The sequence below is a fragment of the Insolitispirillum peregrinum genome, assembly GCF_900156605.1.
GTDB classification, from domain to species: Bacteria; Pseudomonadota; Alphaproteobacteria; order Rhodospirillales; family Rhodospirillaceae; genus Insolitispirillum; species Insolitispirillum peregrinum.
In genome coordinates this window covers 55,008-112,017 of the sequence record NZ_FTOA01000008.1, presented here as the reverse complement: position 1 = coordinate 112,017, position 57,010 = coordinate 55,008, and the positions used below count along the sequence as shown (strand labels likewise).

55 protein-coding genes, 1 tRNA gene and 2 pseudogenes (2 of these 58 only partly in view) are annotated in these 57,010 nt (G+C 61.4%); 28 read left to right on the top strand and 30 right to left on the bottom strand.

Annotated elements, in window-relative coordinates:
- Together queG and BW995_RS18170 are read left to right on the top strand one after the other, a co-directional pair.
- Positions 1-325: the end of a tRNA epoxyqueuosine(34) reductase QueG gene (gene queG / locus BW995_RS18175; protein ID WP_076401843.1), read on the top strand. The gene continues 914 nt to the left of window position 1, outside the view; the window shows 325 of its 1,239 coding nt (coding positions 915-1,239); the start codon falls outside the window, past its left edge; the stop codon is at positions 323-325.
- Positions 240-1,001: a formylglycine-generating enzyme family protein gene (locus tag BW995_RS18170; protein ID WP_175617118.1), complete on the top strand. Its 762-nt coding sequence runs from the start codon at positions 240-242 to the stop codon at positions 999-1,001. Before queG ends, BW995_RS18170 begins: the two co-directional genes overlap by 86 nt.
- A gap of 11 nt (positions 1,002-1,012) precedes the next feature.
- Here BW995_RS18170 and BW995_RS18165 read toward each other — a convergent pair whose 3' ends face one another.
- Positions 1,013-3,775: a [protein-PII] uridylyltransferase gene (locus BW995_RS18165; RefSeq protein ID WP_076401841.1), complete on the bottom strand. Its 2,763-nt coding sequence runs from the start codon at positions 3,773-3,775 to the stop codon at positions 1,013-1,015.
- 277 nt (positions 3,776-4,052) lie between these two features.
- On the opposite strand from BW995_RS18165, the gene BW995_RS18160 reads away from it, so the two are divergent.
- A complete protein-coding gene (locus BW995_RS18160) occupies positions 4,053-4,370 on the top strand; it encodes a cupin domain-containing protein (protein ID WP_245821528.1) in 318 nt (105 codons plus the stop codon).
- Positions 4,371-4,449: 79 nt separating this feature from the next.
- Here BW995_RS18160 and BW995_RS18155 read toward each other — a convergent pair.
- A tRNA-Ala gene (locus BW995_RS18155) sits at positions 4,450-4,525 on the bottom strand.
- 248 nt (positions 4,526-4,773) lie between these two features.
- Here BW995_RS18155 and BW995_RS18150 point away from each other — a divergent pair.
- The 4 genes from BW995_RS18150 (at position 4,774) to BW995_RS18135 (ending at position 7,427) form a co-directional block, all read left to right on the top strand.
- Complete coding sequence (locus BW995_RS18150; RefSeq protein ID WP_076401839.1) at positions 4,774-5,085, top strand: YggT family protein; 312 nt, start codon at positions 4,774-4,776, stop codon at positions 5,083-5,085.
- Positions 5,086-5,089: 4 nt separating this feature from the next.
- On the top strand, positions 5,090-5,413 hold the full coding sequence (locus tag BW995_RS18145) for a DUF167 domain-containing protein (protein WP_076401838.1): 324 nt from the start codon (positions 5,090-5,092) through the stop codon (positions 5,411-5,413).
- A gap of 48 nt (positions 5,414-5,461) precedes the next feature.
- On the top strand, positions 5,462-6,343 hold the full coding sequence (gene folD, locus BW995_RS18140) for a bifunctional methylenetetrahydrofolate dehydrogenase/methenyltetrahydrofolate cyclohydrolase FolD (protein WP_175617121.1): 882 nt from the start codon (positions 5,462-5,464) through the stop codon (positions 6,341-6,343).
- A gap of 253 nt (positions 6,344-6,596) precedes the next feature.
- Positions 6,597-7,427 carry a hypothetical protein gene (locus BW995_RS18135; RefSeq protein WP_076401836.1) on the top strand — a complete coding sequence of 277 codons (831 nt, stop codon included), beginning with the start codon at positions 6,597-6,599 and terminating at the stop codon, positions 7,425-7,427.
- A gap of 10 nt (positions 7,428-7,437) precedes the next feature.
- Here BW995_RS18135 and BW995_RS18130 read toward each other — a convergent pair whose 3' ends face one another.
- The 4 genes from BW995_RS18130 to BW995_RS18115 form a co-directional block, all read right to left on the bottom strand.
- Positions 7,438-9,141: a stimulus-sensing domain-containing protein gene (locus BW995_RS18130; protein ID WP_076401835.1), complete on the bottom strand. Its 1,704-nt coding sequence runs from the start codon at positions 9,139-9,141 to the stop codon at positions 7,438-7,440.
- 3 nt (positions 9,142-9,144) lie between these two features.
- Positions 9,145-9,891 (bottom strand): response regulator transcription factor, encoded by a 747-nt coding sequence (locus BW995_RS18125; RefSeq protein WP_076401834.1) that lies wholly within the window; start codon positions 9,889-9,891, stop codon positions 9,145-9,147.
- Between the two features lie 227 nt (positions 9,892-10,118).
- On the bottom strand, positions 10,119-10,667 hold the full coding sequence (locus BW995_RS18120) for a copper chaperone PCu(A)C (protein WP_076401833.1): 549 nt from the start codon (positions 10,665-10,667) through the stop codon (positions 10,119-10,121).
- A gap of 235 nt (positions 10,668-10,902) precedes the next feature.
- A complete protein-coding gene (locus tag BW995_RS18115) occupies positions 10,903-11,433 on the bottom strand; it encodes a DUF2946 family protein (protein ID WP_076401832.1) in 531 nt (176 codons plus the stop codon).
- 158 nt (positions 11,434-11,591) lie between these two features.
- Between BW995_RS18115 and BW995_RS18110 the strand changes: the two genes are divergently transcribed.
- The 11 genes from BW995_RS18110 to BW995_RS18060 all read left to right on the top strand — a co-directional run bounded on the left by BW995_RS18110 (position 11,592) and on the right by BW995_RS18060 (position 24,669).
- Complete coding sequence (locus BW995_RS18110; RefSeq protein WP_084194964.1) at positions 11,592-13,160, top strand: glycoside hydrolase family 17 protein; 1,569 nt, start codon at positions 11,592-11,594, stop codon at positions 13,158-13,160.
- 360 nt (positions 13,161-13,520) lie between these two features.
- Positions 13,521-14,324 (top strand): glycosyltransferase family 2 protein, encoded by an 804-nt coding sequence (locus tag BW995_RS18105; RefSeq protein WP_076401830.1) that lies wholly within the window; start codon positions 13,521-13,523, stop codon positions 14,322-14,324.
- Entirely contained in the window at positions 14,324-15,127 is an 804-nt protein-coding gene (locus tag BW995_RS18100) for a TVP38/TMEM64 family protein (protein WP_084194963.1), read from the top strand. The genes BW995_RS18105 and BW995_RS18100 overlap by 1 nt, the downstream gene beginning before the upstream one ends.
- 232 nt (positions 15,128-15,359) lie before the next feature.
- Entirely contained in the window at positions 15,360-15,650 is a 291-nt protein-coding gene (gene groES, locus BW995_RS18095; protein WP_076401829.1) for a co-chaperone GroES, read from the top strand.
- A 185-nt stretch (positions 15,651-15,835) separates the two neighbouring features.
- Positions 15,836-17,479, top strand: a complete 1,644-nt coding sequence (gene groL, locus BW995_RS18090; RefSeq protein ID WP_076401828.1) for a chaperonin GroEL — start codon at positions 15,836-15,838, stop codon at positions 17,477-17,479.
- Positions 17,480-17,650: 171 nt separating this feature from the next.
- A complete protein-coding gene (locus BW995_RS18085) occupies positions 17,651-18,676 on the top strand; it encodes a COX15/CtaA family protein (RefSeq protein ID WP_076401827.1) in 1,026 nt (341 codons plus the stop codon).
- A gap of 1 nt (position 18,677) precedes the next feature.
- A complete protein-coding gene (locus BW995_RS18080) occupies positions 18,678-21,920 on the top strand; it encodes an ATP-binding protein (RefSeq protein WP_076401826.1) in 3,243 nt (1,080 codons plus the stop codon).
- Between the two features lie 66 nt (positions 21,921-21,986).
- Positions 21,987-22,451, top strand: coding sequence for a MarR family winged helix-turn-helix transcriptional regulator (locus tag BW995_RS18075; RefSeq protein WP_076401825.1), 465 nt, complete (start codon positions 21,987-21,989; stop codon positions 22,449-22,451).
- Between the two features lie 64 nt (positions 22,452-22,515).
- Positions 22,516-22,941 (top strand): organic hydroperoxide resistance protein, encoded by a 426-nt coding sequence (locus tag BW995_RS18070; protein WP_076401824.1) that lies wholly within the window; start codon positions 22,516-22,518, stop codon positions 22,939-22,941.
- A 216-nt stretch (positions 22,942-23,157) separates the two neighbouring features.
- The gene (locus BW995_RS18065; protein ID WP_076401877.1) at positions 23,158-23,820 is read left to right on the top strand and encodes a GNAT family N-acetyltransferase; all 663 of its coding nucleotides are present in this window, start codon (positions 23,158-23,160) and stop codon (positions 23,818-23,820) included.
- A gap of 24 nt (positions 23,821-23,844) precedes the next feature.
- Positions 23,845-24,669, top strand: coding sequence for an isocitrate lyase/PEP mutase family protein (locus tag BW995_RS18060; protein WP_076401823.1), 825 nt, complete (start codon positions 23,845-23,847; stop codon positions 24,667-24,669).
- On the opposite strand, the gene pdxR is transcribed toward BW995_RS18060, so the two are convergent.
- A complete protein-coding gene (pdxR, locus tag BW995_RS18055; protein WP_076401822.1) occupies positions 24,670-26,169 on the bottom strand; it encodes a MocR-like pyridoxine biosynthesis transcription factor PdxR in 1,500 nt (499 codons plus the stop codon).
- A 90-nt stretch (positions 26,170-26,259) separates the two neighbouring features.
- Here pdxR and BW995_RS18050 point away from each other — a divergent pair, with 90 nt between their 5' ends.
- Positions 26,260-27,492, top strand: coding sequence for a benzoate/H(+) symporter BenE family transporter (locus BW995_RS18050; RefSeq protein WP_076401821.1), 1,233 nt, complete (start codon positions 26,260-26,262; stop codon positions 27,490-27,492).
- Positions 27,493-27,648: 156 nt separating this feature from the next.
- Here the strand turns inward: BW995_RS18050 and BW995_RS18045 are convergent, their stop codons facing one another.
- Both BW995_RS18045 and BW995_RS18040 read right to left on the bottom strand, forming a co-directional pair.
- Complete coding sequence (locus BW995_RS18045; protein WP_076401820.1) at positions 27,649-28,947, bottom strand: glycosyltransferase; 1,299 nt, start codon at positions 28,945-28,947, stop codon at positions 27,649-27,651.
- Between the two features lie 14 nt (positions 28,948-28,961).
- A complete protein-coding gene (locus BW995_RS18040; protein ID WP_084194962.1) occupies positions 28,962-29,576 on the bottom strand; it encodes a TetR/AcrR family transcriptional regulator in 615 nt (204 codons plus the stop codon).
- A 148-nt stretch (positions 29,577-29,724) separates the two neighbouring features.
- On the opposite strand from BW995_RS18040, the pseudogene BW995_RS18035 reads away from it, so the two are divergent.
- Positions 29,725-30,129, top strand: a pseudogene (locus BW995_RS18035) (transposase); the annotation flags it as partial.
- Between the two features lie 789 nt (positions 30,130-30,918).
- On the opposite strand, the gene BW995_RS18030 reads toward BW995_RS18035, so the two are convergent.
- A complete protein-coding gene (locus BW995_RS18030) occupies positions 30,919-32,151 on the bottom strand; it encodes a type II toxin-antitoxin system HipA family toxin (protein WP_076401818.1) in 1,233 nt (410 codons plus the stop codon).
- Positions 32,151-32,570 (bottom strand): helix-turn-helix domain-containing protein, encoded by a 420-nt coding sequence (locus tag BW995_RS18025; RefSeq protein WP_245821527.1) that lies wholly within the window; start codon positions 32,568-32,570, stop codon positions 32,151-32,153. The genes BW995_RS18030 and BW995_RS18025 overlap by 1 nt, the downstream gene beginning before the upstream one ends.
- Before the next feature lie 376 nt (positions 32,571-32,946).
- Between BW995_RS18025 and BW995_RS18020 the strand changes: the two genes are divergently transcribed.
- From BW995_RS18020 to BW995_RS18005, 4 genes are all read left to right on the top strand, one after another.
- Positions 32,947-34,683, top strand: a complete 1,737-nt coding sequence (locus tag BW995_RS18020; RefSeq protein ID WP_076401817.1) for a gluzincin family metallopeptidase — start codon at positions 32,947-32,949, stop codon at positions 34,681-34,683.
- A gap of 3 nt (positions 34,684-34,686) precedes the next feature.
- On the top strand, positions 34,687-36,003 hold the full coding sequence (locus BW995_RS18015) for a ComEC/Rec2 family competence protein (RefSeq protein ID WP_076401816.1): 1,317 nt from the start codon (positions 34,687-34,689) through the stop codon (positions 36,001-36,003).
- 9 nt (positions 36,004-36,012) lie between these two features.
- Positions 36,013-37,098 carry a DUF2235 domain-containing protein gene (locus BW995_RS18010; protein WP_076401815.1) on the top strand — a complete coding sequence of 362 codons (1,086 nt, stop codon included), beginning with the start codon at positions 36,013-36,015 and terminating at the stop codon, positions 37,096-37,098.
- A 200-nt stretch (positions 37,099-37,298) separates the two neighbouring features.
- Entirely contained in the window at positions 37,299-39,473 is a 2,175-nt protein-coding gene (locus tag BW995_RS18005) for a hypothetical protein (RefSeq protein WP_076401814.1), read from the top strand.
- Here the strand turns inward: BW995_RS18005 and BW995_RS18000 are convergent.
- The 8 genes and pseudogenes from BW995_RS18000 to BW995_RS17970 all read right to left on the bottom strand — a co-directional run bounded on the left by BW995_RS18000 (position 39,439) and on the right by BW995_RS17970 (position 45,986).
- On the bottom strand, positions 39,439-41,730 hold the full coding sequence (locus tag BW995_RS18000; protein WP_076401813.1) for a DEAD/DEAH box helicase: 2,292 nt from the start codon (positions 41,728-41,730) through the stop codon (positions 39,439-39,441). The two genes, BW995_RS18005 and BW995_RS18000, sit on opposite strands and share 35 nt — an antisense overlap.
- Positions 41,731-41,788: 58 nt before the next feature.
- Positions 41,789-41,998, bottom strand: a pseudogene (locus tag BW995_RS21165) (IS3 family transposase); the annotation flags it as partial.
- A 117-nt stretch (positions 41,999-42,115) separates the two neighbouring features.
- Positions 42,116-42,841 (bottom strand): CBASS effector endonuclease NucC, encoded by a 726-nt coding sequence (gene nucC, locus BW995_RS17995; RefSeq protein WP_076401812.1) that lies wholly within the window; start codon positions 42,839-42,841, stop codon positions 42,116-42,118.
- Between the two features lie 31 nt (positions 42,842-42,872).
- Entirely contained in the window at positions 42,873-43,769 is an 897-nt protein-coding gene (locus tag BW995_RS17990) for a CBASS oligonucleotide cyclase (RefSeq protein ID WP_076401811.1), read from the bottom strand.
- Positions 43,769-44,269 carry an HORMA domain containing protein gene (locus tag BW995_RS17985; RefSeq protein ID WP_076401810.1) on the bottom strand — a complete coding sequence of 167 codons (501 nt, stop codon included), beginning with the start codon at positions 44,267-44,269 and terminating at the stop codon, positions 43,769-43,771. The genes BW995_RS17990 and BW995_RS17985 overlap by 1 nt, the downstream gene beginning before the upstream one ends.
- Complete coding sequence (locus BW995_RS17980) at positions 44,266-44,742, bottom strand: hypothetical protein (RefSeq protein ID WP_076401809.1); 477 nt, start codon at positions 44,740-44,742, stop codon at positions 44,266-44,268. Before BW995_RS17980 ends, BW995_RS17985 begins: the two co-directional genes overlap by 4 nt.
- Positions 44,739-45,662 (bottom strand): AAA family ATPase, encoded by a 924-nt coding sequence (locus BW995_RS17975; RefSeq protein ID WP_076401808.1) that lies wholly within the window; start codon positions 45,660-45,662, stop codon positions 44,739-44,741. The genes BW995_RS17980 and BW995_RS17975 overlap by 4 nt, the downstream gene beginning before the upstream one ends.
- Before the next feature lie 84 nt (positions 45,663-45,746).
- Positions 45,747-45,986: a DUF2188 domain-containing protein gene (locus BW995_RS17970; protein WP_076401807.1), complete on the bottom strand. Its 240-nt coding sequence runs from the start codon at positions 45,984-45,986 to the stop codon at positions 45,747-45,749.
- Between BW995_RS17970 and BW995_RS17965 the strand changes: the two genes are divergently transcribed.
- The 4 genes from BW995_RS17965 to BW995_RS17950 are packed head-to-tail and all read left to right on the top strand — an operon-like array spanning position 45,888 to position 48,697.
- Positions 45,888-46,448, top strand: a complete 561-nt coding sequence (locus BW995_RS17965; protein WP_322099133.1) for a helix-turn-helix domain-containing protein — start codon at positions 45,888-45,890, stop codon at positions 46,446-46,448. The two genes, BW995_RS17970 and BW995_RS17965, sit on opposite strands and share 99 nt — an antisense overlap.
- Positions 46,445-47,347 (top strand): ImmA/IrrE family metallo-endopeptidase, encoded by a 903-nt coding sequence (locus BW995_RS17960; protein WP_076401806.1) that lies wholly within the window; start codon positions 46,445-46,447, stop codon positions 47,345-47,347. The genes BW995_RS17965 and BW995_RS17960 overlap by 4 nt, the downstream gene beginning before the upstream one ends.
- Positions 47,348-47,359: 12 nt before the next feature.
- The gene (locus tag BW995_RS17955) at positions 47,360-48,211 is read left to right on the top strand and encodes a hypothetical protein (RefSeq protein WP_076401805.1); all 852 of its coding nucleotides are present in this window, start codon (positions 47,360-47,362) and stop codon (positions 48,209-48,211) included.
- 6 nt (positions 48,212-48,217) lie between these two features.
- Complete coding sequence (locus BW995_RS17950) at positions 48,218-48,697, top strand: hypothetical protein (protein WP_217696134.1); 480 nt, start codon at positions 48,218-48,220, stop codon at positions 48,695-48,697.
- Between the two features lie 42 nt (positions 48,698-48,739).
- Here BW995_RS17950 and BW995_RS17945 read toward each other — a convergent pair whose 3' ends face one another.
- From BW995_RS17945 to trbE, 11 genes are all read right to left on the bottom strand, one after another.
- Positions 48,740-49,522 carry an HNH endonuclease signature motif containing protein gene (locus BW995_RS17945; RefSeq protein WP_076401803.1) on the bottom strand — a complete coding sequence of 261 codons (783 nt, stop codon included), beginning with the start codon at positions 49,520-49,522 and terminating at the stop codon, positions 48,740-48,742.
- Positions 49,523-49,566: 44 nt separating this feature from the next.
- Positions 49,567-49,803: a hypothetical protein gene (locus BW995_RS21005; RefSeq protein ID WP_076401802.1), complete on the bottom strand. Its 237-nt coding sequence runs from the start codon at positions 49,801-49,803 to the stop codon at positions 49,567-49,569.
- Entirely contained in the window at positions 49,796-50,401 is a 606-nt protein-coding gene (locus BW995_RS17935; protein ID WP_281251151.1) for a type IV toxin-antitoxin system AbiEi family antitoxin domain-containing protein, read from the bottom strand. The genes BW995_RS21005 and BW995_RS17935 overlap by 8 nt, the downstream gene beginning before the upstream one ends.
- A 143-nt stretch (positions 50,402-50,544) precedes the next feature.
- The gene (locus BW995_RS17930) at positions 50,545-50,772 is read right to left on the bottom strand and encodes a DUF2274 domain-containing protein (RefSeq protein WP_076401800.1); all 228 of its coding nucleotides are present in this window, start codon (positions 50,770-50,772) and stop codon (positions 50,545-50,547) included.
- Position 50,773: 1 nt separating this feature from the next.
- Complete coding sequence (locus BW995_RS17925; RefSeq protein WP_076401799.1) at positions 50,774-51,997, bottom strand: TrbI/VirB10 family protein; 1,224 nt, start codon at positions 51,995-51,997, stop codon at positions 50,774-50,776.
- Positions 51,994-53,037 (bottom strand): P-type conjugative transfer protein TrbG, encoded by a 1,044-nt coding sequence (trbG, locus tag BW995_RS17920; RefSeq protein WP_076401798.1) that lies wholly within the window; start codon positions 53,035-53,037, stop codon positions 51,994-51,996. The genes BW995_RS17925 and trbG overlap by 4 nt, the downstream gene beginning before the upstream one ends.
- On the bottom strand, positions 53,034-53,717 hold the full coding sequence (trbF, locus tag BW995_RS17915) for a conjugal transfer protein TrbF (RefSeq protein WP_076401797.1): 684 nt from the start codon (positions 53,715-53,717) through the stop codon (positions 53,034-53,036). Before trbF ends, trbG begins: the two co-directional genes overlap by 4 nt.
- Entirely contained in the window at positions 53,717-55,042 is a 1,326-nt protein-coding gene (gene trbL / locus BW995_RS17910) for a P-type conjugative transfer protein TrbL (RefSeq protein ID WP_076401796.1), read from the bottom strand. The genes trbF and trbL overlap by 1 nt, the downstream gene beginning before the upstream one ends.
- 2 nt (positions 55,043-55,044) lie before the next feature.
- Positions 55,045-55,314: a putative entry exclusion protein TrbK-alt gene (gene trbK-alt, locus BW995_RS17905; RefSeq protein WP_076401795.1), complete on the bottom strand. Its 270-nt coding sequence runs from the start codon at positions 55,312-55,314 to the stop codon at positions 55,045-55,047.
- A gap of 10 nt (positions 55,315-55,324) precedes the next feature.
- On the bottom strand, positions 55,325-56,083 hold the full coding sequence (trbJ, locus tag BW995_RS17900; RefSeq protein ID WP_076401794.1) for a P-type conjugative transfer protein TrbJ: 759 nt from the start codon (positions 56,081-56,083) through the stop codon (positions 55,325-55,327).
- Positions 56,080-57,010, bottom strand: partial view of a conjugal transfer protein TrbE gene (trbE, locus tag BW995_RS17895; RefSeq protein WP_076401793.1) — the 3' portion only. It continues 1,508 nt past the right edge of the window; only the last 931 of its 2,439 coding nucleotides appear in the window; its start codon lies beyond the right edge, outside the window — the gene reads right to left on this strand; its stop codon occupies positions 56,080-56,082. The genes trbJ and trbE overlap by 4 nt, the downstream gene beginning before the upstream one ends.

Genomic DNA, 57,010 nt, shown 5'->3' with positions numbered 1-57,010 from the left:
CAAGCGGATCGGGCGCGGGCGGATGGTGCGCAATGCGCTGGTGGCGCTGGGCAACAGCGGTCAGCCCGCGCTGGCGGCGGCGGTGGTGCCATTGCTGGACGATGACGACCCGACGGTGCGTGGCTGCGCGGTGTGGGCGCTGGGGCGTCTGGCACCGCAACAGCTTGCCGAGCGCGCCCCGGCTGCGCTAGCGTGCGAGCAAGACCCCCTTGTGCGTGAGGAATGGAGCCATGCCCTGTGTGACTCAGCTGAAGCGGTGCCTGCTGGTGCTCGCGCTGCTGCTGGTGCCCCTGCTGGCCGGGATGTCGGCGGCACAGGCTGTTGACGCCATTGAAGATTGCGCCGACTGTCCGCCACTGGTCCCGATTCCAGCCGGCGTCCTGATCCCGGATGATGCCCCGCCGCGCCCCATTGCGGCATTCCTGATGGGGCAGACCGAAGTCACCTTCAGCCAGTGGCAGGCCTGCGTCAATGCCCATGCCTGCAAGGGTGGGCAGAGCGATCACGGCTGGGGCAGCGGCTCGCGGCCAATCATCAACATCAATTACACCGAAGCCCTTGAGTATGTGAACTGGCTGAACCGGATCACCAAACGGACCTACCGCATTCCCAACGAAGACGAATGGGAATGGGCGGCACGCGGGGGGACGCACACCCTGTTCTGGTGGGGCAATGACCCGGGCGAAGGCAACGCCAACTGCCGCGCCTGCGGAACCCAGTGGAGCGGCCACATGACCGCCCCGGTCGGCTCGTTCAATCCCAATCCCTATGGCCTGTATGACACTGCGGGCAACGTGTGGGAATGGACCTCGTCGTGCTGGAACATCAAACGCTCCGCCCCGCCAGCGGAACAGGACTGCCAGCAACGGGCCGCCCGTGGTGGGGCGTGGTATTACATTCCGCTGCAATCGCGCTCCAACGCCCGCGCCCGCCACCCGATCACCCTGTGGAGCTACACCGTCGGTTTCCGGGTGGCAGCCGAGCTGGAGACGCATCCGTAAGGAGGGGGGGGTTACCCCGCCTTGCGCTTGGCTGGCCCGTGCTCTTCCTGTTCGAGGGTGATCATCAGTTGCTCGCGGACGTGCTTCAGCTTGCTCTGGTGGTCGATCTTCATGCCAAAGATGTCCTTGACGTAGAACACGTCCACCACCCGCTCGCCGTAGGTCGAGATGTGGGCCGAGCCGATTTGCAGGCCCAGATTGGTCAGGGTGCGGGTGACATCGTACAGAAAGCCGGGGCGGTCGCGGCCATTGACCTCGATCACCGTGTGGGTCTTGGACATCGAGTTATCCACAATCACCCGTGGCGGCACGGTGAACACCTTGGCCCGCTGGGGCAGGGTGCCGCTTTTGCCGACCAGTTCCTTGCTGACATTGCGCTTGCCGGTCAGCACCTGCTCGATGGTTTCGCTCAGGCGGCGCTGCTTGTCGTGCGAGGTGGGCAGCTCGCCTTTCGGGTCGAGGATTGAAAAGCTGTCGAGTGCCATGCCGTTGGTCAGGGTGATGATCTTGGCATCGACAATCGAGCAGCCCAGCAGCGAAATGGCCCCGGTGATGCGGGCAAACAGGCCGGGATGGTCAGGGCACAGAACGGTGACATCCAGCACGCCACTGCTCGGTTGGGGCGTCATGTCGATGGTCAGGGTTTCGTTGCGCTCTTCGGCGCGGCGGATCATGCGGGCGTGTTGCTGGTGGGTGCTGGTGTCAAACATCAGCCAGTAGCTGGGATAGCCCAGCGCCAGATGGCGTTCGATCTGGGCGTCGTTCCACCCGGACAGGCTGGCGCGCAGGGCATCCTTTTTGCGGCTGACCCGCACGTCGCGGGCTTCGGCGGACAGGTTGCCGGACAGGGCGTCGATGGTGCGGTAATAGAGTTCGCGCAGCAGGGCGGCTTTCCAGCCGTTCCACACCTGCGGCCCAACGGCGCGGATATCGGCACAGGTCAGCAGCAACAGCAGCTTCAGCCGCTCGGGGCTTTGCACCAGCTTCGAGAAGTCGGCGATGGTCTGCGGGTCGTCGATGTCGCGCTTGAAGGCGTTGCGGCTCATGTCGAGATGATGCAGCACCAGCCAGGCGACGGTTTCGGTTTCTTCCGGGGTCAGGCCCAGACGCGGGCACAGCTTTTGCGCCACCTTGGCCCCCAGTTCGGAATGGTCGCCGCCCCGGCCCTTGGCGATATCGTGCAGCATCACCGCCACATACAGCGCCCGCCGGGACTGGACGGTCGGCATCACGCTGGTGGACAGCGGCAACTCGTCGGCCAGCAAGCCCTGCTCGATCCGGTGCATGGTGCCGATGGCGCGGATGGTGTGCTCGTCGGTGGTGTAGACGTGGTACATGTCGTACTGCATCTGCGCCACCACCTTGCCAAAGTCGGGCAGGAAACGGCCAAAGACTCCGGCTTCGTTCAGATGGCGCAGGGTGCCTTCGGCATCGCGGCTGTCGCACAGGATGTCGAGGAACAGGCTGTTGGCCTCGGGATTGCTGCGCAATGTGGTCACCAGATGCAGGTTTTCATGCACCTGTCGCAGGGTGTTGGGGTGAACGTCCAGCTCCATCGTCTGGGCCAGACGGAACAGGCGCAGGATGCGCAGCGGGTCCTGTTCAAAGGTCATCTCGGGTTTCAGGTTCAGGCGGTCGCCATCGACCAGAAAGCAGCCTTCGACCTGTTTCGGACGACGCAGGCGCAGGCGCGGCTTGCGCTTGTTGTGTTCCTCCAGCACCGCACAGAAAATGCGGGTCAGATCGCCGACGTCCTTGGCGATCAGGAAGTAATGCTTCATGAACCGCTCGACGCTGGCTGCCCCGGCGTGGTCGGTATAGCCCAGCCGGGTGGCGATTTCCTTTTGCATGTCAAAGGTCAGGCGGTCTTCGCCCCGGTTGGTCAGATAGTGCAACAGGCAGCGCACCGACCACAGGAAGGTCTGGGCCTTGATGAACAGCTGGGCCGTCTGATGGGTCAGCAGGCCGAGGTCCACCAGTTCGCGCACGTCCTGAATGTTGTAAAGGTACTTGGCGATCCAGAACAGGGTGTGCAGGTCACGCAGGCCACCCTTGTCTTCCTTGACGTTCGGCTCCAGCAGATAGCGGCTGTCCCCCAGCCGGTCGTGGCGGGCGTCGCGTTCGGCCAGCTTGGCCTCGACAAAAGCCAGCCCGCTGCCCGCAATCACTTCCGCGCGGTAGCGTTGCTTGAACTCGTCGGCGAGCTTGCGGTCACCCCACAGCCAGCGGGCTTCCAGCAGGGCGGTGCGGATGGTGATGTCGGTACGCGACAGGCGGATGCATTCGTCAATCGAGCGGGTGGAGTGGCCGACCTTCAGCCCCAGATCCCACAGGATATAGAGCATGTATTCGACCACCTGTTCGGAATAGGGGGTGGACTTGTAGGGCAGCAGGAACAACAGGTCGATGTCGGAATAGGGCGACAGCTCGCCCCGGCCATAGCCGCCGACCGCCAGCAGGCTGATCTTTTCCCCCTTGGTCCGCACCCCCGGCGCATACACATGGGTGGTGACGAAATCGTACAGCGTCACCACCAGCTGATCCATCAGGTAACAGTTCTCGCTGACGGTCAACGCCCCGTTGACCCGCCCTTCCAAGCACCGCTGGCGCACCACCTCGTGACCCCGGCGATAGGTGTCCTTCAGCTCGGCCAGCAGGCGCTTGCGCATTTCCTGCGGGCTGAGGCCGCTGGTGGCCATCTCGTCCAGACGGGTCACCAGTTCCTTGCGGTCGATGATCTCGCGCGGCTTTCGCAGGGTCTTGTTGGTGCTCATGGTCCGCGCGGGCTCCTGTTTTTTGTGCAGGGGGTATGGTTTGCCGTTATCCACAGTACACGACAGTTTGGGAACAAGGACGTGGAGCGCTGCTCCACACCTCGCCGGGGCCTCAGGCCCCGAATGGGTCTGGGCGATAGCCCATTCTTTTCCACCAACTGTCGTGTACTGTGGCCGTTATCATAGGCCAACGGTCTAACTGTTTGAAGTGTCGCGTTGTTGGTCGGCAAGGTGGCTTGCCACTTTTGCAACGGATGCTCTGGCCTGCAAAGGAAGCATGATGAAATTCATCAGTACCCATGATTTTCAGCCCGCTCACGCCTGGGATGCCCGTGATCTGGGCGAGGTGGATGGCGTCACCGTGCGCGCCCACTGGACCGACCAGCCCTATCGCTGGCACGTCAACGACGGTGCGGAAGTGTTCGGAGTGTTGCAAGGGGCCGTTGACATGCACTGGCGTGATACGGACGGCGCCGAGCACATCCAGCGGCTGGGGCCCGGCGAGTTCTGCTTTGCCGAGGCCGGGGATGCCCATGTGGCGCATCCATGCGGGGCGGCGCTGGTGCTGGTGGTCGAGCGCAAGGGCAGTGTGTAGCTGGGCCCGAAAAGAAAAACGCCGCCTTTTCTCAACCGCGCAGGCGGGAAAAAAGACGGCGTTCAGTCTTCGAAAGGGATGGTGGAGCTGAGGGGAATCGAACCCCTGACCTCATCATTGCGAACGATGCGCTCTCCCAACTGAGCTACAGCCCCATTCGAGGAGCCGGATATTATCTGTTCCTTTCCATGTGTCAAGCCTCTTTTTGATGACTTTTTGCGCCGCCTCTTGCGGCCCTGCGGGCGTACCGTTACCTTTAGAGTCCACCCACAGGGCGGGGATTCTTTTGTCTCCGTATTGTTCCGCAGGGAATGACCCGTCCTTGTGCTTGTAACCCGCAGATACACCGTCGCAGGCCCACAGGTCTGTGCGGGATTTGCTTCAGACGGATTTTGCCGCCGCCATGGACGTGATCATTTTTCCGCTTTTGCAGGTTCTGAACATCGCCATCGACATGTACATCTGGGCGCTGATCATTTCGGCCATCCTCAGCTGGCTGGTGGCGTTCAACGTCGTCAACACCCGCAACCAGCTGGTTTACAACATCGGTCACTTCCTTGACCGCATCACCGAACCGGCGCTGCGTCCGATCCGCCGCATCCTGCCGAGCATGGGCACGGTGGACCTGTCGCCGATCGTCCTGATCCTGTTCTGCTATTTCCTGCAGATGGTGATTTCACAGCTGACGTTCCGCCTGATGCAGAGCGGTTTCTGACGCCATGCCGCTTTTGGAACGCGCCCTCAGTCCGGTGGCCGGGGGCGTCAAGCTGTCGGTCCGGCTGACCCCCAAATCATCGCGCGATGCCATTCAGGGGTTGGCCGAGGACGCCGAAGGTGGTGTTGTCCTGCGCTGTACGGTGACCGCCGTGCCTGAAAATGGCAAGGCCAACGCGGCGCTGGTCAAGATGCTGGCCAAAGCGTGGAAGCTGCCCCGTACCTCGATCGAGGTGGTGGGCGGGCTGACCGACCGCCGAAAAACGCTGTTGATCCACGGCGAGCCGGTTGACGTGGCCGCTGCCTTGCGCGACAAGCTCGCTCCGTAATTCCCGCTCTCTTCTCCGGCCCAGGAGCCTGTAACGATCATGACCACCATCCCTCCCGAAAAGCTCATCGACGGCAAGGCCTTTGCGGAAGGTCTGCGCAAGCAGATTGCCGCCGAGGTGCAGGTGTTGCGCGACCAGCACGGCATCCAGCCCGGTCTGGCGGTGGTGATGGTCGGTGAGGACCCGGCCAGCGATGTCTATGTGCGCAGCAAGTGCAAGCAGACCGGCGAATGCGGCATGCTGTCGGTCGAACGCCGCCTGCCCGCCGACACCAGCGAAAACGAGCTGCTGCTGCTGGTCGAGGCGCTGAACAAGGACCCGGCCATTCATGGCATTCTGGTGCAGTTGCCGCTGCCGCGCCACATCAACGCCGACCGCGTGCTGAACACCATCGTGCCGGAAAAGGATGTGGACGGCTTCCACCCGGTCAACGTCGGCCTGCTGTCCACTGGCGGTCAGGCGCTGGTGCCGTGTACGCCGCTGGGCTGCTCGCTGTTGCTGAAGGATCGCCTTGGCGACATGTCCGGCATGAATGCGGTGGTGATCGGGCGGTCGAACATCGTCGGCAAGCCGATGGCGCAGTTGCTGCTGAAGGAAAACTGCACCGTCACCCTTGCCCATTCCCGCACCCGTGACCTGCCGGCGGTGGTGAAGGCTGCCGATATCGTGGTGGCAGCGGTCGGTATCCCGGAAATGGTCAAGGGCGAGTGGATCAAGGACGGCGCGACGGTGATTGATGTTGGCATCAACCGTCTGCCGGGCAGTGCCGAAGGCAAGAGCCGTCTGGTCGGCGACGTCGAAACTGCCGAGGCCGCCAAACATGCTGCCGGGATTACGCCGGTGCCGGGTGGGGTCGGGCCGATGACCATCGCTTGCCTGCTGCGCAACACCCTGACCGCCTGCAAGCGTCTGCACGGTCTGGAAGACTGACCACGGTACCGGGAGCAGGGGGGGAATACGGCTCTCCCCCCTGTTGCCAGTGCCTTCAAGGACCGTGGGGATGTGTCCCCGGTTGTATTTCGCGGACTGGATGTTTCTTGCCGAGCGGCAAAAACTGCTCTGCCCTTTCAGCCGACCTCTCTGAATGAATTCTGCATAACCCGCCTGCCGTCGTGAGTTGGTGACTGGCACGGTCCTTGCCTTCTGTTTTCCTGATATTTCTTTTGGGACAGAAGGGTTTCTCATGGTTCACAGCTCTCTTATCGGCGATTCTGATCGCCGTCAGAATGGTGTCACGACGTCTTCTGCTCTGGGGGACTCGTCACAGAACTCGGCTGCTGCCTCCGCGTTCCGCTCGCTGCTGGGCGCGCCCGAGGAGCCGAAGGCGGACAAGAAAACCGCCGAAGAGCGGTCAGACGATCCACTGCAGGCTGATCCGGTGGATGACAGCGGCAATGATGACAGCATCTACGGCACCGTGACCGTTGATGGCAAGGTGGTGGCAACCCTTTACAACAATGGTTCCGTCTGCCTGCACACCGGATCACTGGACGGCGGCCTGCCGATGCTGCTGCCGCTGGAGACCTCTGGCGGGGTGCAGGTCGGCCCGGAGCTGGCTGCCGAACGTGGGGCAGCCATTGCGCAGACGATGGGCGGCACCACCTCGGTTGCCAGCACGGCCCAAAGCCAGAGTGAGTGGGAAGCGGCTCACCCCGAGATCATGGCACAGGTTGCCGCCTCGCAAGGACAGGCCAGCGACAGCGCATCGGCCGACCAGACGGCGCAAAGCCTGTTTGCCGTTCAGCGGATTGGTCAGCAGGAAGAAACGGCGACCGATGGCAGTGATGCGGTCAGCAAGTTCCGTGAATTCATGAAACTGGCCAGTGAAGGTCCCGGGGCCCTGCTGCGGGCGCAATTCCTGTCCAGCAAGGGCCTGACCGAAGACGACGTGGCCAACATGTCGCCGGAAGACCGCAAAAAGCTGGAAGCCGAGATCAAGGAATTCATCGAAAACAAGATTGCCGAAGACACCGGGATTCCCAATCAGAAGACCGGTGTTTCCGAGCAGGCTTGATCCCGCTCCTTCAGGACTTGTTCCGCGCTGCCACCTTGGCTGCCAGCTTGCCGGACTTACCGGCGGCGGCGGCCTCGGGCAGGCGGACAGTGAAGCAGGCACCCAGAACGCTGCCATCCGGGGCCAGACGGTTGCTGGCAATGATCGTTCCGCGATGGGCCTCGACGATCTGTTTGCTGATCGACAGGCCAAGGCCGGAATGGGTGCCGAACTTTTCGCCGCGCGGGCGTTCGGAATAAAAGCGCTCGAAAATGGCCAGCTCCTTGCCGGGGGGCAGGCCGGGGCCATCGTCGATCACCGCCAGTTCAATGAAGCCCGCCGTCCGGCGGGCTTCAATGACCAGCTCGCCATCCTGCGGACTAAAGGACAGGGCGTTACCGATCAGATTGCGCACCACCTGCACCAGACGGTCTTCGAGGCCGTTGACCTCAAGGCAATCGTTGGCGGGCAGATCGAGGCGCAGTTGAACCTGTTGCTGTTCGGCCACCGGGCCATAGACCTCGGCCAGCGTGGACAGCATCGGGGCCAGGGCCACTTTCTCACTGTCGGCGCGTGACAGCTCGGCATCCAGACGCGAGGCATCGGAAATATCGGTGATCAGTCGGTCAAGGCGGGCCACATCGTCTTGCAGGATGGCCAGCAGCTTGCGCTGATGCTCGGGGTTCGAGGTTCGAACCACCGTTTCCACCGCACTGCGCATCGAGGTCAACGGGTTCTTGATTTCGTGCGCCACGTCGGCGGCAAAGCGTTCGATGGCGTCCATCCGCTCCCACAGGGCGGTGGTCATCGCCCGTTGCGAGACCGACAGGTCGCCGATCTCATCCTGCCGGTGCGACAGGTCGGGCAGGACCACCGAGCGGCCTTTGCTGCCGCCCCGGCGGACGGCTTCGGCGGCGGCGGCGAGGCGGCGGACCGGGGTGGCGATGGCCTGAGCCAGATAAAAGCTCAGCAGCACGGTGATCAGCAGGGTGCCGAGGAACAGCTTGCCGATGGCAAGGCGGACCTCGAACAGGCTTTGCTTGATGTTGGTATCCGGACGGGTGACCAGCACCGCCCCGACCACATGCTTGTAGTACTGCACCGGCACGGCCACCGACAGCATGCGGTCATCACCGTTCAGGCGGCGGACGGCGCGGGCGGACATGCCGTCTTCCAGCGCCTGCACCACCTCGTCATAATCGGCGGCGGTTTGCTCCCGGCGTTCGCTGTAGCGGGGCAGGGGGGCGTCCCAGCTGAACAGGCGCCCGGTGACCGAAAACAGGTCTTTCAGGCCGTTTTCCAGCGTGGCCGGTTCGGCGGCGGGCAAATCAAACACCTGAATCGCCCCACCGGGGCCGATCAATTGCCGACTGTCGGCGACCAGCAAGCCGTTGGGGTCAAAAACGCGCGCCCGGATACTGCCCAGTTCGGCCAGACGGCGCACAATGGCGCGGGTCTGGTCCACCACCAGCCGGTGGCTGGTCACGGGCAGGCGCAGGTTTTCGATGGTGGCTGTTTCGGCGCTGACTGCGCTTTCGGCGACGGCGGCGGCGATCACGTCGGCCTGGACGCGCAGGGATGTCAGGTCGGCCTCAACCAGCGCGTCTTCGTACTGGTCCAGATACAGCAATCCGGCCAGCAGCATGATCGGGGCGATCAGGTTGACGGCCAGAATGCGCTGGGTCAGCGGTGACAGGGCACGCGGTGGGCGGCGGGACTCGCTGGTCGGGGTCAATCCTTACCCCTCCTTGTAACGATAACCGACCCCGTAGAGCGTTTCGATCTGGGCAAAATCGTCGTCGGTTTCGCGGAATTTCTTGCGCAACCGCTTGATGTGGCTGTCGATGGTGCGGTCGTCGACGTAGATATGTTCGCCATAGGCGGCGTCAATCAGCTGGTCGCGGTTCTTGACGTGACCGGGGCGCTGGGCCAGCGCCTGCAGGATCAGGAACTCGGTGACGGTCAGATCAACGCTTTTGCCTTTCCATGTCACCATGTGGCGGGACGGGTCGAGAATCAGGCTGCCGCGCACGATGGCATTTTCCGACGGAGCATCAGTGTTGCCGTCTGCCGAGGCACTGGCCGGGCGGGCGGCGGCGGCTTCGGCGGCGGCCTGCCGGGCTTCGACCCGCCGTAGCAGGGTGCGGATGCGTTCCAGCAGCAGGCGCTGGGAGAACGGCTTTTTGATGTAGTCATCCGCCCCCATGCGCAGGCCGAGCAGCTCGTCCACCTCGTCATCCTTCGAGGTCAGGAAGATCACCGGCAGGTCACTGGTCTTGCGCAGGTTCTGCAACAGCTCCATACCGTCCATGCGCGGCATCTTGATGTCCAGAATGGCCAGATCGACATCGGTCTCGGCCAGCCCGCGCAGGGCTTCGGCGCCGTCATGCCAGATGTGGACGGTAAAGCCTTCGGATTCCAGCAGGATCGAGACCGAGGTCGTGATGTTGCGGTCGTCATCGACAAGGGCAATGGAATGCATCACGGGGTCGGTCCTCCTGTGGTCAGTGATGGGCAGGCAAAGCAAAAGGGTGAGAGATCACCCTCTCACCCGTGGACCATCGTACATTTGATGTGATGCAAGCACGATGATCCACGGTATTGAGTGGTCGCAGTGTTTATGTGCAAAACCGGTTCCCACTTTTGCACACACTGCTCTCTACCATATTTGCCCGCGCAATGTGGCAAAAGTTGGAACGACCCGCTGACCGTTTACTGCTTGGTGTGGCCGCTGTGGTCCATCGCGCCATGGTCCATTTTGCTGTGATCCATCTGGCTGTGGTCCATCTGACCCATCGCCCCGGCGGCCTTGACGGTGACGGTGGTTTCAATGGTGCCCGCCTTGGCAAAGGTCAGGGTCAGCGGAAAGGTCTGGCCTTCGGCCAGCGGTGCCGACAGCGACATCAGCATCACATGCAGACCACCGGGTTGCAGGGTGACGGCTTTCCCGGCGGGGACGTCAATCTTTTCGACCTGACGCATGCGCATCACGTCACCGTCCTTGATGTGGGTGTGCAGCTCGTCCGTGGCCGAGACGGCGGGGCTGCTGGCGCTCAGCAGCTGGTCATCGCTGCTGCCGCTGTTGGTGACGGTGAAAAAGGCGGCTCCGGTTTTGGCGGGGCCAGCCGAGGCGCGCGCCCAGGCATCGCTGACCGTCACGTCGGCGGCAAAGGCCGCACTGGCGCTGAACAGCAGGGCCGCAGCGGCCGCCAGCGGCGCCGAAGCGCGCAGAACCGAATGGAAAGAAGCGAAAGAGGCCATGATGACAATCCTGTACTGGAAAATCCTGCCCCCGTCGGGTGCAAAAGGGGGCGGGTCGGAAAGTGCATGGACCCCGCCTTGTCAGGGGTATGTCCGGCGTGGTGGGGAAACCACGGGGGAAACGGGCTCAGCCAACAAACCACGGCGGGCCTGACAGGGCGGGATCACAGGAGGGGCGGAATACCCCCGGAGAGAACGAGTCCTGAAAAGGTCTGATCGCCTGTGCAGGGCGGAATCAGACGATTTCCGACGGCGGTCCGCGCGGTTGCGGCAGTGGCACTGCCGGGCCGGATGCGGTGGTGAGAGCCGAGGGAAGGATCGTTTCTCCGTGTCCGTCCTGGGGAAGAGGCAATGGCACAGAGGGAGGAGGCGCCAGATGTCCGCCAGCGGCATAGGCCAGACAGACGGAACATGCGGCCATCACCGGGTTCATGCCGGTGGTAACGGTGTTGCCGGTCGGGGATGTCGTACCCGGCAGGCTGATGGTGCGCAGGCCACCATTGGCGCTACAGACCACCAGTGATCGCGGCAGGCCGTGGGCATCGGTTCCGGCGGGAACGGCCTGTCCCAGCGGGACCAGCACTTGCAGGAACAGGGCCAGCAACCCGGCGACGGCCGCGTGATGGCGGCGGCGGGTCAACGATCGCGGCAACGAAAGCGAAAACAGGGACAACATCAACCGTTGACGCTCTGCCGTCCATTGGGCAGAGCGCCCCGCAAGAACGGCCCGCATGCGGGCGGAAGAGGGGCGGCGGTGGTTGATCATGGCGGTACGATGACCTTTTTCCGCGCCGTTTGCAAAGCCTAAAGCAACAGACGGAAAAGGGGCATGTGGAAAATTCCCTAGTCAGGAGGCCAGGCTTTCCGTAAACCATCCCCAAACAGCAGCGCAAAGGCTGCATGAGGGTTGAAGGAGAGATCAGCATGGGCCGGGGGTGGATTGCAGCGGTATTTGCCGCCTGCGCGGTGTTTGCCTTTTTTGCCTGGGTGCAACTGGGTCGCCCGGTGGCGATTCCCGACGCTCCAACGGCGCATGCCGCCTGCGTCTCGTATGCGCCGTTTCAGGGCAGCGAAACGCCATTCAACGAGTCGTTCGTGGTTCCCAAAGAGCGGGTGCTGTCTGATTTGCAGGCACTGGCAACCTTTACCGACTGCGTGCGGACCTATGCCACCACCAACGGCCTGGATCAGGTCCCCGAGGCGGCGCAGAAAGTCGGGCTGAAGGTGTTGCAGGGCATCTGGATCGGCCGCAAGGACAGCGACAACGTCAAGGAAATGGCCCGTGGTGTGGCTTTGGCCCGCCAGTTCCCGGACACCATTACCGGGGTGATCGTCGGCAACGAAGCCCTGCTGCGGCGGGAAATCACCGCCGACCGGCTGGCGGTGCTGATCCAGCAGGTCAAGGGGCAGATTGCCCAGCCGGTGACCTATGCCGACGTGTGGGAATTCTGGGAACAGAATCCGTCACTGGCGCAGGCGGTGGACTTCATCACCATCCACCTGTTGCCCTATTGGGAAGACCAGCCGACCCCGGTCGATGACGCCATTGCCCATGTGGTGGCCACTCATCAGCACATGGAGCAGGTGTTTCCCGGCAAAAAGCTGCTGATCGGCGAAATCGGCTGGCCGAGCGCCGGACGTCAGCGGCAGGGTGCCGAGGCGACGCTGGTCAACGAGACCCGTTTCATCCGGGGCGTGATTGCCGCTGCTGCCGAGCATCAGTGGGATTACAACCTGATCGAAAGCTTTGATCAGCCGTGGAAGCGGGCGCTGGAAGGGACCGCAGGCGGCTATTGGGGCCTGTTTACCGACGACCGCGAACCCAAGGTCACCCTGCAGGGGCCGCTGGCCGAAGAAGCCGGCTGGATGCGCTGGGCCGGGCTGGCCGCCGCGCTGGGCATCGGGTTGGGGGGGCTGGCCGCCAGCAGTGGCCGCCGGGCCGATCTGGTGGGCTGGGGCGTCAGTTTGCTGGGAGGCCTGGCCAGTGGTGGAGCCCTGTCGTTCCTCGCCCGGCATATCGAACAGTCGTCGCGCCAGCCGTGGGAATGGATCTTGAACGGGGCGATCTGGTGCCTGATGGCGCTGACCTCGGTGATCATTCTGCGGGCTTTGTGCCAGCAGACCATTCACCGCGAAGACGCCGCCCTGCTGGGCTGGCTACGTCGGCTGGCCCTGATTGTGGCGTCGGTTGGGGTGATCGGGCATGTGTTTGGCGGGCGCTATCGGGATTTCCCGTCGTCGATGATCGTGATTGCCGCTGTCGGGTTCTTGCTGCTGCGTCTGCGCACCGATCACGACGGGGTCAGCCGCAAACCGGAAGACAGTTGGTTGGCTGGTGCCATCGTTCTGGGCGCGCCGGTGGTGGCGATCAGCGAGGGCTGGCTCAATGGCGATGCCCTGACATGGTGCGCGCTGGTGCTGTCGCTGGGGCTGGCGGCCCTGCCGTGGCCATGGCAGGGCGGTGGCTATGGCGGATCAAGCTTTTCGCGTTAGAGCATTTTCAAGTTGACCGTCTCCGGTCAACGGCTCGGAAAATGCGGCATTAAAACGGAGAGCATTTTCAAGTTGACCGTCTCCGGTCAACGGCTTGGAAAATGCGGCATTAAAACGGAGAGCGTTTTTGCTCAGTGTGAAAACACTCCAATGGCGCAGAGAGCCGGGCGGTACGGGGGATCTCCGTGCCGCCTTTTTCCTTCCTTACCGTCTTTTCATCGAGTCGAGGACCCTTTTCCCTACCGTGACGGTGGAAAGAGCTTTTCAGTCGCGGCGACAACAGGTACAACCGGCCCGTTTTTCAGGTGCCATGCGGTGTGACTGCCCCGATGCGTCGGCACCGTCCGAACTGGACAGGCGATGACACAGACTCCTTCCTCAGACTTCCCGGCCCCCGCTTCCGTTGTCCTGCCGCCCGATGTGGCGGTGGTGGTGCCGGTGAAGAACGAAGCCGACAACATTTTCCCGCTGATCCGCGAGATTCATGCGGCCCTGAATGGCGTGGTTCCGTTCGAGATCATCTATGTCGATGACGGGTCGGATGATGAAACGCCTGCCCGTCTGGACGAAGCCCAACGGGAATTTCCGATGCTGCGCGTGGTCCGCCATGCCAACAGCTGCGGCCAGAGTCAGGCGGTCCATTCCGGGGTGCGGGCGGCCTGTGCGCCGTGGGTGGCGACGCTGGACGGTGACGGCCAGAACGACCCGGCCGACATTCCGGCGATGCTGGCCGAACGCGACCGGCAGGCCACCGCCAACAATGTGCCGCTGGCGATGGTAATGATTGCCGGTCACCGGCAAAAGCGGCAGGACAACGGGCTGCGCAAGCTGTCGTCACGGGTGGCCAACGGGATTCGCTCGTCGATGCTGAAGGACGACACCCCTGACAGCGGTTGCGGTCTGAAGCTGTTTGCCCGCGCCACCTTCCTTGCCTTCCCGCGCTTTGACCACATGCACCGCTTCCTGCCTGCCCTGATGCGGCGCGAAGGCGGGGTGGTGCTGAGTGTGCGGGTCAACCACCGCCCGCGTGAGCGGGGGGTGTCGAAGTATGGCCTGTGGAACCGCCTGTGGGTGGGGATCGTTGACCTGTTCGGGGTGTGGTGGTTGCAGCGGCGTGCCCGCAATCCGCGCGTCGTGCGGCAGGACCCGGGTCAGACCCGCTGATGGCCCGTTCCGTTCCCCCCCTGCCGGATGTGCCGCCGCCGGATGCACCGTCGCCGTTCGAGGACTCATCGTCTGCCGACACCGACGATGCCGCGCCGTTGACCGAGGATTATGCCGACCAGTGGGCACAATCCTCGACCGCCCCCAGCAGCCTGAAGCCGCTGCTGAAAGGGTTGGGGCTGATCGTGTCGCTGGTGGTGATCGGTTTTGCGGTCAAGGTGCTGGGCGTCGGTGACCTGCTGGATACCCACTGGCTGGATGAGCAGGTGATCGGCAAGGGCATTGCCGGGGAGGCCCTGTTCATTGCGCTGGGCAGCCTGATGTGTGCGGTCGGTGTGCCGCGCCAGATTGTCGCCTTTGGCGGCGGCTATGCCTTCGGGCTGGTCAACGGGGTGCTGATCTCGATGGTCGCGCAGGTGATCGGCTGCGCGGCGACGTTCTTTTATGCCCGCCTGTTTGGCCGCTCGTTCGTCAAGGGGCGTTTCGGGGCGCGGATTCGCAAGGTTGATGACTTCCTGCGCGGCTATCCGTTCTCGATGACCCTGCTGATTCGCCTGCTGCCGCTGGGGTCGAACCTCATCACCAACATGGCCGCCGGAGTGACCAGCGTCGGAGCGGTGCCGTTCCTGCTGGGGTCGCTGATCGGCTATCTGCCGCAAACAGTCATCTTTTCGCTGCTGGGCAGCGGGATCCACCTTGATACGGTGTTCCGTACTGCGCTGTCGATCGCCCTGTTTGTCATTTCCGGGTTGATCAGCGTCGCCCTTTATCGGCAGGTGCGGAAAAAGGGCCGCGAGGCCTGATTTATCCAGTCCTTCACTGAAAAAAGCCCTCGAACCTTTGGTCCGGGGGCTTTTTTCATGGTCCGCCCTCAAATGGTCATCATCTGCCGTTACAAGACCTCTTGACTCAAACGGCGCCTCGCCTTACCTGTGTTAGCACTCACCGAGAGGGAGTGCTAACAACGGTGCCCAGCTGGGGCCGGACGGGCTTCCTCTCATGGTAGACATCTCTACGGTCAATTGGAGGACCAGAATGAACTTTCGGCCGCTGCATGATCGCGTGCTGGTGAAGCGCGTTGAATCCGAAGCGAAGACTGCCGGTGGGATCATCATCCCGGACACCGCCAAGGAAAAGCCGCAGGAAGGTGAAGTGATCTCTGTCGGTTCCGGCGCCCGTGGCGAAGACGGCAAGCTGATCCCCCTCGAAGTCAAGGCTGGTGATCGCGTCCTGTTCGGCAAGTGGTCGGGCACCGAAGTCAAGGTCAACGGCGAAGACCTGTTGATCATGAAGGAATCGGACATCATGGGGATTCTCCAGGGCTAAGTCCGGACCTGGTCGGCGTGAAAGCCTGCTGCTGTGCGATGGCAGCAGGCCTTCCCCACCAGCCGCTTGCACCTGTTGCAGATACCTGATGGTCAACTGCCGTTCCGTCTCCAGACCGCGCACCGACGCTCAGATGTGGTGCCTCCCCCTGCGGACCGGCTCAGATAAAAATTGAGGATAGAAATATGGCTGCGAAAGACGTCAAGTTTTCCACCGACGCCCGCGACCGCCTGCTGAAGGGCGTCGACATTCTGGCTAACGCCGTGAAGGTGACCCTCGGCCCGAAGGGTCGTAACGTTGTGATCGAAAAGTCCTTTGGCGCTCCGCGCATCACCAAGGACGGCGTCTCGGTTGCCAAGGAAATCGAACTGAAGGACAAGTTCGAGAACATGGGCGCCCAGATGATCAAGGAAGTGGCCTCCAAGACCGCCGATCTGGCTGGCGATGGCACCACCACCTCGACCGTTCTGGCCCAGTCGATCGTTCGTGAAGGCGTCAAGGCCGTTGCCGCCGGCATGAACCCGATGGACCTGAAGCGCGGGATCGACATGGCCGTTGCCGCCGTCGTTGACGACGTGCAGAAGCGTTCCAACAAGATCACCACCTCGGGTGAAGTCGCTCAGGTCGGCACCATTTCCGCCAACGGCGAAGTCGAAATCGGCGAAATGATCGCCCGCGCCATGGAAAAGGTCGGCAACGAAGGTGTCATCACCGTCGAAGAAGCCAAGGGCCTGACCACCGAGCTCGACGTCGTCGAAGGCATGCAGTTCGACCGTGGCTACCTGTCGCCGTACTTCGTGACCAACCCGGAAAAGATGACTGTCGAACTCGACAGCCCGTTCATCCTGTTCCACGAAAAGAAGCTGTCCAGCCTGCAGCCGCTGCTGCCGGTGCTGGAAACCGTGGTGCAGTCCGGCAAGCCGCTGCTGATCATCGCTGAAGACGTCGAAGGCGAAGCCCTGGCCACCCTGGTGGTCAACAAGCTGCGTGGCGGCCTGAAGGTTGCCGCCGTGAAGGCTCCGGGCTTTGGCGACCGCCGCAAGGCGATGCTGGAAGACATGGCCATCCTGACCGGTGGTACCGTGGTCTCCGAAGACCTGGGCATCAAGCTCGAGAACGTCTCGATCGACATGCTGGGTACCGCCAAGAAGGTCACCATCACCAAGGAAGACACCACCGTCGTTGATGGTGCTGGCAGCAAGGAAGACATTCAGGCTCGTTGCAACCAGATCCGCGCCAACATCGAAGCGTCCACCTCGGATTACGACCGTGAAAAGATGCAGGAACGTCTGGCGAAGCTCGCCGGTGGCGTTGCCGTGATCAAGGTCGGCGGGGCTTCGGAAGTCGAAGTGAAGGAAAAGAAGGACCGCGTTGACGACGCCCTGCACGCCACCCGCGCTGCGGTGGAAGAAGGCATCGTTGCCGGTGGTGGCGTCGCCCTGCTGTACTCCGTCCGCGCTCTGGACAGCATCGTTCCGGCCAACAACGACCAGAAGATCGGTGTGGAAATCGTCCGTCGCGCCCTGCAGTCGCCGGTGCGTCAGATCGCCGAAAACGCCGGTTTCGATGGCGCCGTGGTGGCTGGCAAGCTGCTGGAGCAGGCTGACACCGGCTTCGGCTTCAACGCCCAGACCGGCGAATATGTCGACATGATCAAGACCGGCATCATCGACCCGACCAAGGTCGTGCGTACCGCTCTGCAGGATGCCGCCTCGGTGGCCGGCCTGCTGATCACCACCGAAGCGATGATCGCCGAACTGCCGGAAAAGAAGGAAATGGCTGCCCCGGATATGGGTGGCATGGGCGGCATGGGTGGCATGGGCTTCTAATCGCCCTGTCCAGACACGCCGGTCCGTCCTTTGGATCGCGTTACGAAAAGGGGTCGCCTGGCAACAGGCGGCCCTTTTTTTCATCGCTGTTGCCACCCGTTCGCCCTGTGTGTCGGGGATCGTCCTGCCCATATCCCGTGAAAGCTCCTGTTGCCAACGGGGAGGACACCCATGCAGGAAACACCAGCCACCCTTCATCCGTTGATCCACCGCTGGCTGTGGCTGTTGTGTGCCATGGTGCTGGTGATGGTGCTGCTGGGCGGGGCGACCCGCCTGACCGGGTCCGGGTTGTCGATGGTCGAATGGCAGCCGCTGCATGTGCTGCCGCCGTTCTCGGCTGCCGACTGGCAGGCCCTGTTCGAGCGTTACCAGCAAACCCCGCAGTTCCGTTTGCGCAATGCCGACATGTCGGTGACAGGGTTCGAGGGTATTTTCTGGCTGGAATACATCCATCGCCTGTGGGGGCGGGCGATGGCGCTGGTGCTGGCGGTTCCGCTGGCGCTGTTCTGGTGGCGGCGGATGATTCCGGCATGGCTGGTAAAACGGTTGCTGCTGGTGTTGCTGCTGGGGGGGCTGCAAGGACTGGTCGGCTGGCTGATGGTGGCCTCGGGCCTGCGCGATCAGCCCGAGGTCAGCGCCTATCGTCTGGCCTTGCATCTGGGATTGGCATTGACCCTGTACGGTCTTCTGCTGTGGACAAGCCTGACCTGCCAGCGCGGGCATTCAGCGCCGCCACCATCCCGTTCCCTGCCCCTCTGGGTGTTGCTCTGCACACTGGCGATGGTGGTTCTCACCATGCTGGCCGGGGCGTTTGTTGCCGGTCTGGATGCCGGTCTGGTCTACAACACCTTTCCGCTGATGGGGGAGGCGATTCTGCCTGTGGATTGGTATAGTGTACAACCGTGGTGGCGGAATTTGTTTGAGAATGCCAGCGCGGTACAGTTCAATCACCGCCTGTTGGCCATATCGACGGTTTTGCTCTGTCTGGGGCTGTGGCTGTATGCCCGGTTAACCGGGCGGTATCGTTCTTATGGTATGTCCCTGTCCGTTCTGGCGGTGTTTGCTGGTGGACAGGCGGGTCTGGGCATTGCCACCTTGCTGCTGGTGGTCCCGGTCCCGCTGGCGGTTGCTCATCAGGCAGGAGCGTTTCTGGTGTTTTCGGCAGTGGTGTGGGTACTGGCGCGAGGTCGAACGTAGCGTGCAAGGAAACGGCAGCGAGAGCAACAATCCGCCGGGTCATGGTCCGGCTCCGGGTGGTCTGCTGTCCCGTGCAACAGCCGGGTCGGCGGTCAGATCCTGGCGGTTGGGATCGGCGTTCCTGCTTGCCGGTATTTTGCTGCCGTTGATCACCCACATCCTGCACCAGATGGCCGTCGACCTGACGGTTGAACGGCGCGCGCGCGATGTGGCCGTCCTGACCGCCCAGCCAATCCTGCAGGCGTTGCAGCGTTCGGGCTTTCGTCAGGATGGCAAGCCCCTTGACCGGGAGCAGCAGGCAACGCTGTCGACCACCTTTATCCAGCTCGTCCGCCAGTATCCACGGGTCCAGAACGTCGTGCAGGCCAACGTCCTGCTGCCTGACAGCACGATTCTTTATTCCAATGATCCTTCGTTGATCGGGCAGTTCAGCGGCGGGCATCCGCGGTTTGAAAAAACGCGTCAGGGTGAAATCAGCTTCGGGATCGAGCGGAATCGCTGGTTTCGTGATGAGGATGGCGAGCTGCACCAGCGTGGCGTGGTGATCGAGGTCTATGCGCCGTTGAGCTTTGAGGCCAACAAGCCGCCCTTTGCCATTCTGGAAATCTATCTCGATATCACTGGTCCCCTGGCCGAAGCCTATTGGCGCGAAGTGGCCCTGATTGCAGCCCTGTTGCTGACGATTGGGGGCCTGTACCTTTGGGTTGAACGCTATCTGCGCAGGGTTCTGGGAACCGGGCGGAGGCAGGTGCTGGATGGCATTTCGTCGGATAGCTGGCGGGCGCAGGTCGATGATGCCGAACAGCGACTGGTTGACATGTCGGTGATCCTGCCCGGGCTGATTCTGCTGTGTAATCTGCAACACCGTGTTTTGCGGGCCTATGGGCCGCGCCATTCGACGGCCGTGATGGCCGTCTTCCGGGAAAAGGGCGAGGTGGTGCTGGGGGCTTCGGCGCTGGCCGATGTCTTTACCGAAGACGCCTATCGGGTCTTGCAGCCGATTCTGGCCAATCTTGACCGGCAGGGCCGAACATCGGTGGTGTTCACTCCGGACGAGGAGTCCGAGGTTCGTCTGACGGTCGCCCCGGTGCGCCATCTGGGACAGATTGATGGCATGGTTCTGGCGCTGTTCGACCAGTCGGCAGAACGGCAGGTGCGCGAACAGACCAACCGGCGACTTGAACAGGCCGAACAGCAACGGGTCGAGCTGGAGTCCCGCCGCGACAGCACCGAACAGCGATTGCTGGATCTGGCCGGAGCCCATTCCGACTGGTGGTGGGAAACCGACAGCGAACACCGTTTCGTCTGGTTTTCGGTGCACAACGTTTCCCGCTCGTATGTGTCACCGCCCGATCTTTTGGGGCGCAAGCGGCTGGATTTCCTGCCGCCCGACTTTCCGCCCGACCTGCTGGCCGAGCATCGCCGGGTGTTGAACGAGCGCAAGCCGTTCCGGGATTTCGCCTATCCCTTTGTGCTGGGATCAGGCGAAGTTCTGCATGTTTCGGTGTCTGGCGTGCCGGTTTTTGATGCCCATGGCATGTTCCGCGGCTATCGCGGCGTTGGCATTATCATGCCGGAGCCATGGCATCGTGACGGTGCCCGGAATGCGCCGATGACCCGTGTGCAACAGGCGGTCGAAGCTCTGCCGATCGGGTTCCTGCTGTGGGATTCCCAGGACCGGCTGGTGTCGTGGAACCAGGCTTTTGTGACGTTGTATCCGTTCCTGGAGCCGCTGTGCCAACAGGGCACACCGTTCGAGCTGATGATCCGCACGGCAGCGGCGCACAGCACGACGATGGTGTCGGAAAGTCAGATTGCCGCCCGTCTGCTGTCCCACCGGGCGGTCGAAGATGCCCAGGAAATCCAGTACGAAAACGGCATGTGGGTGCGGGTGGTCGAACGGCGCACCGTGACGGACATGACCGTTGGCATTTATACCGATGTGACCGCGCACAAACGGGCACAGGAACTGTTGCGCGACCGCGAGAACGACTGGCGGACCATTTTGCGCCTGACCGGCGATTCCAGCCGGTCCTTTGCCGAGCGGTTTTCCGCTGTGGTGCGCTTTGTCAGCCGCCGCTGCGACCTGCCGATTGCCTTCCTTGGGCGCCATCAGGCTGACGGCGATACGCTGTTGCTGGAAGAAGTGCTGGGACCGCCGGACAGTGTGACACGGGACCAGAAGCTGCCGATCATGGAAACCATCCACGAAATCGTCCTGCTCAACGAAGGCCCGCAGGCGGTCCATCAGGGCTGGGCGATTCCGGGCTATGACGACCTGCGGCAGCCCTGTTGCCCGGTATCGGGGGCGATGGCCTATCTGGGGCTGCGTCTGGTGGTGCGGGATGAGGTGTACGGGGTGTTGGCGTTCCTGTCAAAGACCGCCCGCGCGCAGCCGTTCGACGAGCAGGATCTGGAGCTGTTGCGGATGGTGGGCCAATGGGTCAGCGGGGAACTGACCCATGCGGTGGCGGAAACCGAGTTGCGGGCAGCCTTGACCAGCGCCGAGTCTGCCAACCGCACCAAGTCGGAATTCCTCGCCAACATGAGTCACGAACTGCGCACCCCGCTGAATGCCATCATCGGCTTTTCCGAAGTGATGGGAACCGGGGTTTTTGGCCCGCTGGGCAATGAAAAATACCGCGACTATGTCGGTAACATCCACGACAGCGGGCGGCACCTGCTGGACATCATCAATGATATTCTGGATGTGTCGAAAATCGAATCCGGCTCGATGGAGTTGCTGGAAGAAACGATGACGGTGTCGGTGGTGGTGGCGGCCTCGATCCGGCTGGTACGCGAGCGTGCCTTGCGCGGCGGCATCACCCTGAAGACCGATCTGCCGCCGCATTTACCGCTCCTGCGCGGGGATAGCCGCCGCATCAAGCAGATTCTGCTCAACTTGTTGAGCAATGCGGTCAAGTTTACCCCCAGCGGCGGGACGGTCTGTGTCAGCGTCGAGCGCACCCCCGATGGCGGCCTGATGCTGCGGGTAACTGACAGCGGGATTGGCATGAAGCCGGAAGACATTCCGTTGGCCCTGATCCCCTTCCGCCAGATTGACAGCGGTCTGGCCCGTCGCCATGAAGGAACCGGTCTCGGGCTGCCGCTGACCAAGGCTCTGGTCGAATTGCATGACGGTCAGTTGAACCTGTCCAGCAGGCTGGGCGAGGGTACCGAGGTCCGCGTCTGGTTCCCTGTTCACCGCTTGCGGGAAACCGAACAGGCTCCGGCGGGGGAATAGGAGCGGGGGCACGGGGGCATATTTTATGGCTTGACGATTCTATCGCACGCGATATAAATTCACCCCATGACAACAACAGCGCCATCCTCTGACCCTGCCGACCCTGACCACAAGCTCCGCTTGCGGACCCAGTTGTGCTTTGCCCTCTATTCCACCATGCTGGGGGTCAACAAGGTCTATCGGACGGTGTTGCGCGACCTCGACCTGACCTATCCACAGTATCTGGTGATGCTGGTGCTGTGGGAACGCGACGGCCTGAACGTCTCGGAAATCTGTGAGCAGTTGTACCTTGAAACCACCACCCTTACCCCCTTGCTGAAACGGCTGGAGGCGCGGGGACTGGTGAACCGCCAGCGGCTTCCCGAGGACGAACGTCAGGTGATTGTCACCCTGACCGCCGAAGGGGCCGCCCTGAAGACCCGGGCTGCCATTATTCCGGACTGCGTTGCCGAGGCGATGAAGTGTTCGGAGGATGATCTGGTTGATTTGCGGGAACAGTTGATACGGTTACGCACCAATCTGATCCGCTGAGTTTTTGCTTTAACCCAATATATCGCACACGATATTAATATGTGCGATGAGAAAGGAAGCCATCATGTCCCTCGATAAAGTCCTTTACCGCGCCACCGCCACCGCCACCGGAGGCCGCGATGGCCGGGGCACCAGCGACGACGGCCAGCTGGATGTCAAACTGATCACCCCCAAGGCGCTGGGCGGCGCAGGCGGCGACGGCACCAACCCCGAGCAGTTGTTCGCGGTCGGCTACAGCGCCTGTTTCCTCGGGGCGATGAAGTTCGTTGCCAACCGCGACAAGCTGGCCCTGCCCGCCGATGTCAGCGTGACCGGCGCGGTCGGCATCGGCCCGATCCCCAACGGCTTTGGCATCGAAGTTGATCTGACCGTCAGCCTGCCGGGCCTCGACCGTGCAGCGGCGGAAACGCTGGTCGAACGGGCGCACATCGTCTGCCCGTATTCCAACGCCACCCGTGGCAACATCGACGTGCGGTTCACCATCGTTTGATGGTGTGGGAGGGAGGCAGGGGTGTGCCGGGCTACCGCCCGGACCCGTCTGGAGGCGATGCCTCCAGACCTTCCTTTTTCTTTATCTTGAGGACATCGCGCCCTGACCGTCGTCTTTGGTGCGCTGTATCGCTTTTGCGAAAACTGGGTCACACTCTTGCCCCTGTTGCCTGGGATCAACGACGGCGCGGGTCGTCACAGTCGGGAGGGTGTGGTGGTGGATCTGAGTAGGTGGAAGAACGTTCCCCAGCCAGAGCGGAAAACTCTGGAGGGGGCTTATGCACGGCTGGAGCCGTTGAAGGCGGACCAGCATGGACAGGCGTTGTTCGAGGCGGCGACCGCACCCGGCGTCGAGGAGCGGTTTCGGTATCTGTTCGACCAGCCGCCCGCCGATATCAGCGACCTGCGGGCGTGGGTCGAGAAGGCCGCCGCCAGCGTAGACCCGCTGTTCTTTGCCGTCATCGACAGGGCGACCGGCCGGGCCGAGGGCCGACAGGCGTTGATGCGCATCGACACCGCCCATGGGGTGATCGAAATCGGCAACATTATGTGGGGACCGGCGATCAGCCGCACACGGGTTGCGACCGAGGCGCTGTTCCTGTTCGCTGACTATGCCTTCAGCCTTGGGTATCGTCGTTTCGAGTGGAAGTGCGAGAACGCCAACCTGCCCTCCAAGCGGGCGGCAGAGCGGTTTGGCTTCAGCTTCGAGGGCCTGTTCCGTCAGCACATGGTCGTCAAGGGCCGCAACCGCGATACCGCGTGGTTCTCCATCCTCGACAGCGAGTGGCCGCGCCTGCGCGCGGGCTATCAGCTCTGGTTGCAGGCCGGGAACTTCGATGCCAGCGGCCAGCAGCTCAGCCGGTTGCAGTTCGACCAGTAACCGACCCGCCAAGGAGACCGCCCCATGCCGGACCAACAGCAGAAATTCGAGCGTTTCAAAGCCCTGCACCAGCAGGCGACCGCCTTTGTCATTCCCAACCCGTGGGATGCCGGATCGGCCCGGCTGTTGAGCAGCCTCGGCTTTGATGCCCTTGCCACCACCAGCGCAGGCTATGCCTTTTCCACCGGCCGCCGCGACTCGCTGACGGCACTGAGCCGGGAGGAGGTGCTGGCCAATGCCGCCGCCATCGTCAACGCCACTCCGTTGCCAGTGTCGGCGGACCTTGGCAACGGCTTTGGGGCCAGCGCCGATCTCTGCGCCGAAACCATCCGCATGGCGGCGGCGGTCGGGCTGGTGGGCGGCTCGATTGAGGACGCCACCGGCGAGTCCGATAGCCCGATTTACGAGTTTGCCCACGCCGTCGACCGCGTCCGCGCCGCCGCCGAGGCCGCACGCGGGTTGCCCTTTGTGCTGACCGCACGGGCCGAGAACCATCTTTGTGGCCGCACCGATCTGGACGACACCATCAAGCGCCTGCAAGCCTTCGCCGAGGCCGGTGCCGACGTTCTCTATGCGCCGGGCCTGCCGGATATCGAGGCCATCAGGCTGGTCTGCCAGTCGGTCAGCAAGCCAGTGAACGTGGTGATGGGCTTGCAAGGGCCGGTCTATTCGGTGGCCGAGCTGGAACAGGCCGGGGTGCGCCGTATCAGCGTCGGCGGCTCGATGGCCCGCGCCGCCTTTGGGGCGTTGATGCGCGCCGCCGAGGAGGTACGGACCTCCGGCACCTTCACCTACGCCGCCGAGGCGTTGCCGGGGGCGGTGATTGCGGGGGTGATGGCCGAGGGGTGATCAGGGAGGGGAGCGTTGCTCCACCGCCCGAAACGCCCGTGCGAGTTTTTTGACCGCATCCTCCATTTCGGTTGGCGTATAGGCGGCGAAGCCCATCAGGAAACCGGCCGGGCCGGTTCCGGCGGCATACAGCGCAGACAGCCCGGTCAGTTCGACTCCAGCACGGCGGGCGGCGTCCATCGCCGCCTGTTCCGACACCGTGCCGGTCAGCATGCAGGGCATTTGCAGGCCGCCGACCGGAACGCGTGGCTCGACAAACCCGGCAAGATACTTTCTGACCAGCCCGGCCAGCACCTCGAGCCGTTCGGCATAGATGCCCCGCATCGCCCGCACATGGGCTCCGAAATGTCCCCCCTCCATGAACCGGGCCAGCGTCAGTTGCGCGATGGAGGCCGTATGGCCATCGAACAGCGAGCGGGCGACGGTCATCGGCTGGACGAGGGGCGGCGGCAGGACGGCGTAGCCGATCCGCAGGCCGGGAAAGAGGGATTTGGTGAAGGTGCCGATGTAGAGGGTGCGGTCGTGTGGATCAAGCCCCTGAACGCAGGCGGTGGGCTTGCCTGCGTAATGGAACTCGCTGTCGTAATCATCCTCGATGATCCATGCCTGTTGCCGGGCCGCCCAGTCGATCAGCGCCAGCCGACGATCCAGTGTCAGCGTTGCTCCGGTGGGAAACTGATGGGATGGGGTCAGGGATACGGCTTTTGCCCGCTGTGGATCGTTGATGATCTGCTCGACCATGATCCCGTGGCGATCAACGCCAATCGGCACGCAGTCCAGACCGGCAGCATCGAACGCCTTGCGGGCACCGGAATAAACCGGGTCTTCGATGAAAATCCGCTCGCCGGGGTCCAGCAGCATGGTGGCGCACAGCATCATCGCCTGTTGGGAACTGGTCAGGACCAGCACGCGGTCTGCCGTGGCGCGGGCTCCGCGTTCCAGATTCACATAATCAGCAATCGCCTGCCGCAGCGGTTCGGCTCCTTGCGGGTCGCTGTGCAAAAGTGCCTGTGTGCCGACCTCTTTCAAAACCTGCCGTTGCAGGCGTTCCCACAACGGGAGCGGAAAGGTACGGGTTTCCGGAATCCCTTGTAAAAAGGGCCGGGGGCGCAAGACACCGTGTAGGCCTCCGCTGTGAAACATGATGGCGCCACGCTGACTGAGGGGCGGCGCCGAGTCCTGCCGGAGCGAATCGTGCCGTGGCCGCCGCCAGCCCTGTGTGAACTCCGTCATTCCGGCCACAAAGCTGCCGCTGCCGACCCGTCGTTCGATGAAGCCTTCGGCGTGAAGCTGTGCATAGGCCGATTCAACCGTATCGCGGGAGACACCCAGCGAGCGGGCGAGCGCGCGCGAGGCGGGCAGTGGTTTGCCAGCGCCCAGCGCCCCGTCGAGGATCAAGTGCCGGATGGCCCGCTGGATGCGTGCGTGCAACGGCATCGCCGCATGGGCGGGATGCGCAAGCCAGGCTTTTACGGAATCCAGTTGGGAATGCTTGAACAATTGGTCTGTATCCCTTGCGGAAAATGGCAGGAACCATCAGGCCATTGATCGGTTAGATGTCAAGAAACGCTTTTGAGGAGAGTCGTTCGAATGATGTCTGCGAGTCCATCCCCCGCCCGCCTGCGGCTGAATGACCTGACCCATCCGATTGTCGCCGGGCTGATTTCGGTCATCGTCAACTATGGCGGAACCTTCATTCTGGTGTTTCAGGCCGCCAAGGTGGCTGGCCTCAGCCCCGAGCTGACCGCGTCGTGGGTGTGGTCGGTCTCGATTGGTGTCGGCCTGACCGGGCTGTTGCTGAGTTGGCGCTATCGCGAACCGATCATCACCGCCTGGTCAACACCGGCGGCGGCCTTTCTGGTGGCAGCGCTGGCCACCACCCCCTACGCTGAAGCCGTCGGGGCCTACATCCTCTCGGCCGTCGCCTTTGTTGCCCTGGGGTTGTCGGGCTATTTTGAAAAGCTGATCCGCCTGATTCCCCCCGGCATCGCCTCTGGCCTGCTCGCGGGCATTTTGCTGCAATTCGGCATTGGCGCGTTCGGTGGTGCCAGCGTTGACCCGGCCCTCGTCGGGCTGCTGGTCGTGGCTTATGTTCTGCTGAAACGCTTTACCGCCCGCTATGCGGTGGTGGGGATCCTGATGATTGGTCTGGTCTTTCTGCTGGCGCTGGGCCGGGTGGACCTGTCCGGCCTGCAGCTTCGGTTCGCCGCCCCGGTCTTTACCATGCCGGAATTCTCACTGAACGCCCTGCTGAGTGTTGCCTTGCCGTTGTTTCTGATCACCCTGACCGGCCAGTACATGCCCGGCATGCTGGTCCTGCGCAACGACGGCTTTCGGACCAGCGCCAACCCCATTGTCACCCTGACCGGCCTCGGCTCGCTGATCATGGCACCGTTCGGGTCCCATGCGTTCAACGTTGCCGCCATCACCGCCGCCATCGTCACCGGGCGCGAGGCGCATGAAGACCCGTCGAAACGCTGGATCGGCGGGATTGCGGCGGGCGTGTTTTATGTGCTGGTCGGGGTGTTCGGGGTGACGCTGGCGGCGGTCTTCATGGCCTTTCCGGCGACCTTCATCACCACATTGGCCGGTCTGGCCCTGCTCGGCACCATTGGCGGCAGCCTCGCCGGAGCAATGGCCGTCCCCGCGTCACGCGAAGCGGCGCTGATCACTTTTCTGGCCTCGGCGGCAAACATCAAGATGTTCGGCATCGGTGGGGCTTTTTGGGGGCTGGTGATCGGGCTGGTTGCGTCCTTTGTGCTGAACGGTCAGGTACGCAGGCGGCGTTCCAGCCTTGTGGTCAGTGAAGAGGCGGCGGAGTGATGGGGGTTGGGTTGGACCGTGGGATGCGACATGATTTCGTAGTCCCGTGGAATGTCTGCCGTTGCAGCCCACCATGATGAGGCCCGGGTGCGGTGTTGGTGGAATTCGAATGCTTCCCTGGTGATGAAGCATTCTTCCACCTGCCAGACCAGTTGCTCAGCGTGCAAAAACGAGGGCTTTTCCGGCCGTGGCTTCAATACATTCCACAGCGTGTCCTATGCCGTCCTCGTCGGCCATTAATTTGCCGACCGTTTCCGCTTGTTGCCGGTATCGGGACTGAAACAACAGATCACGCAGTAGTGGCAAGGCCGTATCAATACGGTATTTCTCTCTGGAAAGCGTCAATCCAAGGCCAAGACGCTGGATTCTGAGTCCGTTGTCCGGCTGATCGAAACCGAAGGGCACTACCAGCATGGGCCGCCGGGCGCGCATGCCTTGTGCTAACGTGCCAATGCCGCCCTGATGCACGATGACGCTGGCCCCGGCAAAGAGTTTGTCGTAGGCCACGTAAGGAATGGCAAGGATGTCGTCACCCGGGCAAATATCCTTGATCTGGTCTGCGTGCTGCCCATAGACCAGCACGGCACGCTGGCCGAGTTGGCGCGCGATGCTGGCGCTTACGGCATAAAAATCGCCGGCAATATTGACTGCCGAAGAGCCGAGGGCAAAGACCAAAGGCGGCGCGCCAGCAGCAAGGAACGTCTCGACCTGTCGCTCCGCCGAGGTATCACCAGCGCTCGTGGAGAAATAAGGAAAACCTGTTACCCGGGTGTGACTCGGCCAGTCCGGCTGGGCTTCGGCAAACCCAGAGGGAAACATCGCCAGCGTCCCGTAGGGAGAATACTGCCCTTCAAACAAGGGATGTCCGACCGGCGTCGGCAGCTGCAGTTCCTGGCATAGTTTATAGAGTGGCTTTGCCCAGCCCAGGGTTGCGTGCTTGATCAAGGCAAAAGCACTCCGGTAAAGGGCCGGACTGAAGCGGTGCAGGCTGTTCATCCAGGGGGCTAGTGTCATGAGTGGCGGATCGTAGGTCGAGAGCAGAAACATCGGGGCCAGTACGGTCGACAGCCAGGGCACTCCGCGCTCGCGACAGGCTATCGGCGTAGCGTAGGCCAGTGGATTGCTAATGACTACATCGGCATCCGCAAGTGCTACCCGGGTATCCTGAAAGGTATCGCGAATCTGTGTCATCATTTCTGCGGTTATTGCTTTGCCACCCCGAACCGGGTCGAACAGCAAAGCCAAGAAACAGCGCACAGACTCCGGCGAGGTGTAGCGATCCAGCCCACAGCGCAGATGGGTGAAGCGAATCGATTCCGCCTCGATCTGCTGTTGATATAAGGCCGTGCTGCCCACAGTGACCTGATGGCCACGTGCTTGCAAGACCTTGGCGATGGCCAAGTAAGGGAACAGATCGCCCAGAGAGCCGAAACATGTAAAGAGTATGCGTGCCATGTAGATTCCCCTGGTCAATGCGCGATACCAGCGCCGTCCATGAAGCAGGCTATGGCCTCTGTCAGTCGTGCCTCCAGAGCATACACATCCGGGTTGGCGAACCAGGTCAGGCAAATGCCGGCGAATAGCAGTTGTACCTGCCAGGCCAGTTGTTCGGCCGGTATGTCGGGTCGCACATCTCCCGATGTCTGTCCCTTGTATATGACAGCGGTCAGGAACGCCGTGAAATCGTTGGCCAAACCTGCCTTGCCTTCCAGTTCTCGACCAAGTTGCTGAAACTGGTAGCTGAAATGCATGCGAGCAATTTCGGGGTCGGCCCTCAATCCAGCCGAGGCATCGAGAAATATCGCCATGAGGCGAGCGCGCGTATCCGGATAGGCCTGTAGCAACTCGGGCAACATGGCCACCTTTTCACGCACATTCTCCTGCCAATAAGCATCGGCGATGGCCTCCTTCTTCGGGAAATATCGATACAGCGTTCGTTTGGTGATGCCTGCAACCTCGGCAACCGTCTCCATCGTAGTGGCATCAACGCCCTTTTCCCGGAAAAGCTGGAGCGCACATTGCACTACTCGTGACTGGATATTTGCCTTGTTGCTTTCGCGACCTGAGAGAGCTTTCCTGGTCATAATGCCGTCCGATATAAGGTATACGTCGTATACTTTATATCGGGGCGGAAGCTTGTCAACCCGTTCTTGAAAACGAGGAAACAATGAGGTGGTCCCGGAAACTCGGACAGAGTGATAAGCTAATCCGGACCTGATGAGGGACGGGGAGATGGGTAAGGTTACACGGAAACGGTATTCGGCAGATTTCAAGTCGAAGGTTGCCCTTGAAGCGATCAAGGGTGAGCAGACGTTGGCGGAGTTGGCCGCCAAATACGGGATCCAGCAGACGATGATCGCGCAATGGAAACGTCCGGCCATTGGAGGGATGTCGGCGACATTTTCCGGCAAGGCGGAAGCGGCAACTACGGCAGACACGGCAGAAATTGATCGCCTGCATGCGAAAATCGGCCAATTGCTGGTAGAGTGTGATTGTTTAAGGGATGCCTCTGTTCGCTTGGGCTTGATCAGAGGCGGCAACAAATGATCGAACCGCGCCGCCCGCGCCTGCCGATTGTTTGCCAGTGCGAACTCCTGGCCCTCAATCGCTCCAGCGCCTATTACCGGCCAGAGCCAGACGGCCTTTCTCCGCAGTCTGCTAGAGCATTGTGCAAAAAACAGTTTGGGAACAAGGACGTGGAGCGCTGCTCCACACCTCGCTGGGGCCTTAGAGCGTTTTCACACCGAGCGAAAACGCTCTCCATTTTCAGTGCCGCATTTTCCGAGCCGTTGACCGGAGACGGTCAACTTGAAAATGCTCTAAGGTCCCAGACCACATTGACTTGATATTGAAAGAAAAAATGGGGGTTCGGGGCCTCAGGCCCCGAGCGGTTTCAGGCGGCAGCCTGCACCTTCTTGCCAACTGTCGTGTACTGTGGCGTCGGATTTAACGCACGCTGGTCTAAGTGCGCATTCAACCAACAAAAAAGCCCGCGAGATCGCGGGCTTTTCTGCTGGTTCAGACCACTCCCGGCCTTATTCCCACTCGATGATTAACCGGATCGGTAAGTATTTGAGTTTTCGATGATTGTAAAACAGAGAAATAGACAAATACCGTCATATATACCGTCAAAATCACACGCAATTGATTTTCCACAATAAATGTGTCGTGGTGCGCGGCATCGATCTTTACGCGCGCATTATATACGAAGCGCGGGAGAAATAGCTAGAGCCGATCGCAAAAGTCCGTGATTGACTGCGATAGATGGCGCGATGATACCTCCCACGCCTTCTTCGAGTTTACCAACTGGGCACGCCCGGCAACCCCGGACTTCTGGCTACCCTTCCCGCTAACTCCTGCGAGGAAAACAGATAACAAGTCTCCATATCTGATTAATAATGCCCATATCTCCGTCAAATACGGCGGTTAGAGCGTTAAAGCAATCTCGGTTTCGGTGTTCAGAAAAGCCGGCTCGTAGTCTCGAGCCAGACTGCCGGTGACGCCGACCTGACGGAGCGCCTCACGCCATCCATCCGAAACGCGCTGCGCAGTGTCCCGGATAATCCGGCGTGCGTCGGGCTCAGCGATTTCGAAGAAGTCGCAAGCGTCGAGAGCAAGCCGGATGGATCTGTCGTGCGCGCCCCCCTCCAGGATCGCCGTTTCCAGATGCGGGTTGCGATCGGGTGCCGGATTCACATCGAAGACCGGGGACAAGCGCCAACGCCCGCCGCCGACATAGAGAAAACCGTGGTTCTTCAGATGATCGTCCTTGTTCGAGACGAGAATGGTGAAGACCAGACGGGAATAGAGTTCTCGGAAATCAGCGTTCGGATCGGCCGACGCCGTTCGCATGAAATCGACGATCTCGGTGTAGGCACCGAGATCCGTCCCGGTCTTGCCGAGTGCCGTGCGCGCCGAAATGTAAGGAATACGCGCGCTGCCGCGCCGGTCGAACCGTTGCAGCAAGGCGACCGGGAATGGGGTGTCGGCGAGCTCTAGCCGGACTTCCGGCGTGCGGATGCCGCAGGCCCGGGCGAGCCGAAGCGTCGCGACCTCAACCCGTTCGATCGGCTGCTGATCATGCACGGAGGTGAACTTGGCGAGCCATAGGACTTCGCCATCGATGACATTGGCTTTCGGACGTGCGCCGCCCGAACCGCCGGCTCCCGCAAGGGCCTGCAGGTCCCGAGCCGAAATCTCTTTGCCCTGCTCATAGGCCCGGGCAATGCCGGTGATTGTCTGCAGATCGATGAGGCGCGGCACCGCCTCGGCCGCCTCCCCGCGGATCACGGCGCCCGCCTCATCGACGAAACGCAAGGCGCCCTGCCTGCAGGTGTCGTCGGAGAGCGTCAGATAGTCGAACTCGGAGAGATTCTTGCCATAGGCTCGCTCGAGAAGCCGACGCCCCCAACTATCCGGCGACGCATCGCTGAAAACGCCGGCGAGCGCATCTCGCATGGTGTCCGACTGTCCCGAGGTGTGGAACGGCCCGCCGTCGAAGGGCATGTCCGGCTGTAACGCGAAGGCGCGCGGATTCTCTCGCCAGGCGGGGTCATAGGAGAAGGTGGAAAACTGGCGCGGCCCAGCCTGCGTGAACCTCAAGTGGCCGACTGGCGTCAGGCTCTCTCCCAGAGCAACACGGGCGCTGAACTCGGTCATCAGAAGGCCGCGCCGTCAGGGTCGACGACGTCCTTTGCTCCAACCGAGGCCTCATCGTCGAGCGCCTTCTGCTTGCGAAGCTTCGCGGCGTAGGTCTTTCCGCGTCGCGGCAGTTGCTCGGAAGTCAACGCCAGCCCCAAGTCATCCTTGCGAATGTTGACAAGGTCCGCCAAGCGCTCGATCAGCCCCAAGGCGACGAGAATGTCCGCAAGCGTCCCGATGCCGACGCCGGGATCGCCCTTTTCGAGACGGGCGACCGTGCTGGCAGACGTGCCGGCACGGGCCGCCAGATCGGCCACAGCAATTCCCCGCCGCAGGCGCGCGCCGCGGATGTCGTGCCCGAGCCTCTCGAGGGCCGCATTCGACTTTGGTGAACCCACATAACCATCCATATACGAATGATAACTGACAATAATCATCCATATATGATTAATTGATGCGATTTTCAAGTATGGACGCGGCCTGCGCATTGATTGAGGCCAGACGGCCCATCCGATGGAACACGCTGGCGTCTCGATCTCCGCCTCAGACCTACGTCAATCATCCCGGCCGACATAGCTGCCCTCCAGCCTTCACCGGACTTCCAACGCTCGTCCGTCTCGATCAGGGTCGACCCGCCTGCTGGACCAAAGAGATCCGCGACCTGCGGATACTTCAACCCAGCCCTTGTTTGCGGGACGTTCCCTACGATTCAGAAAAGAAGGACCGACGCCAAGAATCGCCAAAAACAGCTCGATGCTATGGGGACAACAATAACAACCTGTGGTAATTTTTACTCTATTCGGAGGGCAGCAAATGACCGCAATTCAACCGGTTCGAAAGCTCACGATCATCGCTAAAGATCCCGGGCTTCGAATTGGGAGCGACGGGCCCATGGTCTTCGCGCAAGTCGACGTGCCCGCCGAAATACTTGCGCCCGGGCCAACTGGATATCGGATCAAGGTTGTTGACTATAATGCCACCGAGCAGCGCGCCTATGCCGCGAGGCAGAGTTACCAGAGCGGCGACATGTTGCTAGATCCCTTCGCGCCGGGCGACGGCGAAACACTCCTAGATCGTGATTACCAAACGCGCGTCGTCGCCAACCCGAATTTCCATGCCCAAAACTGCTATGCGATCGCGATGCGAACGCTGGGGCTTTTCGAGCGCGCCCTGGGCCGGAGAGTAAGTTGGTCATCCGGCGGACACCAACTCCACATCGCGCCCCACGCGTTCGCACTGGCCAATGCCTTTTACTCGGAGCCTGATCGGGCCTTGATGTTCGGCTATTTCTTCGACGAGGAGGACAAGCCGATCTTCACCTCGCTCAGTCATGATGTCGTGGCGCATGAGACGACCCATGCGGTCCTCGATGGCCTGCGCTCGCGCTACACCGAGCCCTCAGGACCAGACCAGGCCGCCTTCCATGAAGGCTTCGCAGACATTGTCGCGATCCTCTCCATCTTCTCGCTGCCCGAGGTGGTTGCTGCTGGACTTGGTGTCACCCACAAGCTGCCCGGACTCGGAGAGCCGTTGGCTTTCATCACCGAGGACAAAGTCACTCCCGAGGCCATCAGGAGTTCGATCTTGCTGGGTATTGGCGCCGAGATCGGCATGGCCAGTGGTGCGGGGCGAGGCGCGCTGCGCCAGTCAGTCAAGTTGGAACCTCACCCTCACATTCTCGACGCCCCCGACATGGCCGAAGCGCATAGTCGTGGCGAAGTCGTAGTCGCCGCCATAGCTAGGGCCTTTGTGAAGTTGTGGACGACACGCATTTCGCATCTCGGGACATTCGATGGCCGGGGCTACAACGTGTCCGCTGTGGTGGAGGAAGGGGCAAAAGTTGCTGCCCAGCTCCTGCAGATGTCGATTCGGGCCATCGATTATTGCCCGCCCACCGATCTCGACTTCGGGCAGTTTCTGGCGAGCTTGCTCACCGCAGACCGCGAACTCGTGCCGGACGATAGCCGTTTCGGTTACCGCGAGTTGGTCCGACAGTCCTTCGCGGATTTCGGTATCGTGCCGCCTCCGGGACAGACGGATGCCGATGGATGCTGGCCACATTTCGCTGCCAGTGAGGCGCTTCGCTATTCACGCAGCAACGCCGAGGCACTGACACGCGACGTCGATGAATGCTTCCGTTTCCTCTGGGAAAACCGGGATGCGCTCGAGATTTCGGAGCGCGGCTATACCCAGGTCGTGTCGCTGGACACTTCGCTGAGGATCGATCCAGACGGTATCCCGTTCCGGGAGACACTTTGCCAATATGTCCAGATGGGGCATTTTTTCGGGTCGGAACTCATGGCGATCTGCAAGATCGATCCCCTTCCTGACGGCTTCACGACGAGGACAAGTGCGGACCTGTTCGGGGGCGGCGTCGTCGTGTTCGATCAATATGGCCGGGTCAAATATCATATCGGCAACGGATTGATCGACGGAGAACGTCAGAAGCGCCGCCTTGAATATCTGCGAGACACCGGCCAGCTTAGTGGGCAGCGCGATGACGAGCGCAGCCGGTTTGCGAACCTACATCTCGCTCGGATGGGAGGTTGAGTCATGGCGCATCCCGTCACGGCGACCATCCGCGCCTATCAGATGGGCTTTGGCGACTGCTTCCTACTGAGCTTCGCCTATGACGACGCCAGCACCCGACACATCCTGATCGACTTCGGCAGTGCAGGCATTCCTGATAAATGCAACTTCAGTCTCGACGACGTCGCCGCCGACATCAAGAAGCAATGTGGCGGCGCGCTGGACATCGTCGTGGCGACGCACCGACACAAGGATCATATCAACGGTTTTGCGACGTCTGCCGATGGCAAGGGGCCGGGGGACGTCATCCGTAGCCTCACACCCAAGCGCGTGATCCAGCCCTGGACCGAAGCGCCGGACGCCCCCGAAGGCTGGACCGGTCCGGACGAAACAAAGTCGGCAAAAGCCTTCGCGGACCATCAGTCTTCGCTGGCGAGCATGCAGGCGCTCGCGCAGGCGGTCGTCGACAGGCTGGATCGCAAGGACGGCTTCGACCCGCCCTGGCCTCTCGCCGACAGGTTACGTTTTCTCGGAGAGGACAATGTCAAGAACCTCTCCGCCGTGAAGAACCTGCAGGATATGGCCGGCGATCCGAAGAACAACATCTATGTCTATCACGGGTGCCAGCTCGACCTTTCCGACATCCTGCCCAATGTGAAAGTGCACGTGCTGGGACCTCCGACCCTCAAGCAGTCGGCTTCGATCAAGACCTTTGCGAAGAGCTCGGCCGACTATTGGTTCAAGGCGCAGCGGCTGGCAAAGCTCGCCGCCTCCGAAGGCGTCTCGAAAAGCAAGACAAGCAGGCTTTTCCCCGGCCTCCAGAAGGCCGATACCTTTCGGAAAACGAGGCTCCCGACTGAAATGCGCTGGGTCGCCGATCGGGTCGACATTGCCGAGCAGGACCAGATGCTGGGGATCGTCACCGCGCTCGACAGTGCCATGAACAATACGAGCGTCATCCTCCTATTCGAGGTGGGCAAGAAGAAACTTCTTTTCCCGGGTGACGCTCAACTCGAAAACTGGAGCTACGCGCTCCAGTCCGACATGGCTGCCCTCCTGAATGACGTCGATCTCTACAAGGTCGGGCATCACGGCAGCCTCAACGCCACCCCCAAATCCGTGTGGCAACGCTTCAGAAAGCGCGGCAAGGCCGGTACGCCTCAACGGTTGACGACGGTCATGTCGACGATGGCGGGCAAGCATGGCGGCAGGAATGGCGCCCCGACCGAGGTTCCCAGAATTCCTCTGGTCAACGAACTCAAGGCGGACAGCACATTGTTCAACACTCAGGACCTGCAGCCGACTGAGCTCTGCCATACCGTAATAGTCGATCTGCGATAGGGGAACGCCATGTCCCGAAACATCGTCCTTTGCTGCGACGGAACGTCCAATCAGTTCTCCAAGGACCGCACGAGCGTCATCAAGCTTTTCCACGCACTCGTCAAAAAGGAAGGCGAGCAGCTCGTCTATTATCATCCCGGCATCGGCACCCGGGCCCCGAGCGGCATCGGAACGCAGGTTGGCGGCATGTTCGCCCGCATTGCCGGTCTTGCTTTTGGCTATCGCCTTCAGGACGATATTGTCGATGCCTACCGCTTCCTCATGAACAACTATGAGGACGGGGATCGGATCTTTATTTTCGGGTTCAGCCGTGGAGCCTATACGGCACGGGTCGTGAGCGCGATGCTGCATCTCTACGGCCTTGCGATGCGCGGCAACGATCCGCTCGTGCCCTATGCCGTCGAAATGCTCTGGGCCATGGCCAAGGCAAAGGAAGGCGCGCCTTACGAAGCGTGCGCTCAGCTCGCGCGGGACTTCAAGAAGACCATTTCGAGCCGCGAGTGCAAGACACACTTTCTGGGCGTTTGGGACACCGTCAATTCAGTAGGCTGGATCGGAAGTCCGCTGAAGATTCCCTTTGGCCGCTACAATCCCGATGTTGAAATCGTACGGCACGCCAAGGCGCTTGACGAGCGGCGCGGCTTCTTTCGCGTCAATTGGTTCGCAGAGGATGCGACCCGCGATATTCAGGAAGTCTGGTTTCCCGGCACGCATTGCGATGTTGGCGGCGGCTGGCCGGAGGCGGAAAGCGGCATGTCCAAATATCCGCTTGCCTGGATGGCAAAGGAAGCCGTCAAGGCGGGGCTGCTTGTGGACCAATCCCGAATGAATGAGGTCCTTGGCCTTTCGCCTGGACCCTATGCAGCGGCAACCCCAACTGCCCCCCTTCACCTCTGGATGGGCTTTTCATGGGCTCTCACCGAATTCGTGCCCAAGAAGCATTGGAATTTCAAGAAGCAGTGCTGGGAGTGGCGCGCCAATCTGTTTCGGCGCCGTTCGCTTCCGTCAGCGCCCGTTGTGCATGATGTCGCATGGGACATTCCCGGCTATGCAGTGCCAGAAGGCGCCTTGAAGCTGTCGGTGAAATATCCTTGAACGGATCGCGCCTTTATTATCGAACTCCCATAAAGGCTCAAACGTCATTTACGCGAGACACTCTTGAATCGTCGGGGGTATTTCGGTGATCGATACACGGGGTCGAGAGGGACGAAAGTCCGTTTCGCGCTCGGCCAACTATAGTACATCTATATACTACGGCCAAGGTCGGACGCGGATGCATTCAGGGGATCGAAATCATGGCTGAGTCACTCCTGAACGTCATCGATCTCAACCCGTCGGTAGCAATCTTTCCGTTACAGTTGATCGCCTTTGAGCCACTAGCGATGGCGGAATATCTGCACGCGCGCATCGAAACCCTGGTCGGGATCGAACCCAAATCGGGCGATTTCCGCAAAAATGTCATCAAGATCGAAAGCTTGCCTCCGCAGACGATAGACGGCTGGGTCTACACCGGCGCCGTTTACCTACTGGAGGCGGCCCCCTCTTGGTTGGCTCGCAAGCCGCCACCGAAGTCCATGGACGATGCGCCCGAGATGGAGCCCGACGATGACGATGCTGATGACCTAGCAGGCGAGCCCGACGAGGAAATCGAGGATCCGAAGGATCTTTTCCGCCAGCAAATCTGGCACTTGGCGTTGATTGGCGCTTCCGCCGGCCGGCCGGGAGACCCACAAGCGCCTGGACGATTGATCATTCATGCGACGCAGGACACCGTGGCAACGCGCCTCCGGGAATTTGTAACTGCCGGCCGGTTCGGCCAGATTCTGTCGGGCGATCCGTGCGGCGTCCCGTTCGATGACCGTGTTCTCCAAGCCCATTGCCTGAATGGCGAGGCCCGACAGGCAGCCCTCTGGGGCCTTCATCGCGCCATAAAATCCAAGCCGGATCGCAAGAGCCTCATGGGGCTCGACCTGAAAGAGGCGATGGACCCGTTTTCGGACCAGACCTACCGTCTCACGTCTGCCGTATCGATCGACAAAAAGCGTACGCCCCAATTTCTGGGGCTGTCGCTCAAGCGTCAGCGGGTCTGGTCCCAGAAGGGCCGGAAGATTGCGGAGTTATCCACCCTCCTCACCAAGCTGTTCAACGATCTGGAGGCCGTCGACCTGGTGGCGAACGTCGAGCCGGCGGGCCTGGACCAGGCCGGTTACCGGGATCTCGCCAAGACCTCGGACCCCACCGCGATCCTCGCCGCGGCGAATGCATTCGAAGCGGCATTCCGACCGCTCAGCAATCTCGACCCCTTACCAGAGGCCGCCGACGACGAGGAGGCGGCGAAGGAAGGGGAGATGAAGGCCGAAAAGGAATTGGCCTGGTTCGCCGACGGCCAGGTGACGTTTGGGGCGGCGATCCCCGGGTCGGCAGGCTTTACCCTTGAGGTGTCGCGCAAAACGGTACGGCTGGCGACCTTGACGGTGACTCCTATCGTGGAGGTGGATGGGGTGGCCCTATCTGTCAGCAGCACCTTCCACGTCCACCCGACCAATCCGGACTTGGAGCTGTTCGAGGCGCTGATAGAGGGCGACGGGCTGAGCCGTCGATTGGCGGTCTGGTACGATACCGGGCACGTCCTAGTCGACCGTCAGGTGAGCCTGCTTGAATATCGTGATGTGCGTTTCGATGCCTGGAAGTGGCGGCCGATGACGGTGCGGGGCCTGGCTGTAGAATTGACGCAGGAGAAGCCGACAAAGCCGTCTCAAAAGGACGCCAACAAGAAGGTCCCAGATCTGGAAGCGATTGGTCAGCAGCAGTCGCTGTTCGACTATTGCCTCGAAGACCTGCCGCGGTTGATCCCACCGCGAACCGGCGGTGGCCCCTTATGGGCGATGTGTGACGATGGCTCCGGGGAAATCGCCGACTTCATCTTCTATGCTCCTGTCGATCGCCGCTTGTGGCTGGTGCATGCGAAGGGCGCCGACTCGGACGCGGCCGGCCGCCAGATCTCGGTCGCGGCTTTTGAGCAAGTTGTCAGTCAGGCGCGGAAGAATCTGCGCTTTTTTGACGGGCCCATATTGGCCAGAGAACTCGATGAGAGAGGCGCGGAGAAGCCGCTTCTCTGGCGCGACGGGATCCGAATTACCGGGAATGACCATATCCAGGCACGAGACGAAATCTGCCAACAACTCCGGGACACGCACTTCTTCGAGGATCGCCAGTTAGTCGTACTACAGCCCCACGTTTCGAAAGCGAGTTGGGACCAGGCTCGACGCCTCTTGTCCGCCGGACAGGACAGCCATCAATCAGTAAAGCTATACCGTCTTCTTTCGGCACTCTTAGCGGATCTTCAGATGAGCGCGCAGAAGGTCGATGCTGGATTCATGGCGATTGGGCCGGAGACGGCTCCGGGGCCAGCGGTGCCTTCTCCGGCTGCCGCGGCTATGGCGCCGCCTCAGGCGGCGGTTCCAGCCTGAGCGCGCGCGCGGCCGCCGCCTTGGCGGCCTCAATGTCGAGGCGCGCAGCGGCATAGTTGCGGCGCTGCAGATACGGTCCGAGCTCGCCGTCGAACTTTTCGAAACGCGGCGATCGCAGACCCCGTACCAGATCGTCCGGGTTAGGAAGGTCTTGCCAGGTCGCAACCTTCTTCAAGGCCGCCTTCACCGTTTCGACAGTCTGACTGATCGCCACGATGCCGATGTGCGCAGACCCTGCGTTGAGGCCGAGATGGCGCAGGGCAGCGATCAGGGTCGCTTGGGCGCGTGGGCCCGTCCACGGTAGGATGAGGATATCGTCCTCCCAGGCCAGACACGGTTCGAGGTCGAGATCTAACCGGTCATAAGCATCTTGTGCCTCGGCCCACAGCGACCGCGCGGTGTCGTCGAGTTCGATGTCGGGGAGCGCGCGCTGACCGCTCAGCAGCGCGCGCATAGTCTCGACCACCAGACCGCTCGGGGAGATCGGTGAACCTGCGAACCGGGGCGGTCGCCCGCCGCCGGCGGGGTGCAGCAGGACCGTGGGCGGGACGTCGATGACGGTCTGAACCGCCCACCTGCGGCCGGCGAAGAAGACCGGATCACCGGGCTTGAGATTGTGGCCGCCCGGGATCTGACCGAGGGTTTCTCCACCCGCGCGTACGTTAAACTGCTTACCGCCGTCGAAGGCAGCACCAAATCCCGAGCCGTTGGTGATCTTCCGTGCGGGCGTTGTCAGTCCGAAGACGGGAAGCTCATCGGTCGGTGGAACCAGCAGCGGGCGGAAGCCGGGCAAGTCCTTTTCTACAGGACGGCCCAACCGATCGATCAGAGCGTGATAGTCTGGCTTGGCGCCTTCGATGAATGGTCCCTCCGCTAAGAGGATCTTGTTGATGTCGGCCAAGGTGACGCCCAGATTGGCCATGGACAGGGTTTGCTGAAGAAACGTGGACAGGTTCAGCGCGCCGGCTGTGGGCGCTTCGAAGCGCCGATCGTGGACAAGGACAAGCTGGGCTAGACCTTGAACGAGGGAAACATGCAGGTCTGCGAGCGGATGGGCCCCTTCGCCACCGGGCTCTTCGCGCACCAGGAGTGTGAGACGGGACAGTTTGCCCGCCCTGCGACCCGATCGACCGAGACGCTGGCGCAGCGAGGCGACGCTGGGGCCAGGATCGACCTGAACGACATGCGCGATATCGCCGACGTCGAGGCCGAGTTCCAGCGTGGGGCTACTCACCACCACGGTGGAACGGTCGGCGTCCCGCAGCGCTTCCTCGGCGATCTTGCGCGTTGCGCGGTCCAGGGAGCCATGGTGCGGAAAGACGAGGTTCTTCAGATTCGGGTGGTCGCCTGTATCCGTGTCCGGGCGAGGAGTGCGCAATTCGGTCGCGCACCACTCCACCATCGCGCGCGAATTGCAGAAGATGAGGGCTTTGCGGGCGCCGCCGTCCTCGCTCGCCATGGGTTCGACAATGGTCGCGCGCAAATCTTCCAGAAGCTGGATTTTGGCGCTTTGGGGCGCATCGGTGGCCGCTTCGTCGATGAAGGCCCGCACCTCGAAGCTTATGGCGGTTATCGGTGTGTCGTCGCTTACGATCGCTACCCGCCCAGGGTCGGCCGGGCGCAGGAACGCCCTGGCCTCTGCCTCGACGTCTTCCGAAAGGGTGGCGGAAAGCCCAATTCGGGGCACTTTCTCGCCGAGCGCGGCGTCGAGCCGAGCGAGCTGCGCGATGATCTGAACGCCGCGGGGCGTGCCGAAGAACGCGTGGAGTTCGTCAATCACCACGGCCTTGAGACCTCTAAACATCACCGTCGCCATGCCGGTGCGCAGCAGACCCTCGAGAGACTCTGGGGTGATGACTAGCACGCCCTCAGGGCTGCGCTTGGCGGCCTCGCGTCCCGCCCGCGCTTCGCCGTGCCATGGCAGCACGGGTCGATCCTTGGCCTTGAACAGCGGTTTCAATCGGGCCGTCTGCTGGTCGATCAGCGCCTTCAAGGGGCAGATGTAAATAATGTCGAAGCCACGGCCGTCCCAGTCGCCAAGGCGGGAGATAAGAGGAAGGAAGACCGCTTCGGTCTTGCCTGTCGCGGTCGGCGCGCACACGATCAGGTCGTGAGCCTCATGGCGTTCGCTGCCGAACCAGTCCCAGGTCTTGCCTTGAACCGGTCGAAGCTCGGTCCAGCCTTGAGCGATGGCCCATGCCTTCAGATCGGTAGGGAGCCGATCCAAACTCAAATCGCTTACCGGCGTCTCGTCCATATCCGTCCCCTAAGACCAACGGCCTGCTGCCGGTTCCATGGACACGCACCTAAGCTAGTCAAGTGTTCTGCCCGAACTCGACCGAGCTAATATATCCCAGGGTCGCGTGCTCGCGTACCACATTGCAGAAACGCTAGATGTAGTTCAACACATCTTCCCGAGCGGCCTCCCACGTCCGAAACACCTTGCGGGCCATCCTCTCGGTTTTCAGCGAGGAGAAACTCTCCATCGCCACACTATCCCAGACATTACCCAACCGGCTCATTGTGAGCCCGTCTCTCATCCAGCTGATGTTAGGCCCCTCAACCGCAATGATCCTAGAGGCATGATGGCGAGGTCGGCTGGCAGGAAAGTCAGTGAGAGAGTGCACCCGCCGCTGCACAAGTCATTTCGTCAACCATTGACCGTAAGCCTCGACATCTATCATTGGTACGGTGCCGCTAAACTGAAGTTGCGATATCAGTCTAAACAAAAACGCGGTTGCTGGCTTGTTCTCGTTGATAAACGTATATTCCGATGCGGTTTGATCGAAGAAGAAATGGCCATGTGACGCGACGCAGCCGATGTCGAGCCTTCCGTCTCCCGTATCGGCAGCCAAAGCCTTTTCAAATGATGGCCCCAACGCCGGACTCCATTCACTCTCGAACGTCAGAAGCCCTCCCAGGATTGGAATTAGCGGCTTCGCCGGATAAATTCCCTTAGCGTATGGGATGGGTAGGCTCGTGCGGTGCAAGCGACGAACGCTCGCGACCTTCTCCTGCGCATAAGAGACCAGACCCGCGTTCGCCGTCTGCTTCGCCTCGAAAACAGCATAGACGCTCTCTGCGGGAATGATGGTCTCGTTTTCGTATGTAAAAATGAACGGCGAGTATTGGCGATCAAAAATCACCACATCGATCTGCTGGCTAAAATTTCCGAGACTATCGACCACGTGTGCCTTCGCTGCTTGATAGCGTTTCGGCAAATAGGTCTCCAGCATACTAATCCACACGTTCTCGCTCGCGTCACCTTTCGTACCGGGATGGCCGAACGATTTCCGAACGGTTGCGAGGCGCTGCTGTATATCCTCGTGCAATGAGGAAAGAAGCTGCGATAGAGACCAGTCTGTCATCGATAAACCTCGCGAAATTTGGTATCCGTCATCAGGACAACGGAAATTTCGGGCCAAAGAGTTCGCGCCAGGCTCGCAACGCTTCGCCATTCCGGCCGCGGCGCACATGGTCGATTGCAAGAGTTGCTTCACGCTCCGCCGCACGCAAAAGGTCGCGCGCTCGCGTCTTGCGCTCAGCATCCATTCCGTTACTGATCGCCGGACCGAGGCCAGCGGGGTCGGGCCATTCATCGAAAATCCGGGCGGCGAGCGTTGCAAAAAGACCTTGAATCTCCCGGTCAAAGCTACCACCCCAGCCGCCATGTAAGCATTGGAGCGCCATCACCTCAATGAGGAACGAAGGCTTCACCGGCTTCTCGCCATGCTTCGGGTTATTGTTCCAATATTTCACCATTCGCACGAGGCCCTTCCATTCGTTGGAATACGCCTGATGCGCCGCTGTAGCCTCCGCTGCGTGGGTTTTGGGGTTGGTCTTGATCCATTCACCGAGCTCGTTGTCGGGAATCTCAAAATCATCATCCTTATCGAACGCCGGAACGACATCGACACTGATGACACGATAATCAGTATTGTCGTTAGCGTCGGCTTTCACGCCGAAATCGACATTGATAGAGCGGTTCTGCTTCTTGACCCTGTCGCCGTATTTTTCAACCAAAGCATTGTAGAAATCAGCCAAAACCACTGATGGTGCCCTCGCGCGATAATGATCCTCCGATGCCTTTAGGACGAAAAAGATGTCAACGTCCTTCAAGGGTTTCGTTTTGGTCCAGCGCGCGTACGACCCGGTCAAGAAGCTCCGATCGATCTTAAATTTCGTATCGAGATAATCCCGCACTTCCTTCTGGCGCGCCGACGCGTTCGCCTGCTCCTTATCGTTCAGTTCGAGGCGACTTTTGAATTTGCGGAACGCGTCATCGATTGTGAGCATCAGGCCCTCCTGAGATACGATGTGCTGGCTCCAAGGCCACTGTGCTCAACCGTCGTGCCAAGGCTTTGGCGCACCATTCCGTCGGTCGAACGCTCTGAAGTTCTACTCCACCCGATCACGTCAGGACGACCAGGCTTCGTGTGCAAAAGGAACCGGTAGCGAGCCTCGCTCGGAACCAAGCCGGCCTTCCTAATTGCGTATTTAAGCTGTTCTGTATCGGTCCAGAAATTGCCGTCGCCACCCGACCAGCCGTAGAAGATATCGATGTCCCACCGAAAAATCAGTGCGTCGGTTTTCGGGTTGTAGATTTCCAGCTTTACGGTTTCGAGATCGCCGCTGTTCAACCAGGCCTGAACGCCACGCATGTGCGTTTCCCAGTCACCGACGAATTCCGACGGGTCGAGGCCACTCAGGCGGATGATATCCTTCAAGCTCTTCAGGATGTTGTCAGCCACATAGGTGACGGAATGGGTGAAGGTGTTGACGGCGACGCTGGTCATGAGCCGAGAAACCCTTTCGGATCGAAAACAAGGGTCTGAGATTTCGTGGTCGCCGCCTCGTCAGCACTCGACACAGCAGCATTGAGATCGCGCGCCGTAATCCGGGTACTGTGTTTCTTGAGCGCGCCCTGAACCCAGGCGAGATCATCCGCCAGGCAAGGTAGCGAGACCCGCCAGTCCCCTTTCAGCGGGTCGAAGCCAAGGACATCTTCGTTGGCGTCGGAGCCCTCGACGGCGTCGTCGTCATAGAGGCAATAGATCCGCGTCCGCGGACCATCACAAGTCACTGTGATCGCGGCATCCTTCGGCGCCTGGTCCGCGATCACACTGGCGGCGACGCCGGCGACGGCAAGAAGCTCGGTCCGTGCATCACTGGTCTTTCCCTGCGTCAACAGATCGACGATCGCCACCCAGGTCCGTGAGGCGTCACGCTCGGGCGTGCTCTTGAATGTGCGACTGGCTACGGTGCTCATGACGCCTTGCCTCCCGAAATACGGCCCGCCTTGGCGGCCCGTGCCGCAGCAAACAGATCCTCAATCGTCACGCGTTCCGGATTCATGGCCGTTTGCGGGCTGCTGGCCAAAGCGTTGGCCACCATCTTGCGGATGGCGCGTCCGTCGAGCCCTACGCATTCGGCTGCGCAACGGTCGAAAGCGGGCGAGCTGGGCAACTTCGCGATGGCCGGATAGGTCTCGCCGAGACCAGTCAGGCAATCCTTCAGGATAAGCCCGCATGCTTCACGATCCGGCAGGGGCACGTGGACGACCAGGTCACAGCGAGACGTGAAGGCCGCATCGACCGCCTGAGGAAAATTGCTGGTGGCAAGGAACAACAGGTTCGGATGCCGCTCGGCCAGCGCATCGAGCTGAACAAGCACGGCATCGGTCGCGCGGTGGATATCGATCGGATTGGCCTCCAGGCTCATTTTTGACCGGTCGGCGGCAAGCGTCTCGACTTCATCGAGGAGCACAATCGTCGGTCCTGCGGCGGCGGCTTCGGCGATCGACTGTGAGAACAGCTCCGATACCGCACGCTGGGTCTTGCCCATCGCCGAACTGGTAAGCGCGTGCGGCTCGACTTCGAGCAGACGGAACCCGCCGCCCCGAAATGTCTCGGCGGTACGATGCGCCAACCCGCGCGCAAGAGAGGTCTTGCCGGTCCCTGGAGGTCCAACAAGCAGAATCACGCCGTGCAACGGAATGACACTACGATCGACCTTGCCGCGCATCGTGAAGTTCAGCATCGCCTGAGAGAGGAGCTGGGCCTTCAAGCACTCATCTAGGATGATCGAATTCCACAGGGCTCCGAGCGCAGGATCGGGAAGCCGGCGCGCGCGCTGGATGCCCTTCGGTTGGTTGAAATCCTCGTTCTGCACCGCCGTCAGCTTCTGCATCTTCGTTCGCCTCGTGCCGCCTGGGGCGGTGATTGAATGTGCCTCATAAAAAAACCGCGCCCTGACAGGCGAGGCGCTGGGCGGTCAGCCCTTCGGCGGATTGGGATCGTGCCCATGGCTGTCGCTCTGGCCGATGCGACCATCCTTGTTGTGAATGCGCAGCTCAGTTTCCTGATTGCGGCTCACCTGCCGGCCGTAGTCGATCGCATCCTGCTTCCTATCAAAATGCCCAGAGGCGCGCTCCCCGCCGCCACGCTCAACATCCCACCCGCCACCATGATTTGGCACCACATGATGGGTGTCAGGTCCACACTTATTCGCCATATCTTGATCCTCTCTCGGGGTGATAAAATAAAAAATATCGCTACTCCGAACTTAATATGGGAGGCAAAATGCGCGTTGTCAAGGATCCCATATGTCGCTACTCTGAACAGGAATGATTTGGAGTATGGAGAGCATGACGTGTCGACGCCGCTAGGCGACAAAATCCGGGATCTGCGAAAGGCGAAGGGCTACACCCTCGACAAACTCGCTGAACTCGCTGAATCGAGCAAAAGCTACATTTGGGAGCTGGAGAACAAGAATCCGCCCCGCCCCTCGGCCGACAAGGTTGCAAAGATCGCGGCGGTTCTCGGTGTCACGGCTGACTACCTTATCGATACGACCGAGAAGGTCGGCGTCGAAGACGCTACAGACAACGCTTTTTTTCGCAAATACAGAAAAATGGATGCAGCTACCAAAGACAAGATTCGACGCATGGCTGACCTATTGGGCGACGACGAATGACGCGCCCGTTGTCACCCGAGCGCTGGGCTTTCGAGATCACCCATCTCCTGAACGCTGTGTTCGGGGCGGATCGTTTTCCGATCGATATCCCGGCAGTGGCACGGGAATACACGGCGCAGCGATTTCCCGATGATCCGATTATCAGCGTTCAAGGCGACAACTTACCGGGCTTTGATGGCGCTCTGTTCAAAGCTCCGGCTGGCCGCAAGGGCTGGGGAATCATTTACAACAACCGGATCAGCTCGAAAGGCCGGATCAACTTCACCTTGGCCCACGAGTTCGGTCACTTCCTTCTGCACCGAATAGCCTATCCGAATGGCTTCCGCTGCGGCGAACAGGATGTGGTTCGTTGGGATTCTGAGTATGGACAGGTAGAGCATCAGGCAAACTTGTTTGCTGCCAACTTCCTGATGCCGCTCGATGACTTCCGCCGCCAGATCCCGGAAAGGGACAAGGTCGATCTCGACATGATCGCCCACTGCGCGGATCGGTATCGTGTTTCTCTCATTGCTGCGACACTGCGTTGGCTCAGTTATACGCAGAAGCGAGCGGTCCTCGTCGTGTCCCGCGATGGTTTCATTCTTTGGGCACGTTCAAGCCCATCCGCACTGAAAACCGGCGCGTTCTTCCGCACGTCGGCGGGGCCGATCGAAATTCCGGCAACATCACTCCCGGTCAAACAGGATCTGCTCATTGATGGCAGGGCGACCATCGATCATGGACCTGGTGTCTGGTTCAGAGAACCTGTGCGGGAAATGACCGTATTCGCCGAGCAGTACGATTTCGCGATCTCGCTGCTTCTGCTTGATGACGCACGACCGTTCGCTTCATTTGAAGCTGAAGATGAGCCTGACGTCTTCGACAAGATGATTCTCCAGCCCGGCCGGCGCGAATGGTGATGGGAACGTGTCGTGCTCGACGATGATTTGCGTCATCGCGCTCGCCGGCTGATGGCTGGCGATTTTCGAACGGGGGATCTGGATCGCTTGTTCCTCGGCCAAAGGGACAGGGCCTGGGGCCGCGCCGCTTTTCGTGAAATCGGTGATTTTGTTGCCCATCGCGACACCCGCGAAAAAGGTCTCGTCACTCAGGTGGGAAAGGACGTCTTCACGAGTGTCGATGTTTGGAGCCTCAAAATGCGAGGTCGCGAGCCCTCATGGGCCGATATCGCGCGTGCGGCCGAAGCTAACCTGTGGCTCGCTTCCGACGAGCAGATAAGGTCTGGCTGCGGGTGTCAGCGCGGAGCGGCGAAAAAGAGAATGCGGAGCGCTCTTGAAAAAATTGATCGGCAGGAGGCACCGACTGGCCCTGAAATCAAAGCGCTCGACTTCCTTGGCAACAGATTCATTTGGAAACCTGCTTTTACATCCGGGCAACTGTTCGGGGAATTCAAGGAGGTCCTGACACGCAACAACATCGTCACGAAGACCGATATCGCGACACTGAATGAGGCGGAGGCATTCGTTACCCTGTACGCATTATCCGTTATGCACGGATCAACGATCGCGCTGGACGATACCAATAAAGCAAGACTGTATGCAGGGTTCGCCAACCGAGATGGCATCCTTGAGACTAAAGTCGAGATACTCTTCAGCGAGCTGAGCAAACCCCTGATGGCTCCAGTGTGCCTTTTTCTCACGGATCTTCGCGCCGAAGGGCATTGCGATCCCGATCTGGTTGCATCTGCTGATACAGCTCTGTTTAATAGCTGGAACTTTCCAATCGATATCGATCGAGACAATCGTCTCTATCGAATTCGGTAATCGCGGATGGGCACGATGGAGAGCCATAATCTCGAAAGATTGAAATTACACATTCTCCCGCTGTCGGTGTCGCGTAACTTCGATGTCGCTCGTCAGGAATGGGATCTCGTTGCCATAGAGATCAGCGAAGAGTTCGACAATTGCCCCTGCGGTCAAGACATCAAAGAGCACTGTTACATTCGAAACCGCCTCAACGGAGCCACTACATATGTAGGGAACGTATGCATAAACAGATTTATGCGCGTCGAAACTGGCAACCTGTTCGAAGGACTGAAGCGTATCGCGAAAGATTTAACGGCCAATGCAAACAATGACCTCATCGAACACGCGTACCGGATGGGCTATCTTTACGGAGAACGAGAATATACGTTCTTGAAGCAAACCATGCGAAAGCGGATCCTCTCACCCGCTCAGCTCGAATGGAAGATCAAGATCAACCGTCGGATCGTCAGCCAAACCGTCGTCCATCGGCGCACTTCGAGATAACGCCGGCAACACGGACTCGGGTAACACCCATATGGGCTGCAGTTATCCCCTTACCGTCTGTGAGTATTCCTCGAAACTTGAGAAGGACTTTATCCCTTTGGACGCATTCGACTTTGCAATGCGGGTTCTGCCTATTCGTTGTTGAAGATAGGCACAGATGCCTTCGAACTCTTCGATCGCCAACATTCTCCATGGGGCTCTGAAATTTGTTTCTATATTTTTCGAAATGGCGCCGTAACTGAATTTCGCACCTCGCGCCTTATCAGCGCTGGCAAACTCATTGTAGCGATTGATTAGGTGCTGAATATACCTGCTCGCTTCCTGGTCGGCGCCTATAGTTCCCGCTGCCGGCTGAACTTTCACGGTTTTACGCGCCATTTTCACGTTGACGGTTTTTGCTAGAATCGCACCTGGGCTATCTATCACGACATTGCCACTGTTATTATTCACTTCGATCCGCCGAAGGTCACTGAGAAGTATTTTGGCGTAGAAGGAATCCGTCGCCTGCTCAGGTCGGCCCATCTCCCTTTCTCGAATGCTTTTGATTTCCTCCAGTGCTTCCACCGAATACACATTCGGTTCGGCATCTACGATTTTATGATGGCGCCGGCACAACAGAACCAGATTGCCGAAACCATTTCGCTCTTCGTCGGTCTGAGCCTTGTCGAACCGGGGGCCGCCTTCGTTCTGCGCGCGAATGTGGCAGATCTCACCAGTAATGGTCCCGACGCTCTCTACGATAGGCAACGAGCATCCCGGAAATGCACAGAGGTTTCCTGAGACAGCGAAGAGTCTCTTGATCGTCTTTTCCGATGGGCCTGCCATAGGATTCCCTCTATCGACTTAAGTCTGGCCCCGACATCGCGCTACTATTTTTCCTGGTTTCGCCGGAGCCAGAACAGTCGCCGAACGATGGTGAGGATACGCCAGGCTTTGGCGACCACGTTGTGATGCCGCGGGGACGCCCACGATTGACCGAGCCTGAAGAGTAGCCGCTCGATGGCGAAGCGCGTCAGCATATGATCGAAGCTCTGTTCTGTCGCCTTGGCAAGTAGCAGCAGGCGGGCACGCACCGAGGTTCCAATATTTTCGGCCTCTTTAGCCATTGGCGGTCAGTGCCACGAGATAGGGGCGAATGACGGTCGTGACCGCGCCACGCTCCGCCTGCTTGGCAATTTCGTCTGGGGTCGCTCTGCGCTGACGTAGCGCTTCCTTGAGGCCTTCAATCGCGACGGACAGGCCAATCTTGTTCCGATACCGGAAGCAGTCTGCGATGGTCTTGGCTACGTCGAAGACCTTCACTGACACCCCCTCGACGGTGTGGGACTCGACACCATCCGCTAGCAGGCGATCCGTGAATCGGACGAGCCGAATCGACACGCCATCAGCCTTGGGCGCCCAATCCTTTTGTCCGATGGCCATCCATACGTGCTTGGGCAGTTGATCGGTAAGGTCATGGAACGCGAGCGCTGAGACGAGGCAGACAACCCCCTTTGGCAGGCGTTTTGCCGCCTCTGCGAGACTGTGGTGAACGTCGAGTGGGACATCAGGGAGTTGATAAAGCCCGCGCGCGAGCCGGAGCACCTCGCCATTACGCTCCATGCGGCTCATGGTGGCAGCGGTCACGCCCTCCGCGCGCAGCTCCGCCAAGCGCGCTATGCCACGCGCTTTCAGCACGGTCTGGGCAATTCGCCGTTGGGACACGGGTTCGGGCAAGATACGTCAGCTCGGAGAGTGACTTCTATTATCCGAGCTTTTGTATCACGCTTCTCTTTCTGAAGGAAGGCATATCGCAACACAATCTGGCAACTGAGCCGGATTGCAACCGATGAAACAGGCCCGTAAATCTAGGCATCAGATTTACCCCGCCGCGCCTTCGCAAATCCCCGGTCCGTTGCCATGAACCGCTCCAGCATGGGTACAATCAGGCGAACGGGATCGGCTGCGGCTTGGCCTGCTTCCCGAGCGAGGATTTCCGCATAGGCGGTCAGGTCGCGATGTAGGCTCGCCGGCAATTCCAGCGTGACCTTCACCGGCTTGTCGTCGGCGATCGGGCCGAGTTTCAGCTTTGCCATGTCAGCCTCCATAGGGCTCAAGCACGAGATCGCGGGTGACGATCACGCGGACGGGAAAGCCCGGTCGGATGGTCAGCGTCGGGGCGATGTTGAGCTGACGCTGCACGATCTGCTGGCCGGTCTGGTTGATGCTGTCGGACGCGCCGTTGCGCAGCGCACGGATGATATCGCTCTCCTGACCGGATGATCCCGCCTCGGCGCCAACGCTGAGCAGCGTCGACAGCGCCGCGGCTTTAAACAGCTCACCCCAATGGTAGTCGACGCCATCTTCGAGCCCGGCATAGCCCTCGGCGTCTGTGCCCGGCTGGCGCTCCAGCACGATCGAGCGGCCATTGGGGAAGATCAGCCGGTTCCAAACCAGCAGCACGCGGCGCTGGCCGAAGCCGACGCCATTGTCGTACTGGCCGATGATCCGCGTGCCCTGCGGCACGAGCAGGATGCGTCCGGTCGGGCTGTCATAGACGTTCTCCGTCACCTGCGCGGTGATCTGACCGGGTAGATCGGAGCGGATGCCGGTGATGAGTGCCGCCCCGATCACCGTCCCGGCCTGAAGCACATTGGCCGACGCGGGAGCGGCGATACGATCTGGCGAGACCATGCGTTTGTCGGGCGCTTGGTTCAGAAACGCGAGCTGACGGTCCTGCGCGGAAGGCGTCGCTGGCTGGGGTGCCAGCCCGAGGCTGGCAAAGTCCGTCTGCGGCGAGACCGTCGCTTGCGGCTGCGGCCCAGCGGTGTTGGCCGGTCGTGTCTCGGTCGAAGCAAAGAGACGTGCCGTCCGCGCGGCCTCCAGCTCTTGGATGCGGCGCTGCTCTTCCTGGCTGATCCCTGGATTGGGCGTCGCGATTCCCGGTGTCGGCACCGGTTGGCCGGCATTTTGGGCGCTGAGGATGGGGCGGCCGAGGTCACCCGGCAGCGGCGGACCGAGCTTCGGGATACCGGTATAGTCCTTCGGCAAGGCGGCAAGGCCGTCGGGCGTCGTCCGGTTGTCGGTCGAATACAGCTCCTCGTTCGTCTTGCCGCCGCGCTGGGTTTGAAGCGCGTAGATCAACGTGCCGCCGATACCGGTGCCGGCGAGCAGGCCGAGGGCGAGCAGCACCTTTCGCGACAGGCGCGTCACGCGCGGCGGTTCGGGGCGCAATCGCATCGGCGCGACCGCCTCTCCGGTCAACGGCCGGGCACCGTCGTCCGCTTCTGGCCTGTGACGATCAGGCTCGATCTCGCTCACGACGCTGGCTTCCCGTCGGTACGGGAGATGCGAACGCGCTTCTGGTTCTTGTCGGCGCCGAAGCGCAATTCGGCGGCGGCGAACAACCGGTCGACGATCATGTAGTTGTCGCGGACGCGATAATTCACCAGTTCCGAGGTATCGCCCTCCGGGCCGACGACAAAGAGCGGTGGCATCTCGCCCTGACCGATACCGCGCGGGAACTCGATGAACACCTGCTTGCCGTCGTCGAAGGCGCGGAGCGGCCGCCACGGCGCGCGATCGCCGGTCACCTCATAGCGAAAGTTGACGCGAGAGAGATCGATGCCGGTCGCCACCGGCTGGACGGTCTGCGCCTCGGCGTTCTGGCGGCGCAGCGCGATGAGCTGGTCCTGTGGATACTGCCAGGACACCGAGGCCATGTAGGTCTTCTCGGTCGAGCGCAGTTCCATATGGTAGGTGCGCGCATTGGTGTTGATGACGAGGTTGGTCATCAGCTCGGGCCGCGTCGGCTTTACGAGGATATGAACCTGCTTCGTTGCGCCCGCGCCGCTTTCAGTGTCGCCGATGATCCAGCGCACCGTATCGCCGGCGGCAACTGGACCGGAGCCCACCAGCGTTTCGCCAGGCTGCAAGGCGATGTCGGTGATCTGGCCGGGCGCGGTGTAGACTTGATAGAGCGCGCCATCGACGAAGGGGTAGACTTGGATGGCGTTGATGAAGCCATTCCTGATCGGCTGCATCCGTGCGGCGGCGTTGGCCTCGTTCACCCGCGCGGCGGGGTCCGGCAGTTCGGGCGTCGGCTTGCCGTCCTTGCCGACGGGCTTCAACTGACCGGGCAGCGGAAGCGGCTTCGGCAATTCCACCACCCGAACCGGCGCCGGCGGATCGGCGGTCTGAACCGCAGGCATCGCATCGTCATAGGAGATTTCGGGCGGCTTCTGCGCCGTGGCGCAGCCGGCGAGCACGGATGCGCAAATCACCAGAACCGGCAGAGCGGATTTGCGGAAAGCCGGACTTCCCGCTTGTCCGGGGGCGGCTTTGCGGAAGGTCGGCGTCATTGGGTCAGCTCCTTCGACCAGTTGATGGCGGTGACGTAGATTCCTAGCGGGTTGGCCCGCAGCTTTTCGGCATCGCGCGGCATCTGCACGACGACGGTCAAGATGGCGGTCCAGCGTTCGGTGGAGGCGAGCGAGCCGTCCTGATAGGTCCGTTGGACCCAGGCGACCCGGAAGCTGTCGGGCGATGCGCGGATGACGCTCGAGACATCGACGGCGATCTGCGTCTTGCCGACCTTGGTGAAGGGATCGTTGGCGCGGGCGTAATCGTTGAGCGCCAGCGCTCCGGCCTGCGTGGTGAAGTCGTAGGCCCGGAGCCAGTTCTGGCGGACGATGATAGCGTCGGCCGGGATCGAGCGAACCTCTTCAATGAAGCGCGCGAGATGGAAGGCGATCTGCGGATCGGTCGGACGATAGTCGGCGGTTGCCGGAGCGATGGCCTGCGCTGCCCCGAGCTTGTCGACCTGCACCACCCACGGCACGACCGAGCCGCTCAGCGATTGCCAGACCAGGGCCGCGGAGAGGCCCGCCGACAAGGCCAGTGATCCAAAGGCCATCAAGCGCCAGTTCTTCGCCTGCACACGAGCCGAACCGATGCGCTCGTCCCAGACTTGGGCGGCGCGCTGATACGGCGTCTCGGGTTCGGGAGATTTGCCGTAGTGGGTGGAGGGTCGTTTGAACATCAGCGGTCGCTTTCAGAAAGATGGACGGACGAGCCGCCGCCATGGCTGTCGCCGGACTTGACCGCATGGGCGGCGGCCTGGACGCCGTGCGACATCGCTTGCGAGCGCTTCATGCGCTTGGCCCAAGCGGGTGGGCCGTCCGTGGTTGCAGAGGGGGAAGCTGCGGTATCGGAGGCGCCACCTTCGCCGGCGACCGATCGGCCACCCGCCTCGAAGCTCTCCTTCATCGACGCGGCGGCGCGCTTGAACGGGCTGGCGACGGCGGAGCCGAGTTTGGAAGCACCGGTGCCGGCGACATTGCCGAGACCCGCAGCGACGCCTGTCGCGCCAGTGTGTCCGGCCGCGCCGAGGCTGTAGGCAGACGATGCGCCACCGGCGAGCATCGCCCCGCCACAAGCGGCGGCGGCTGCACCTCCCGCCAACGCCGCACCACCGGAGGCGGCGGCACCGACCGTCGCAGCACCCGCCATCGCCATGCCGCCAGCGGTAAGGCCTGTTCCGATCGCCGTGCCGGCGCCGAGTTGCGGGCCGCCGGAAACGAGACCGTTGGCGATGCCAGGACCGAAGATGCCGAGGCCGAGCAGCGACAGCGCCGCGAGCACGATCGCCATGGCGTCGTCGATGGTCGGCGTCGCGCCGTTGAAGCCGGCGGTGAACTCGGAGAACAGCGTCGAGCCGATGCCGATGATGACGGCGAGAACCATCACCTTGATGCCCGACGAAATCACGTTGCCGAGCACCCGCTCGGCCATGAAAGCGGATTTGCCGAAGAGGCCGAAGGGGATCAGCACGAAACCGGCGAGCGTCGTCAGCTTGAACTCGATCAGGGTGACGAAGAGCTGGACGGCGAGGATAAAGAAGGCGAGCAGGATCAGCGCCCAGGCGAACAGCAGGCAGGCGATCTGGATGAAGTTCTCGAAGAACGACACCCAGCCCATCAGGTCGGAAATGGAATCGAGCAGCGGCCGGCCCGCATCGAGGCCCGTCTGCGCCACCTTGCCGGGGCGCAGGAGATCGGCGGTCGAGAACCCCGTGCCAGATGCCTTCAAGCCGAGGCCCGCGAAGCTCTCGAAGACGATGCGCGCGAGGTTGTTCCAATTGCCGATGATGTAGGCGAAGACGCCGACAAACAGGGTCTTCTTGATCAGCCGCGCGATGATGTCGTTATCGGCACCCCATGACCAGAACAGCGCGGCCAGCGTCACGTCGATGACGATCAACGTCGTGGCGATGAAGGCCACCTCGCCATGCAACAGGCCGAAGCCGCTGTCGATATAGCGGGTGAAGACCTCCAGGAAATGGTCGATGACGCCGGAGCCGCCCATGGTCAATGCGCCTCCGTCGAAGTGGCGCCGAGGAAGCGATCTCGGTTCTCCGACCAGGCTTTGAGGCAACTCGCGTCACGGCTGGCGGCCTCGCCCATGTCCCGGCAATGCCGGAGCGTGACTCGCAGCGGTTCGGGATCGCCACCTTGAGGACGGCTGACGGTGCGGATCTCCGTTACCTCGTCTTTGCGGGTCAGTTCGATCACCGAGGCGGTGATTGCCACCGCGACGATGGCGACGGCACCGATGCGTGCGAGGGTCTTGCCGTCCATCGCCGCGCCCTCAGTTGCTGCCGTAGAACATCTTGGCCGAACCGGGCTGATAGCCCGTGCCCGGCGTCAGGAAGCGGCGGCGCTGCTCACGCCCCTGTTCGGCGGCGGCCGCGCGCTCTGCATCGCTGAGCGCCTGTGCCCGGCCATTGGCGGCGACGACGGCGGTGAGGTCGGCGAGTTGCTGTGCCTGGAGGGCGAGAAGCTGATTACCGGCCTGTGTCGCCTGGAGCGCACCGGTCGCCGACTGGCTGGCGCCGACCAGCGCCGACATCTGCGCGCGGTTGGTGTCGATATTGCCGACGACGCCGGCCTGCACGCGCATGGCGTCCTGCAAGCCGCCGACCGTGTTCTGCCAGCGCGACCGAGCATCGGCGACGAGCTGCTGGTCCGACGCCGACATCGAGGCGGTCGAGTACTTCTGCTGAAAGATCCGATCGACCTGCTGAACGTCGTAGGCGATGTTCTGCGCTTGCCCCAGGAGCTGCTGCGTCCGCTGCACGGACTGTTGAAGCTGCTGGAGCGACGAATATGGCAGGCTCGCCAGATTGCGGGCCTGATTGATGAGCATCTGCGCTTCGTTCTGCAGCGAAGTGATCTGATTGGTGATCTGCTGGAGCGCACGGGCGGCCTGAAGGACGTTCTGCGCATAATTCGTCGGGTCGAACACGATGATGGCGTGCGCGGGCATCGGCAGCATCGGCGCGATGGCGACGGAGGCGGAAAGCAAGGCAACGGCGAAGCGCGCCGCGCGCGAACGGTGCAGGGTCATGGGCGGATCTCCAGATTGGTGAGGTCGGGAATGAGGTCGGCGGCCCAGCCGGTACCGCGATGGCGCAGCCAGGCGTCGAGGAAACCATCGCGGCCATGTTCGGCGACGATCTTCGCGATCGCTGCCTGATCTGTCTTCGAGGATGCGGCGCAGAGGGCGAGCGCCACATCCGATAGGCCCAGCTCGAACAGCCGGTTGCCGCGCCGGGACTGGCAGTAGTAATCGCGCTTCGGCATGGCCCGCGCGACGATCTCGATCTGGCGATCATTGAGGCCAAAGCGGCGATAGATGGCGGTGATCTGCGGCTCGATTGCCCGCTCGTTCGGCAGCAGCAACCGCGTCTGGCAGCTTTCTATGATGGCGGGCGCGATGGCGCTTCCGTCGATGTCGGAGAGCGACTGCGTGGCGAAAATGACGCTGGCGTTCTTCTTGCGCAGCGTCTTCAGCCATTCGCGAAGCTGGCCGGCGAAGCCGTCGTCATCCAGCGCCAGCCAGCCTTCATCGACGATAATCAGGGTCGGCGATCCGTCGAGCCGATCCTCGATCCGGTGAAATAGATAGGCCAGAACGGCAGGCGCAGCTTCCGTGCCGATCAGCCCCTCGGTCTCGAACGCCTGCACCGTGGCGGTGCCGAGCTGTTCGCTCTCGGCGTCGAGCAACCGGCCCCAAGCACCACCGATGCAATAGGGACGCAACGCCTGCTTCAGGTCGTTCGACTGCAACAGGACGCAGAGGCCGGTGATCGTGCGTTCCTCGATCGGCGCCGAGGCGAGCGAGGTCAGCGCCGTCCAGATGTGCTCTTTCACCTCTGGCGTGATGGCGACGCCTTCGCGGATGAGGATGGCGACGATCCAGTCCCCGGCCCAGGCGCGTTCGACGGTTTGTTCGATGCGCGCCAACGGCTGGAGGCTGACGGAGGTTTCCGAT

Coding starts and splice junctions, on each gene's coding strand:
- BW995_RS18085 (WP_076401827.1), top strand. CDS start 17,651: ATGCAGGAAACACCAGCCACCCTTCATCCGTTGATCCACCGCTGGCTG.
- BW995_RS17975 (WP_076401808.1), bottom strand. CDS start 45,662: ATGCAGAAGCTGACGGCGGTGCAGAACGAGGATTTCAACCAACCGAAG.
- BW995_RS18025 (WP_245821527.1), bottom strand. CDS start 32,570: ATGATTATTGTCAGTTATCATTCGTATATGGATGGTTATGTGGGTTCA.
- groES (WP_076401829.1), top strand. CDS start 15,360: ATGAACTTTCGGCCGCTGCATGATCGCGTGCTGGTGAAGCGCGTTGAA.
- BW995_RS18115 (WP_076401832.1), bottom strand. CDS start 11,433: ATGATCAACCACCGCCGCCCCTCTTCCGCCCGCATGCGGGCCGTTCTT.
- BW995_RS18010 (WP_076401815.1), top strand. CDS start 36,013: ATGTCCCGAAACATCGTCCTTTGCTGCGACGGAACGTCCAATCAGTTC.
- BW995_RS18160 (WP_245821528.1), top strand. CDS start 4,053: ATGATGAAATTCATCAGTACCCATGATTTTCAGCCCGCTCACGCCTGG.
- BW995_RS18150 (WP_076401839.1), top strand. CDS start 4,774: ATGGACGTGATCATTTTTCCGCTTTTGCAGGTTCTGAACATCGCCATC.
- BW995_RS17965 (WP_322099133.1), top strand. CDS start 45,888: ATGCCCAGAGGCGCGCTCCCCGCCGCCACGCTCAACATCCCACCCGCC.
- BW995_RS18050 (WP_076401821.1), top strand. CDS start 26,260: ATGATGTCTGCGAGTCCATCCCCCGCCCGCCTGCGGCTGAATGACCTG.
- groL (WP_076401828.1), top strand. CDS start 15,836: ATGGCTGCGAAAGACGTCAAGTTTTCCACCGACGCCCGCGACCGCCTG.
- BW995_RS18145 (WP_076401838.1), top strand. CDS start 5,090: ATGCCGCTTTTGGAACGCGCCCTCAGTCCGGTGGCCGGGGGCGTCAAG.
- BW995_RS18040 (WP_084194962.1), bottom strand. CDS start 29,576: ATGACCAGGAAAGCTCTCTCAGGTCGCGAAAGCAACAAGGCAAATATC.
- BW995_RS18120 (WP_076401833.1), bottom strand. CDS start 10,667: ATGGCCTCTTTCGCTTCTTTCCATTCGGTTCTGCGCGCTTCGGCGCCG.
- BW995_RS17950 (WP_217696134.1), top strand. CDS start 48,218: ATGGGCACGATGGAGAGCCATAATCTCGAAAGATTGAAATTACACATT.
- BW995_RS17930 (WP_076401800.1), bottom strand. CDS start 50,772: ATGGCAAAGCTGAAACTCGGCCCGATCGCCGACGACAAGCCGGTGAAG.
- trbJ (WP_076401794.1), bottom strand. CDS start 56,083: ATGACCCTGCACCGTTCGCGCGCGGCGCGCTTCGCCGTTGCCTTGCTT.
- BW995_RS18045 (WP_076401820.1), bottom strand. CDS start 28,947: ATGGCACGCATACTCTTTACATGTTTCGGCTCTCTGGGCGATCTGTTC.
- trbG (WP_076401798.1), bottom strand. CDS start 53,037: ATGACGCCGACCTTCCGCAAAGCCGCCCCCGGACAAGCGGGAAGTCCG.
- BW995_RS18005 (WP_076401814.1), top strand. CDS start 37,299: ATGGCTGAGTCACTCCTGAACGTCATCGATCTCAACCCGTCGGTAGCA.
- BW995_RS18135 (WP_076401836.1), top strand. CDS start 6,597: ATGGTTCACAGCTCTCTTATCGGCGATTCTGATCGCCGTCAGAATGGT.
- BW995_RS17980 (WP_076401809.1), bottom strand. CDS start 44,742: ATGAGCACCGTAGCCAGTCGCACATTCAAGAGCACGCCCGAGCGTGAC.
- BW995_RS18100 (WP_084194963.1), top strand. CDS start 14,324: ATGGCCCGTTCCGTTCCCCCCCTGCCGGATGTGCCGCCGCCGGATGCA.
- BW995_RS18015 (WP_076401816.1), top strand. CDS start 34,687: ATGGCGCATCCCGTCACGGCGACCATCCGCGCCTATCAGATGGGCTTT.
- nucC (WP_076401812.1), bottom strand. CDS start 42,841: ATGACAGACTGGTCTCTATCGCAGCTTCTTTCCTCATTGCACGAGGAT.
- BW995_RS17985 (WP_076401810.1), bottom strand. CDS start 44,269: ATGACCAGCGTCGCCGTCAACACCTTCACCCATTCCGTCACCTATGTG.
- BW995_RS18000 (WP_076401813.1), bottom strand. CDS start 41,730: ATGGACGAGACGCCGGTAAGCGATTTGAGTTTGGATCGGCTCCCTACC.
- BW995_RS17970 (WP_076401807.1), bottom strand. CDS start 45,986: ATGGCGAATAAGTGTGGACCTGACACCCATCATGTGGTGCCAAATCAT.
- BW995_RS18020 (WP_076401817.1), top strand. CDS start 32,947: ATGACCGCAATTCAACCGGTTCGAAAGCTCACGATCATCGCTAAAGAT.
- BW995_RS18070 (WP_076401824.1), top strand. CDS start 22,516: ATGTCCCTCGATAAAGTCCTTTACCGCGCCACCGCCACCGCCACCGGA.
- BW995_RS17990 (WP_076401811.1), bottom strand. CDS start 43,769: ATGCTCACAATCGATGACGCGTTCCGCAAATTCAAAAGTCGCCTCGAA.
- BW995_RS17960 (WP_076401806.1), top strand. CDS start 46,445: ATGACGCGCCCGTTGTCACCCGAGCGCTGGGCTTTCGAGATCACCCAT.
- BW995_RS21005 (WP_076401802.1), bottom strand. CDS start 49,803: ATGGCTAAAGAGGCCGAAAATATTGGAACCTCGGTGCGTGCCCGCCTG.
- trbK-alt (WP_076401795.1), bottom strand. CDS start 55,314: ATGGACGGCAAGACCCTCGCACGCATCGGTGCCGTCGCCATCGTCGCG.
- BW995_RS18110 (WP_084194964.1), top strand. CDS start 11,592: ATGGGCCGGGGGTGGATTGCAGCGGTATTTGCCGCCTGCGCGGTGTTT.
- BW995_RS18075 (WP_076401825.1), top strand. CDS start 21,987: ATGACAACAACAGCGCCATCCTCTGACCCTGCCGACCCTGACCACAAG.
- BW995_RS18165 (WP_076401841.1), bottom strand. CDS start 3,775: ATGAGCACCAACAAGACCCTGCGAAAGCCGCGCGAGATCATCGACCGC.
- BW995_RS17945 (WP_076401803.1), bottom strand. CDS start 49,522: ATGGCAGGCCCATCGGAAAAGACGATCAAGAGACTCTTCGCTGTCTCA.
- BW995_RS18030 (WP_076401818.1), bottom strand. CDS start 32,151: ATGACCGAGTTCAGCGCCCGTGTTGCTCTGGGAGAGAGCCTGACGCCA.
- trbL (WP_076401796.1), bottom strand. CDS start 55,042: ATGGGCGGCTCCGGCGTCATCGACCATTTCCTGGAGGTCTTCACCCGC.
- BW995_RS18060 (WP_076401823.1), top strand. CDS start 23,845: ATGCCGGACCAACAGCAGAAATTCGAGCGTTTCAAAGCCCTGCACCAG.
- BW995_RS18105 (WP_076401830.1), top strand. CDS start 13,521: ATGACACAGACTCCTTCCTCAGACTTCCCGGCCCCCGCTTCCGTTGTC.
- trbF (WP_076401797.1), bottom strand. CDS start 53,717: ATGTTCAAACGACCCTCCACCCACTACGGCAAATCTCCCGAACCCGAG.